The sequence below is a fragment of the Blautia sp. MCC270 genome (genome assembly GCF_018785605.1).
GTDB lineage: Bacteria > Bacillota > Clostridia > Lachnospirales > Lachnospiraceae > Blautia_A > Blautia_A fusiformis.
The window spans coordinates 115,343-173,013 of sequence record NZ_WQQD01000016.1; the positions used below are offsets into that span (position 1 = coordinate 115,343).

The following is a 57,671-nucleotide window of genomic DNA, read 5'->3' on the forward strand; positions in this document are numbered from 1 at the left end:
GAGCCGATCATCTCCATGAAGGTTACAGTTCCGGATAAATATACCGGTGATGTTATGGGAGATCTGAACAAGAGACGTGGTCGTGTTCTCGGAATGAATCCGGACCACGAAGGAAATACCATCATTGAGGCAGATGTTCCGCTTCTTGAAATCTATGGTTATTCCACTGTCCTTCGTTCCATGACCGGTGGAAGCGGAGATTTCTCCTATGAATTTGCACGCTATGAGCAGGCTCCTAATGATATCCAGGAGAAAGAGATCGCGGCACGCGCAAGCAAGGTTGACAGTGCTGACGAATAAACAGAGATATTTTTTGAGGGCAGAATAAAGAGTTGACAGGCTGCAGCATTTGCTGTAGCCTGTTTTTAGATGCGTTCGTGAATAAGCAGTCAGAAAAACGAATTGCGCTCATACAGGTTATTGAAGTATGAGCAAAAAAGAAAAGAGAGAGGACAAGAAATGTTAGTATGTGATTATATCGTGGAACAGATTGACGGAGATTATGCACATTTGAAGCGTGTGGATCAGCCGGAGGAGGAACTGAAAGTAGTTGCCAGAGCATTACTTCCGGCAGAAATCTATGAGGGCTGTGAGCTTCATTATGAGCTGATGCAGTATTCAATGAAATGATAAGGCTGCAGGATATCGCGGATATGGCAGGTGTCAGTCGTACAACCGTATCCAATGTGATCAATGGAAATACAAAACGGGTTTCACAGAGCACCATTGACCGGATCACGGCGATTCTGAAGGAGCAGAATTATGTTCCCCACATGGGATCTGTGATGCTATCCGGACACGGCTCAAGGATCATTGGAGTGGTTCTTGGTTTTTCCTTCATTCATGGTATGCAGTCTCTGCAGGATTCTTTTGTGGGAGAGATCACCGGAACGCTGCAGGTCGAAGCAGAAAACAGAGGCTATTATATTATGCTCATTGGCGGTGAACGGATCGATAATGTGGTAGATATGGCATCCCGTTGGAATGTAGAGGGTCTTATCATTATAGGGTATAATGAAGAACAGTATCATCAGCTTTCCAGAAAGCTGAATAAAAAAATGGTATTGATCGATGCCTATCCGAAGGGTGGATATAGCTTTCAGAATGTAGGAGTGGATGATTATTCCGGCGGATATCAGATTGGGGAATATCTGCATTCCTGTGGATACCACCGGGCACTTTTTGTTGCGGAAACAGAGCAGGACAGTGATTATGCCAGATGGCTTGGATTCAAACAGGCTATGGAAAAAAATGGCGGCTTCTGCAGCCGCTCCCGCTATGTGGTGGTTCCCCAGGAACCCCGGCGCAGACTGAAAAAATATGAAGAGCTGCTGCCTCATTTTCTGGAGACAAAGGCTCTGGCATTTTCTTCGGATTACACAGCTGTGGAGGCCATCAATTTTTTTACAGACAGGGGAATCCGGATTCCGGATCAGATTTCCATTACCGGCTTTGATGATAATTTTTATGCGCAGATCGTCAGGCCAAAGCTGACCACCATTCATCAGGATGTTCATCAGAAAGCACTTCTGGCCTTGCGGAAGCTGCTTCTTATGGCAGAGGGAAAGGAACCTGCCGAAAAAAATGTAAAAAGCCCTGTCTGGCTTGTAAAGAGAGATTCTGTAAAAGAGTAGCAGGATCTCTTTTTTTATGTTGTGATGACTTTTCCTGGTGCCTCTCCGGAATGTGGTGGGAATTCTTTCGCCGGACAGTAGTGCTTTATTGTTAAAACTGCATAAAAAAAACAGAAAAGTTTGGCAGTAATTTAAGTTTCACGAGAAACCTGTTGATTTTAAAGGGTGGATAGGATATGCTGATTTCAGAATCAACAGAAAAAGGAGGCAATTTACCATGAAAAAAAACTGGTGGAAAGAAAGCGTGGTATATCAGATCTACCCGAGAAGTTTTAAGGACAGCAACGGAGACGGAATTGGTGATATTCCCGGGATCATAGAAAAACTGGACTATCTGAAAGAACTGGGAGTAAATGTTCTCTGGATCTCACCCATGCTGGAATCTCCGCAGGATGACAATGGCTATGATATTTCCGATTACCGCAGGATCTATAAAGAATATGGAACCATGGAGGATTATGAAAAGCTTCTTGAAGAAGCGCATAAACGGGGCATTAAGATCCTCATGGATCTGGTCGTAAACCATACTTCCGATGAACATAACTGGTTTATTGAAAGTAGGAAATCCAAAGATAATCCTTACAGGGATTACTATATCTGGAGAGAGCCGGTGAATGGAAAAGAACCGAATAACTGGGGAAGTGCGTTCGGAGGACCTGCATGGGAGTATGATCCTCAGACAGAGATGTATTATCTTCACCTGTTTTCAAGAAAACAGCCGGATCTGAACTGGGAAAATGAAAAGGTTCGTCAGGAAGTTTACGATATGATGAATTTCTGGTGTGAAAAAGGAATCGACGGTTTCCGAATGGACGTGATCAGCATGATCTCCAAGGATCAGTCATATCCGGATGGAGAAATGAATGGAGGATTATACGGTGATTTTGGTCCTTACTGCGTCCATGGCCCGAGGATCCATGAGTTTCTTCAGGAAATGAACAGAGAGGTTTTATCCCGATACGATGTGATGACAGTTGGAGAAACCTCCGGTGTGACTATCGAAGAGGCACAGAAATATGCAGGTGAGGACAGGAATGAGCTGAACATGGTGTTTCAGTTTGAGCATGTAGAGGATCAGGGATCAGACCATGGTAAATGGACTACCGAGAAATACGATTTCCAGGAATTTAAAAAGGTTATGATCAAATGGCAGGAAGAGCTTGCGGGAAAAGCATGGAACAGTCTGTTTCTTGGAAATCATGACCAGCCAAGAAGTGTTTCCAGATTTGGAAATGATAATCCGGCATACAGGGAAACTTCAGCCAAGATGCTGGCAACCTGTCTTCATATGATGCAGGGAACTCCTTATGTTTATCAGGGAGAAGAGCTTGGAATGACCAATGCTTATTTTACAGAGCTTAAGGATTATCGTGATATCGAGAGTATTCAGTATTTCCATGAATATACAGAAGCAGGTATTTATACACCGGAATATATGATGAAGTGCCTGATGCTGAGAGGACGTGACAATGCCAGAACACCAATGCAGTGGGAGGATTCTCATCAGGCCGGCTTTACGGAGGGAACGCCATGGATCAGGGTAAACTCTAATTATAAGGAGATCAATGCGAAGCAGCAGCTTTCAGATCCGAATTCTATTTTCCATTATTATCAGAAGCTGATCCGTTTAAGAAAAGAAAAACCGGTGATCGTTTACGGTGTTTTTGAGGCACTTTACAGAGATCATGATCAGATTTTTGCATATACCAGAACCCTTGAGGGAGAGAAGCTTCTCACAGTCTGCAATTTCAGTGAGCATGTGGCAGAAATGGAAATTCCGGAAGAATTTCAGAAAAATGCAGAATGTCTGATCACAAATCTTGGAAGAAAGGATTTTGGAAAGAAAGTGGTCCTGAAACCTTATGAGGCATTTGTTCTTTACAGAAATCTGTAACAGGAGAGGGAAAAATGATAAAAAAATATGTATATGGAGAGCCCTTTGAGACTGAGGCACTGACAGAAAACATTGAGACAGCAGAAGGAAAGCCAGGATATGGAGAAATCTGTGCAGAAGATGGATTTTCTTTTACTTATATCATGGATGAAGAGGATATCGTCTACGGATTGGGAGAATCCAACCGCGGTATCAATAAGAGAGGATTCATTTACACCAGTAACTGTACCGATGATCCGGAGCATACAGAGGATAAACATTCCCTGTACGGTGCACATAATCTTATCATTGTGTCCGGAAAAGAAACCTTTGGAATGTTTTTTGACTATCCGGCAGCGATCACCTTTGACATTGGCTATACCAGAATGGATACCATGAAGGTAACCTGCGAAAATGCAGACCTGAAGCTTTATGTGATCGAAGGGGAGAGTCCCTATGATATTGTAAAGCAGTTCCGTCATGTGATCGGAAGAAGCTATATCCCGCCGAAATTTGCCTTTGGATTTGGCCAGAGCAGATGGGGCTATACTACAAAAGAGGATTTCCGGAAGGTTGCAGCTGGATATCGTGAAAATCATATTCCTATTGATATGATCTATATGGATATTGATTATATGCAGTCTTATAAGGACTTTACATTAAGTGAAGAGAATTTTCAGGATTTTCCGGAATTCGTAAAGGAACTGAAGGATCAGGATATCCGTCTGATTCCGATCATCGATGCCGGCGTCAAGGTAGAGCCGGGATACGATGTTTATGAGGAGGGTGTCAAAAACCGCTACTTCTGCCAGAGAGAGGACGGCAGTGATTTTGTAGCTGCTGTATGGCCGGGGGATACTCATTTTCCGGATGTATTGAACAAAGATGCCAGAAAATGGTTCGGTGACAAATACCGTTTCCTGATCGAGAAGGGAATCGACGGTTTCTGGAACGATATGAATGAGCCGGCGATCTTCTATTCCACAGAGGGAATGAAAGAGGTCAAAGAGCTTGCAGGAGAATTTGCAAAAGATACGGAAGGAAAGATCCATATCTGGAAGATGCAGAGTGCACTTCGCAATGTTGCAAACAATCCGGAAGATTATCGGAGATTTTACCATAATGTGGATGGCAGAAAGATCCGGCATGACAAAGTCCATAACCTGTTTGGCTACAATATGACCAGAGCAGCAGGGGAGGCTTTTGAACGGATCGATCCGGAAAAACGTTTTCTGATGTTCTCCAGATCATCCTATATTGGTATGCATCGTTATGGTGGGATCTGGACCGGCGATAATAAATCCTGGTGGGCTCATATCCTTTTGAACCTGAAGATGATGCCATCTCTGAATATGTGTGGTTTCCTGTATGCAGGAGCAGATCTGGGTGGATTTGGTGCTGATACAACAAGAGAACTGCTGCTTCGTTTCCTGGCACTTGGAGTATTCACACCGCTGATGCGTGATCATACAGCGATCGGTACCAGAGAGCAGGAATGCTACCAGTTTGAAAATGTGGAAGATTTCCGTCATGTGATCGGTGTAAGATATCGTCTTATTCCGTATCTTTACAGTGAATATATGAAGGCGGCTCTGAACGATGATATGTATTTCCGGCCGTTGGGCTTTGTTTATCCGGAGGATAAGATTGCTGTACATGTGGAAGACCAGCTGCTTCTTGGAAATGAGATCATGATCGCTCCGGTTTATGAACAGAACGCAAGAGGCCGTTATGTATATCTTCCAGAGGAGATGAAGTTTGTGAAATTCCTTCCGGATGGAACCATTGCAGAGGAGATCCTTGAAAAGGGTGTTCATTATGTAGAGGTGGCACTGAATGAGATTCCGTTGTTTATCCGGAAGGGAAAATGTATTCCGGTTGCAGAAGCAGCGGAATGTGTGGCAGCTCTGGATACAAAAAATATGCAGCTTCTCGGATATGAAGGTGCGGAGTATACCTTATATGAGGACGATGGGGTCCATAAGGATTACGACAGAGAAGAAAATTACCGTGTTCTGAAAAAATAAAGTCAGCAAAATGAAATATAAATTTCTGTGTTACATCATTTACGTTAAACAGTATAAAGAATACAGGATGTGAACAGTTGATAAACAGAAAAGCCGTAAGTATATGTGAAAGTTTCTTAAACATATATCTTACGGCTTTTGCTATTGTTGCTTTACATAAGATGTTTTATGTAAAGCAATTCGCATTCTGTTTAAATAACACTTCAGAAAGATTTGTTTATGCTTCTTCCTCAATCTGGATAACATTTTTCAGTACAGAGCAGCATGCCATGTCACCGATAACATTGACACAGGTGGCGCCCATATCACAGAGGGTATTGATGCTGATATAAACACCAAGAACTCCGGCAGGAAGTCCGGCCATAGTTGCCAGTGCTGCGAAAGATGCGATAGCACCACCGGGAACACCTGGAGTACCAACGGAAAGCAGTACGTTTGCAAGAAGGATAATGATCATAAGAGGAATACTTACATGGATCCCGCAGGCGTTTGCAAAGAACATGATCATAAAGGACATCAGGATAGATACAGCATCCATATTAACGGTAGCACCAAGAGGAATGGCGATGCTGGTGATCTGGTTGGATACGCCCATTTCTTCTTCCATACACTGCTTGCTTAATGGAATGGTTGCGGAGCTTGAGCAGGTTCCGAAGGCGTTCAGTGCTGCTGGCAGGATCGCTTTCAGGAATTTCAGCGGACTCTGTTTGCCGATCAGCTTTACAGAGAAACCATACACTACAATAGCGAAGCCAAAGAATGCCACATACAGAATGACAAGCTGTGTTGCAAGGGAAATGATCGTTTCAGTTCCGTTGGCTTCCACAACCGGTACGATGGTACAGAAAACACCGATGGGTGTAAAGTACATGATGGTTGTGATGATCTTCAGGCATACTTCATTGATGGAATCAATCAGATTAAGGAATGGAGTTCCTTTTTCACCGACTGCGATCAGTGTGAAACCGATGATCAGGGCAAACACCAGAACCTGGAGCATGTTTCCGTCAGCAAATGCGGCGATTGGGTTGGAAGGGATCAGGTTTTTCAGGGTGTCAAGGATACTGCTCATTTCTGTAGCCTGGATATCGGCTGTTGCCATCTCAAATTTGACTCCCTTTCCGAGATGGATCAGTCTCGGGATGATCAGTCCGCACAGGCTGGCAAGTGCCGTTGTGCAGAGAAAATAGATCATGGATGCTGCAGTGATCTTGCCGGTAGTACGTGCGTTTCCGATGGAACAGATTCCAATGACAATGGAACAGAAGACCATGGGAAAGATCATCATGTTCAGGGCGTTCATGTAGATACTTCCGATCAGACTGGTCACAGTGAGGACAGGTTCAAACCGTCCGGCCAGGAAAAGTCCTGTGAGGATACCCAGGATCAGTCCTGTAAAGATCGCACCGGTAATATGCTTCCGGTACCAGGAATAAAAAGATTTCATTTATGCGTTCCCTCCTAAGATAAATATGTATGGTATGTATAATATAGGAAAATACATGCAGGAAATTATATCATGTGAAAAAAGAAGCGTCAACTAAACCAGGCCAGGATTGCAGGTTCATGTATATTTTGATGGAAAAAGGCTGTTTTTGGATTTTTGTTTGACAAATACATCATAAGTAGTTAAAATTAATAGCAGTGTGTGAAAGCATTAAAGTATTAATACTGAGTAATTTGTCAGGAGGAATAAAAAAATGGCTGCACCTTATAACCATAGAGCCATCGAAGCGAAATGGCGCACAAACTGGGAGAAAAAGCCGGTAAATGTCAATGATGGCAAGAAACCGAAATACTACTGTCTGGATATGTTCCCGTATCCGTCCGGAAACGGTCTTCATGTAGGACACTGGAGAGGCTATGTGATCTCTGATGTATGGAGCCGCTATAAAATGCTCCAGGGTTATTACCTGATCCATCCGATGGGATGGGATGCTTTTGGTCTCCCGGCTGAGAACTATGCCATCAAGATGGGTGTTCATCCGGCAGTATCTACAGCAGCAAACATCAAAAATATCAAACGTCAGATCAACGATATCGCAGCGATCTATGACTGGGATATGGAGGTTAACACAACAGATCCGGAATTCTATAAATGGACACAGTGGATCTTTGTAAAAATGTTCAAAGAGGGGCTTGCATATGAGAAGGAGTTCCCGATCAACTGGTGCCCTTCCTGTAAGACAGGTCTTGCAAATGAAGAGGTTGTAAACGGATGCTGCGAGCGTTGTGGCACTCCGGTTACCAAAAAGAACCTCCGTCAGTGGATGCTCCGCATCACAAAATATGCAGACAGACTTTTAAGTGATCTGGATAAACTGGACTGGCCGGAGAAGGTTAAAAAGATGCAGACAGACTGGATCGGCAAATCCTACGGCGCAGAGGTCGATTTCCCGGTTGAGGGAAGAGAAGAGAAGATCACGGTCTATACAACAAGACCGGATACTCTTCATGGAGCAACATTCATGGTACTTGCACCGGAGCATGCTCTTGCAAAATCTCTTGCAACAGACGAGACAAGAGAGGCTGTAGAGAAATATATCTTTGATGCTTCCATGAAATCCAATGTAGACCGTCTTCAGGATAAAGAGAAGACCGGTGTGTTCACAGGTACTTATGCGATCAATCCGCTGAACGGCGAGAAGCTTCCAATCTGGCTTTCTGACTATGTACTTGCTGATTATGGTACAGGTGCTATCATGTGTGTACCTGCTCATGATGACCGTGACTTTGAGTTCGCAAAGAAATTCGATATTCCGATCATCCAGGTTATCGCAAAAGATGGTAAAGAAATTCAGAATATGACAGAAGCTTACACAGAGGCTTCCGGAACCATGATCAACTCCGGTGAGTGGAACGGAATGGAATCTTCCGTACTGAAGAAGGAAGCACCGCATATCATCGAGAAGCTGGGTATCGGACGTAAGACTGTCAACTACAAACTGAGAGACTGGGTATTTTCCCGTCAGCGTTACTGGGGTGAGCCGATCCCGATCGTACACTGCCCGAAATGCGGTGCGGTACCGGTACCGGAGGATCAGCTTCCGTTAAGACTTCCGGAGGTAGAAAGCTACCAGCCGACAGGAACCGGAGAGTCACCGCTTGCAGCTATTGACGAGTGGGTAAATACCACATGCCCATGCTGTGGTGCTCCCGCAAAACGTGAGACAAACACCATGCCTCAGTGGGCAGGATCTTCCTGGTATTTCCTCCGTTATGTAGATAATAAGAATAATAAAGAACTGGTTTCCAAAGAGAAAGCTGATAAATATCTGCCGGTAGATATGTATATCGGTGGTGTAGAGCATGCTGTTCTTCATCTTCTGTACTCCAGATTCTACACCAAGTTCCTGTATGATATCGGAGCTATTGATTTCGATGAGCCGTTTGTCAAGCTGTTCAATCAGGGTATGATCACAGGTAAAAACGGAATCAAGATGAGTAAATCCAAAGGAAATGTTATTTCACCGGATGATCTTGTAAATGATTACGGATGTGATTCCTTACGTATGTATGAGCTGTTCGTAGGACCGCCGGAACTGGATGCAGAATGGGATGATAGAGGAATCGATGGTGTATCCAGATTCCTGAAACGTTTCTGGAATCTGGCTCTTGACAGCATTGAGAAAGATATCCCGGCTACCAAAGAGATGGAGAAGACCCGTCATAAGATGGTATACGATATCACCAGCAGACTTGAGGCCTTCAGCCTGAATACCGTAGTGTCCGGATTTATGGAATACACAAACAAGCTGATCGCTATCGCAAAGCAGAACGACGGCGCTGTTGACAAAGAAACCATCGAGACAGTTACCATTCTTCTTGCGCCATTTGTTCCTCATATTGCAGAGGAGATCTGGGAGAAGCTTGGTCATGAGGATTCCGTTTTCCATGCACAGTGGCCGGCTCACGATGAGGAGCTTATGAAGGATGATGAGATCGAGGTTCCGGTTCAGATCAACGGCAAGACCAAGGCTGTTATCAGTATTCCGGCAGAAATCTCCAAAGAAGATGCGATTGCCGAAGGAAAGAAGGCAGTTGCAGATAAGATTTCCGGAAATATCATCAAAGAGATTTACGTACCGAAGAAGATCATCAATATCGTAGTAAAGTAATAAGATAAATCAAAAACACCCGAAGCAGGGCGGAAGATATTTCTGCCTTTGCCAGGGTGTTTTTTATATGGATAAACATCGTGAAGTAAGTATGCACAAAAATAACTAATGTTATTTAGAATAAATGCCAATAATATTTAGGCATTTTAACAGATTTGCCTAGTTTTTGGTCATGCCAATTATATTGTCTATTGTTATTCAAATGGAAAAAACGTACAGTAACACCATGAGTCAGGCAAAGATAGTAAGAAAGCTTTGGTACTCGAAATGCAGTGTGACGGAATGAAGATGTCCGTTTAGCTAGATTGCATATTTACATTGAGAGAAATAAGGAGAGATAGTATGAGCGCAATGAACACACTTAAGAAATTCGGACTTGAACAGGCATTCAATTATGTTTATAAAGATCCGGATAAGAATTTTATCAAGATCATGGACTGGGCAGATAAATTTTCCGGTGGTGGATTTCCTACACAGAGAGCAATGATCCGCGCAGCCATTTCTAATCCGGAACATCCGTATTATCCGTTTATTCATAGATTGGTAACTGATATTGATCCGCATGTTATGAAAACTCTGGTTGCAAACTTCTTTATCAATGCAAATCTTGCAGGCTGGAAGAAACAGGATGAATGCCGTGAGAAATATGGCTGTAATATCCCGTGGGCAATCCTTCTTGACCCAACAAGTGCATGTAACCTGCACTGTACAGGATGCTGGGCAGCAGAGTATGGAAACAAGCTGAACCTCACCTACGATGAGATCGATGACATCATCCGCCAGGGTAAGGAGCTTGGCGTTTATATGTATATTTACACAGGCGGAGAGCCACTTGTAAGAAAAAAGGATCTGATCCGTCTTTGCGAGAAACATAATGACTGTATCTTCCTTTCCTTCACAAATGCAACACTGATCGATGAGGATTTTGCAAATGATATGCTTCGGGTAGGAAACTTTGTTCCTGCAATTTCACTGGAAGGATTTGAGACTGCAACAGATGGCAGAAGAGGAAATGGTGTATACCAGAAGGTTATCAAGGCCATCAATCTTCTCAGAGAGAAGAAGCTTGTATTTGGTATCTCTGCATGTTATACGAGTGCAAATTTCGAGTCTATCACATCAGAGGCATTTTACGACAGCCTGATCGATCTTGGAGCGTACTTTATCTGGTATTTCCATTATATGCCGGTTGGAAATGATGCAGCACCGGAGCTGCTTCCTACTCCTGCACAGAGAAGAGAAACCTATGAGCGTATCCGTAAATACCGTGCAACAAAGCCGTTGTTTGCCATGGATTTCCAGAATGATGCAGAGTTTGTGGGAGGATGTATTGCAGGCGGCCGTCGCTATCTGCATATCAATGCAAACGGCGATATCGATCCATGTGTGTTTATCCATTATTCTGATTCCAATATCCGCGAGAAAACACTTCTGGAAGCACTGCAGTCTCCGATGATGATGGCATATCATGACGGACAGCCGTTTAATGACAATATGTACCGTCCATGCCCGATGCTTGAAAATCCGCAGAAGCTGAGAGAAATGGTAGAAAAATCCGGAGCACATTCCACAGATCTTCAGTCACCGGAGAGTGCAGAGCATCTCTGTGCGAAATGTGACCGGTATGCTGAAAACTGGAAGCCGGTAGCAGAGGAAATGTGGAAGGAAGACCAGGAGAGAAAGGCAGCGAAGAAAGGCTGCTGATCCTGAAACTTAAAAAAGCAGAACTTATGAAAGAGCACGGTACCGGAAATAGGTGCCGGTGCTCTTTTTTTGAAAACGGAGGGATCAGACCATGAAAAAAATGATTGATAACATCAGAAAATATCTGCCGGCGGTGCTCCTTCTTGTGCTTCTCCTTTTCTGTATCCGTTATAGAGAGGATCTGTCTGTGGAAAGGATCTTAAGCTATACACCGGAGGAACCTGTTAAGGCTGCATTACTTATGCTTGGGCTTTATGCAGTGAAAAGTGTCTCTTTTATATTTCCAATTGCGATCCTGCAGCTTGCTGTAGGGCATCTGTTTTCTACAGGAACAGCACTTCTGGTGAACTTTCTGGGAAGAGCAGTCACATTGGCACTTCCATATTGGATGGGACGCTTCTCAGGTGCATCCATGGTGGAAAGTCTTACAGCTAAATATCCGAAACTGAAAACAGTAGTAGATTACCAGAACGGAAATTGCCTGTATATTTCATTTTTTATGCGGACATTGAACTTTTTACCGGGAGATGCTGTGAGTCTGTTTCTCGGAGCTGAAAAGATTCCATTTGGAACCTATATGGCAGGTGGCGTGCTTGGAACGCTGCCGGGAGTTATTCTCGCTACAATATTTGGAGCAAATATCAAAAATCCGAAGTCTCCGGCATTCTGGCTCTCCGCAGTGCTTCTTGTGATGATCAGTGTATTCTCGATCCTGATACACAGGCATATTTCACGGAAGAAAAAATAACAGGGCTTTCTCTTCCTGCTTTTACTGAGAGGAAAAATGTAGTATAATGCAGACAGTAAAGAAAAGAAGGGAAGGAACATGGGGATCGATCATAACAAAAGATTAAAGGAACATTTATATTATTACAGTGCAAGAATCAGCCGGGATATCTCAAATCTGATCAAGTGGCTGGTTTTTGCTGTCATTACAGGATGTATCGTAGGTGCTGCCAGCACACTGTTTTCTTTTACGTTGAAGGCAGTGACCAGTTACCGGAAGGCGCATGAATGGATTTTTCTTTTGCTGCCATTATCCGGACTTGTCATTGTATTTTTGTATGAGAAGCTTGGAAAAGAGGATGGAGGGACCAATCAGGTTCTTTCTACCGTGCGTTCCAGAGATGATGTGCCAATCCTTTCTGCGCCTCTGATCTTTATCACAACGGCGCTGACTCATCTTGCCGGTGGTTCTGCGGGACGTGAGGGAGCAGCGATCCAGCTTGGAGGAAGTATTGCCAACCAGCTTGGAAGATGGATCCATCTGGACGAGGAGGACCGTCATGTAATTGTTATGTGCGGCATGAGCGCGGCGTTTTCCGCATTGTTTGGAACACCGATGGCAGCGGCAGTTTTTGCGCTGGAAGTGGTCAGTGTGGGCGTGATGTATTATGCAGCACTGATGCCGTGTATGATCGCGTCATTGATTGCTTCCGGATTTGCAGCCGGAATGGGAGTCACACCTGAAAGTTTTCATGTGACGGATATTCCGGCACTGACTGTGGAAACTGGCCTGAAAATGGGAGTGATCGCTCTGGGCTGTGCAATTGTCAGCATTATGTTCTGTATTGCGCTGAATGGTGCAGCAGGACTTTATGGCAGATGGTTTAAGAATAAATATGTCAGGGTTGCAGTGGGCGCCTGCCTGGTCATTGTTGTCACCTTTATTCTGAGAACAGATGAATATATGGGCGCTGGTGCGGAGCTTATTGAAAAAGCGGTGGAAAACGGACAGGCGGATACTTTCGCCTTTTTCTGGAAAATGGTGCTTACAGCACTGACTATGCGCGCAGGATTCCGCGGGGGAGAGATCGTACCTTCTTTCTGCATTGGAGCTACCTTTGGCTGTGTGATGGGTAATCTTATGGGAATTTCTCCGTCGATCTGTGCAGCCTGCGGAATGGCAGCAGTTTTCTGCGGTGTGACCAACTGTCCGATCACTTCGATCCTGATCGCTTTTGAAATGTTTGGCTTTAAGGGAGTATCCTTCTATCTGATCGCAGTATCTATCAGCTATGCAGCATCGGGATATTATGGCCTTTACAAGGATCAGACCATTGTGTACTCCAAATATAAAGCAAAATATGTGAACCGACATACCAGATTCTGATATAGAACGAAATGTGAAGGGGTGTGTATACTGGCATAATATCTTATGGAATACCGCATGGACATGGCTGGAAAATATCTGGACATCTGCGGAAATCTGATGTAATATATTAAACGTTAGTATTTACAGAAAGGCAGATTTTAAGGTATGGAAGAGAAGATTCTTGATTTTATCATGGAGTATGCACAGGAGAATGAGGGAGTCCCGTTTCAGGTGATCGAGGAGAATTTTAATATCGTTATGGATGATAAGCTGAAAGATATCATCAGTGATGCGATCTGGGACAGAGACAATGTTTCTGATGTGATCATGGAAAGTGAGCGTTATGTGATCACCTGTTTTGAAGATTAATACAGGACTATCTGTGACCGTTACGGTAATGGAATTAAGAAATCTGATATGAGGAGAATGCATATAGGGCATTCTCCTTTTTTCGTCAATCTGTCAAAAGAATCCAAAAGAATCTAAAAGAATCTAAAAGAATTGAAGTTCCCTAAAAAGAATGATATCCTAAAGAAAAACAGATGGGGTGGTTGAAATGAACAGCAAATATGAGATCAGCACAAAAGAAAACCGGGAATTTCTGAAAGCATCCTGTGAGGAGCTTTTGAATTTCGGGCATCGGTTTCCTTCACCGAATGGAGGTTCCTATTATCTGGGGGACGACGGAACACCATGGAAGGACAGAAACCGGGAAACCTGGATCACCTGTCGTATGGCGCATGTATACAGTCTGGGTCTGATGCTTGGCCATGAGGGAAGCGAAGAGCTTGCGGATGCGGCATTGAAAGGTCTGAAGGGAGAGCTTCACGATGAAAAAAACGGTGGCTGGTATGCAGGTGTAACACCGGAAGGAGATATTGTGCCCAATAAACAGTGTTATGCCCATGCATTTGTGATCCTGGCTGCATCTTCCGCACTGACAGCCGGAAGGCCCGGGGCGAAAGAGCTCCTTGAAGAGGCATTGGCTGTTTATGACCGACATTTCTGGAATGAAGAGGAGGGGCTGGCCTGCGATACCTGGAATACGGAATTTACCGTGCTGGATGATTACCGGGGATTAAATGCCAATATGCATACGGTAGAGGCTTTTCTGGCAGCAGGAGATGTCACCGGGGATAAAAAATATCACATTCGTGCAGGCAGGATCATTGATCATGTGATCCAGTGGGCAGAAGATAACTCCTGGAGGATCCCGGAACATTTTACGAAGGAATGGGTGGCAGATCTTGACTGCAACCGTGACCGTCCGGATGATCCGTTCAAGCCATACGGCGCAACACCGGGACATGGAATCGAATGGGCAAGGCTGATCACACAGTGGACGCTTGCAAACTGTGGAGAAGAGAAAGAAAAACTGGAAAAATATCTTCAGGCAGCAGAGAAACTTTACACAACAGCAATAAAAGACGGCTGGAACGCAGATGGTGCACCGGGAATTGTATACACGACAGATTGGAATGGCAAACCGGTGGTACATGACCGTATGCACTGGACTCTTGCGGAAGCGATCAATACCTCTGCAGTTCTTTATCAGGTGACCGGTAAGCAGAAATATGCGAAAGATTATGCTGCGTTTATGAAGTACCTGGATGAAGTGGTCATGGATCACGAAAACGGCTCCTGGTTTCATCAGCTGGATGAGCAGAATCATCTGAAAGGAACCGTATGGCCCGGAAAATCCGATCTGTACCATGCACTGCAGTCTACACTGATCCCATATCATAAAGCAGATACGTCTATTGCACCGGCAGTGAAGAAAAAACTGGAGATCTGAACAAAATCGTTTTGCGATTTTTGTTCGTGAGCATGTAACGAAGCGGAGTGCGAATGTTCAATAAAAAAACTTCCTGTGTTTACAGAAAAATTTCTCAGGACAGATACTTGCAGAGATACAGGTATCCGGTCTTGAAGAAATAAGAAAACACAGGAAGGTTTTTTGTTGAATAGTTATTACTCCGTAACCTCTTTCAGATCCGAAATATCCGGAGAAGCCATGAGAGAATAATTGGTGTAATAAACAACGAAACCGGGTTTCGCACCGGCAGGTTTTTTCACATGCTTTTTCTGGATATAATCGATTTCTACCTTGGGAGCAGAGTGTCCTTTGGAGTACCAGGCGGCCAGGCGGCCTGCTTCTTCGAAGGTACGGTCCGGAAGTTCACCGTCTTTGGTGCGGACGATCACATGGGAACCAGCCATTTTCTTTGCATGGAACCACCAGTCATTTCCGGTTGCGAACTTGAAAGTCAGCTCATCATTCTGGAAATTGTTTTTTCCCACATAGATATCAAAACCGTCACTGGATATGTAGTGGAGCGGTTTGGATTTCGGCTGGGCTTTCTGGCCTTTTTTGTTTGTGTAGTGACGTTTGATATAGCCGTACTCAGTGAGCTCTTCCTTGATCTGGGAAAGGTCACTTTCAGATCTGGCGATATCCAGAGCATTGGAGATAGATTCCAGATGAGAGATCTCACTTTCCGTATCTGTGATCTGTTCTGTGACGGCTTCCTCTGTACGCTTTAGCTTTCCGTATTTATCAAAATATTTCTTGGAATTCTGTGCCGGAGTCAGTGTCGGGTCAAGAGGGATAGTGATCTCCTCATTGGTGTAATAGTTCAGTGCCGTAAAGGATCTGCAGCCTTCCTCAAGCCCGTATCCGTAGGTGTTGATCAGTTCACCGTAGACCTTGAATTTATCTTTTTTTGCAGTATCATTCAGCTGCTTTTTCTGGATGTTGTATTTTTTTCGGTTACGTTCCAGAGCGGTCTGTACTACACGGCGAAGATCGGAGGATTTCTGGTGGATACGTGTCAGCAGACTTTTGGTAGCATAATAGGTCTCCAGCATAACAGAGACACTGTCAAAGATTTCGCTGCGGTATTCACTGCCAAACTGCTGATAAGGAAAGACACCGTATTCCACAGGTTCCTCTCCGCGGTAGACAATATTTGGGGTGAACTCTCTGTTCCGGATCTGTTCCATAAGGCGGAGAAAGGTATGATAAAGATGGGTGCAGGCTGCCTCATCTAGGGACTGCGATGCATCGCTTCCGTCAATGGATGCACGGTAGCAGATCTCCTCAGCCATTACCGGGCTCATACCTGTGAGTGAAGTGTAAAGCGCCTTGGAAATATTCACAGGCTTTTTACAGATGTGCTGTGTGAACTCCTCCTCGGAAACAGTCAGCGGATTTTCTTTATCCCTAGTATTGGGAATGAAATATTCTCTTCCGGGAAGAACCTCACGGACAGAGCTCATATGAGAAGAGACATGTTTGATGCTGTCCAGGATCATTCCCTTTTCGTCACAGAAGATGATGTTGCTGTGCTTGCCCATCAGTTCCATGATCAGACGCTTTCTGCAGGGATCCCCCAGCTCATTAAGATGCTCCAGCTCAAATTCCACCACGCGCTCCATTCCAGGCTGCTTCACATCAAGGATACGGGCGCTTCCGATGTGCTTTCTGAGAAGCATGCAAAAGTTCGGCGCGGTTAAAGGACTGATACGGTTCTTATCTGTAAAATAGATCAGAGGAAGGGATGCGCTTGCACTTAAGAGAAGACGTTTCTGTCCATTTGCGCCCTTTCCTGTGATCAAAAGTTCATCGTTCTCCGGCTGGGCGATCTTGTTGATACGTCCGCCTTTTAAATTATCATCGATCTCTGCCACGAGAGCAGAAACTGTAATTCCGTCAAATGCCATGATTTTACCTCCATTTCAACATCAATCATTATAACAGTAAAAAAAGAGTTTGACTAGGGTTTTGGAATGAACTATAATAAATCTGTATGCAATCAGTTACTGTATTTATCAGCAGCTGATAAACTTAAGAGGCAGTATTGGAGGATAACATGATAAAAAGTATGACCGGCTTTGGCAGGGCAGAAGCAGTTTCCAGAGAGCGTAAGGTTTCTGTTGAACTGAAATCCGTCAATCACAGATATCTGGATCTGAACATCAAAATGCCGAAAAGACTCAGCTATTTTGAGGGAGAGATCCGAAATGTGATGAAGACTTATATCCGCCGCGGCAAAGTCGATGTGTTCATCACCTATGAAGACTATACAATGGGCGGAATGGCTCTGAAATACAATGCAGAGCTGGCAAAGGAATATCTGGGCTATCTGAACCAGATGAGTGAGGAACTGGGGATCGAAAATGATATCCGTGTTTCCACACTTTCCAGATATCCGGATGTGTTTACGATGGAAGAGCAGGCTCCGGATGAGGAAGAGCTCTGGAATTTTCTGGAGGGTCCGCTTCATGAGGCTTGCCGGAAATTTGTGGAGACCCGCCAGCGTGAGGGTGCTAATCTGAAACAGGATCTTCTTGGGAAGCTGGACGGACTGGAAGCAAAGGTCGATGTAGTGGAAAAACGTTCTCCGGAAGTAGTGAAGGCTTATCGGGAGAAACTGGAAGCCAAGATGCACGAGCTACTTGAAGATAACCAGATCGATGATTCCAGGATCGCCGCAGAGGTGATACTTTTTTCAGATAAGATCTGCAATGATGAGGAGACGGTACGTCTTCGAAGCCACATCCACGGAATGAGAAAGATCTTGGATGAGAACGAGGGCGTGGGGCGTAAGATGGATTTCATGGCACAGGAGATGAACCGTGAGGCGAACACTATCCTGTCTAAATCCAATGATCTTATTGTATCCAACGCGGCCATCGATCTGAAGACAGAGATCGAGAAGATCCGTGAGCAGATCCAGAATATCGAGTAACCGGACAGGAAACAGGCTGTACACAGACAGAAAGGGAGAGCGTAAATGGCGAAACTTATTAATGTAGGCTTTGGAAATGTTGTCAATTCACGCAAGATCGTGGCTGTGGTAAGTCCGGATGCCGCTCCTGTAAAGCGCATGATACAGAGTGTCAAAGGGACCCGAACTCTGATCGATGCCACACAGGGAAGAAAAACAAAAGCAGTGATCGTTACTTCCGATGATTATCTTGTCCTTTCCGCTCTGCAGCCGGAAACCATTGCCAGGAGATTTTCGGAAGCGTATGGAGAGGAAACGAAGGAGGAAGGAAATGAGTAAGGGAATTTTAGTTGTTGTTTCGGGCTTTTCCGGTTCCGGAAAAGGTACTGTTATGAAACGGCTGATGGAAAAATATGACAATTATGCATTATCTGTTTCTGTTACTACCAGAAATCCAAGACCAGGCGAGAAGGACGGAGAGGCTTATTTCTTCCGCACAAAAGAAGAATTTGAACAGCTGATCCGGGAAGACGGACTGATCGAGTATGCACAGTATGTGGAGAATTATTATGGCACACCCCGCAGATATGTAGAGGAGCAGCTTTCCGCAGGGAAAGATGTGATCCTTGAGATTGAGATCCAGGGTGCCATGAAGATCCGTGAGAAGTTTCCGGATACACTGCTGGTATTTGTATGTCCGCCGTCTATGGAGGAGCTAAAGAACCGTCTGGTAGGTCGCGGAACAGAGACTCTGGATGTGATCAACGGGCGTCTCAGAAGAGCGGTTGAAGAATCCAGAGGAATGGATAAATATGATTATCTCCTGATCAATGATGATCTGGAGGAATGTGTTGATACACTTCATGAGACCATCCGGTGTGAGCGCATGCGTACATCCAGGAATCATGATTTTGTATCCAGGATCCAGAAAGAAGCGGAAGCTTTTTTATAAATACCAATTAACAAGTTAAATACGGCCCTGCCGTTACAGAAGGGAGAAAAGATATGATACATCCATCTTATTCAGAATTAATTGAGGCTATCAACACAAACAACGAGGACGACGATGAGGCTCTCGTGCTGAACAGCCGTTATTCTCTTGTACTTGCAGCAAGCAAACGTGCCCGCCAGCTGATCGCAGGAGCAGAGCCGCTTGTACCGGGTGCAGCAGGAAAGAAACCGCTTTCCGTTGCCATTGATGAGCTTTACAAGGGCAAAGTAAAGATTCTTCCCGGACAGGAGGAAGAGGAAGAGCTGGAGGCTCTTGAAGCTGAGAAGGAGGCTCTTGAGGCAGCAGAGGGCGAGACCGCAGAAGGCACTGAGACTGCAGAAGCAGCTCAGACAGAAGCGGAGTAATTTTATGAAAATATTATTCATCTCTCTTGGCTGTGACAAGAACCTGGCGGATTCTGAGGAAATGCTGGGACTTCTTACAGCCGGAGGTCATGAGATCACAGACGATGAAACACAGGCAGATGCAATCGTGATCAATACCTGCTGTTTTATCAAGGATGCCAAGGAAGAGAGTGTGGAAACCATTCTTGAAATGGCAGAATACAAAAAAACAGGAAGCTGCCATGCACTGATCGTTACCGGCTGTATGGCACAGCGATACCAGAAAGAGATCATTGAGGAGGTTCCGGAGGTCGATGCTGTTCTTGGAACTACATCCTACGGCGACATCGTAAAGGCTCTGGAGGAAGCAGTAGCTGGAAATCATTTCGAAGAATTCCGTGATATTGATTATCTGCCGGATACAGGAAGCAAACGTGTCCTTACAACAGGTGGACATTTCGGCTACCTGAAGATCGCGGAAGGCTGCGACAAGCATTGTACCTACTGCATCATCCCGAAGCTCAGAGGTAAATTTCGAAGCGTCCCAATGGAGCGCCTCATTGCCCAGGCAGAGGATATGGCTGAACAGGGAGTGAAAGAGCTGATCCTGGTAGCACAGGAGACCACCGTTTACGGAAAGGATCTTTACGGCAAAAAATCTCTTCACATTCTTTTAAAGAAGCTCTGTGAGATAAGAGGTATCCGTTGGATCCGCATCCTTTACTGTTATCCGGAGGAGATTTACGATGAACTGATCGAAACCATTCGTGATGAGAAGAAGATCTGTCATTATCTGGATATTCCGATCCAGCACGCATCGGACCGAATTCTTAAGAGAATGGGCCGCCGTACTTCCAAACAGGAACTGATCGATATTGTCGGAAAGCTCCGTAAGGAGATTCCGGATATCGTACTGCGTACAACTCTGATCACCGGATTTCCGGGTGAGACGGAGGAAGACCATGAAGAACTGAAGGAGTTCGTAGATGAGATGGAATTTGACCGTCTCGGTGTCTTCACTTACTCTCCGGAGGAGAATACCCCGGCAGCAGAGATGGCAGACCAGGTTCCGGAAGAAGTGAAGGAAGAACGCAGAGACGAGCTGATGGAGCTTCAGCAGGAGATTTCTTATGACAGAGGCCAGGACCGTATCGGACAGGAACTTCTTGTTATGATCGAAGGAAAAGTTGCAGATGAAAGTGCCTATATCGGACGTACCTACGGGGATGCACCGAAGGTTGACGGATACATTTTCGTTCAGACAGGCGAACTGCTTATGACAGGTGATTTTGCAAAGGTACGTGTGACAGGTGCGCTTGAGTATGATTTGATAGGAGTGCTGAGCGATGAATACACCGAATAAACTTACAGTTGCAAGAATGATACTTGTACCATTTCTTGTAGTTTTCTTACTGACAGGCTGGGGAGGAGAAGCAAACCGCTGGATCTGTCTTGCGATTTTTGTCGCAGCAAGTGTGACAGACTGGTTTGACGGTCATCTTGCCAGAAAATATAACCTGATAACCAATTTTGGAAAATTTATGGATCCGCTGGCAGACAAGCTTCTGGTATGCTCTGCCATGATCTGTATGATCGAGGTTGACAAGCTTCCGGCATGGGTTGTGATCATTATCATCGGACGGGAATTTATCATTAGCGGTTTCCGTTTGATCGCAGCGGAGAACGGAATTGTCATTGCCGCAAACTACTGGGGAAAATTCAAAACCGTTTCCCAGATGATCATGATCATACTTCTGATGCTGGATTTCGGAGGTGTTTTTGCAGTGCTGACACAGATATTTATCTGGCTGTCCGTTGCACTGACCATTATCTCCCTGCTGACTTATATCATGCAGAACAGAAAGGTCCTTTCCATGCAGGAGTAGGGATCAGAGTATACGAAAGGAGTTTCTTTTCATGATCACAGAACTGATATCCGTAGGAACCGAGATCCTTCTAGGAAATATCGTAAATACCAACAGCGCCTATCTTTCTGAAAAATGCGCCCTGCTTGGGTTAAGTGTTTACTATCAGGATGTAGTAGGTGATAATGAAGGCCGTATGCGTGACGTGATCCGTACTGCACTGGATCGTTCCGATGTTGTGATCCTCACCGGAGGTCTTGGACCAACAGAGGATGATATCACCAAGGAAGTAACTGCGGATCTGATGGGAATGCCTCTTAAGGAAGATTCCCACTCAAGGAAACTGATCGATAAATATCTGAAGGAATATGAGAAAAACAATCCTCAGAGACGTATCACGAAGAACAACTATAAACAGGCCATGGTTCCTGAGGGAGCCATTGTTCTTGACAATCATAACGGAACTGCTCCGGGACTGATCCTTGAGAAAAAAGGAAAAACCGCGATCCTTCTTCCTGGACCTCCCAATGAGCTGAAGCCCATGTTCGAGGAGTACGTTGTCCCATATCTGCAGAAAAACCAGCCGGAGATCATTGTGTCCCAGATGGTAAAGATCAGCGGGATCGGTGAGAGTCAGGTAGCAGAGGAAATCCAGGATCTGATCGAAAGCCAGACCAATCCTACCATTGCACCTTATGCAAAAACCGGTGAAGTGCATCTTCGTGTGACAGCAAGCGCAGAGAATGAAAAGGCCTGCAGAAAGCTGATCAAACCGGTTGTCAAGGAGCTAAAGAAGCGTTTTGAAGAGAATGTTTTCGCTACAGATGAGAGCAAGACACTGGAGGAAGCAGTGATCGATCTTCTGAAAGAGAAAGATCTGAAGCTTTCCCTGGCGGAATCGCTTACCGGCGGTATGATCGCCCAGCGCATTGTCAATGTATCCGGTGCGTCTGAGGTGTTTGGCTATGGCTTTGTGACTTACAGTAACAAGGCCAAGCATAAATGTCTGGGAGTGAAGAAGCGTACTCTGAAGGAGCAGGGGGCAGTTTCCGCCAAATGTGCCAGAGAAATGGCAAAGGGCGCCTGCAAAGCATCCGGAGCAGACATCAGTATTTCCGTGACGGGTCTGGCAGGACCGGGAGGCGGAACAAAGGAAACTCCGGTTGGTACTGTATTTATGGGCTGCTGCTATAAGGGCAAGGCTATTGCCAAAGAGTTCCACTTTACAGGAAATCGCATGCGGATCCGCGAGCAGACTACAGCGCATGCACTGGCGATGTTACGTGACTGTATCATTATGAGCAGATAGCGAATGTCTTGATCTGCCTGCTATTACGGATCAACCATGATATTTTTTATATAACAGGACTGATTTTTAAACAGATGAAACTTTCGATTTCAAGTATCTGTATCAAAAATCAGTCCTGTTTTATTTTTGTTTCCTGACAATAAGCCCCGGTATGGGCGATGAAAGAATATAAACGATCATATTTACAAGGATACTATCATAAGTGCTAGTGTTTTTATAAGGGATTTCCTCTAAAATGTGATTAAAGCAATATATGACGTAAATATACGTTTTACCGGAAAGGGGGAAATCAGAATGAAAAAGAGAAAAAATCTATTGTGTTTTGTGCTGCTGATCAGCCTTATTTTTACGATGGCATTTGGAAGTGTGACGGTCAGCGCCGCACCAAAACTGAACAGAACAAAAGTAACTCTTTTAAAAGGTGAGAAGACAACACTTAAGGTTACCGGAACCAGGCAGAAGGTTGCCTGGAGATCTTCCAAAAAGAGTGTTGCGACCGTAAACAGCAAAGGTCAGGTGGTTGCCAAAAATAAAGGTTCCGCAACGATCTATGCAAAGGTAAGCAAAAAAACGTATAAATGTGTTGTAAAGGTAGAAACACCGAAGCTCAGCAGGACATCGCTGACATTAACAGAAAAGAAATCCAGTGCCATTAAATTGACAGGAACAACTGTGAAGGTGAAATATTCTTCTTCCAATCCGAAGATCGCACGTGTGGATTCCAAAGGAAAGATCACCGCAGTGAAAAAAGGAACAGCAGTGATCACAGCGAAGGCAAATACGAAGAAATTCAACTGTAAGGTTACAGTAAAAGCAGCGCAGAAACCGAAGCCGACACCTACACCGGTGCCGAAACCATCTTTAAGTGACACCACCTTAAATATGAATAAAGGTGATGTGAGACAGCTTCAGGTAAAGAATTATAAAGAGATTCTTGTATGGACCAGTGATGATACATCTGTTGCAACTGTAGACAGTAAAGGCAAGGTAACGGCAGTGAATGTGGGAACAACAAAGATCCAGGTCCGGGATAAGAGTACCTGGCGAGGCAGCTGTACTGTCCACGTGACACAGACAGTAAAGAAACAGGTGGAGCCGGTTCTTACAAAAGGAACTAAATCTGCAAAAAAAGAGATCACCAATGATAAAGGACAGAAGGAAGTTATTAATGTAACGATAAATACCTATACTTACACCTTTACCACGATCCCGACCAATGCAGAGGAGCTGAAACAGTATGATATCACAACGGCAGACGGACGCTATAAGACCATGGCTCTGCTGATTCTTGCATATCGTACCTGGACACCGACCAATCCGACGGACTGCGAGGAGATGATTTCTTATCTCAATAATAAAGAGATGACTCAGTATTACAAAAACTTTTTGAGGGATCGTATGAAAGCGGATAACGGATATAAATATCTTGGCAATTCTTACCTGAACGGAGCAACTCCGGCCAACAATTATACTCCGTCTAAACCGATTTCCATTACGTTAAGACAGGACACACTTCCGGGTAAGGGAAATTCCATCAGTGAAGATATCCCGTATTTTGAACCGACTCAGACCACTCCTGCGATCTACAGATCATTTACTGATTTTGCAGGCAGCGACAGTTCCAGATGGATCTGTACATATAAGCACTCCAAAACCGGAAAATGGTATATCTGGGATCAGTCCTGGCATGATCTTCTTACCAGGATCAAACAGCCGGCAGGAAACTATGAATATTGATCGAATGTGAATGTACCGCTATTCAATCCCATTCTAAAAAAGGAACCGACAGCGTAAAAACTGTCGGTTCCTTTTTGGCATACATAATAGAATATCTCATCGGTGCAGCGCAAACTTTTCAATGGCGCGTGCTACACCGTCTTCGTCATTGGAAGCAGTAATATAATCGGCTGCTTTTTTTACCTGGGGCTGTGCATTGGCCATGGCTACGCCAAAACCGACTTCCCGGAGAAGATGGACATCGTTGTCACCGTCTCCGCATGCCATAATGGATTCCCTTGGGATTCCCAGCATTTCGCCAAGAGCAACAAGAGCGGTTCCTTTGTTGACACCGGCGGCGTTAATCTCAATATTGTAGCTTAAGGAGCCTACAAGCTCCAGCTCCTTAAGTTCACTTAATTCCTTCCAGGCGGCGGCACGTTCCTCCATGTCTGCAAAAAGCGCCTGGACTTTATCCATGCTTCTGTTTTCTTTTGTAATGACATCCTGGATGTCCGGAACCGCGATACGGGTAGTACGGACATAATTCCACATATTAGGGTCGTGATGGTATTTTCCTACATTATCAAGCTTGGCAGCGTCTGCATATCCCTGGCCGTCAAAATAGATCTCACTTAAAGTATCATATTTTTCAAAGATACGGAGAGCTTTTTTTGCACTTTCCATGGGAAGAAGCTGCTCGATAAGAAGTTTATTATGGTCTGTATCAAGGACTCTGGCTCCGTTGGAGGTGAGAGCATAGTGAATTCTCGGAAAATTTCTCAGTTCCGCGGGAATGCCGGTATATGGCCGGCCGGTAGCCATCAGAACAAGGATACCTGCATCAATAGCTTCCCTGAGAACGCGCCTGGTATTTTCTGTGAGTTCTTTTTTTGTATTCAGAAGAGTTCCGTCCAGATCAAGACCGATCATTTTTATCTGCTGCATATTTAAGATTTCCTTTCCCGGTTAAGGTCACATATACAGAAAAACCGTCCCGAAAAAACATTTTCCGGGACGGTACCTATCTGTTTATCAGATATCAAGAAGATCACTGTAAACTTTCAGTGCTCCGTCTGTATCATGAGCGAGAACACGTTTTGCAAGAACCTTACCAAGCTGTACACCCTCCTGGTCAAAGCTGTTCAGGTTCCATACAAAGCCCTGGAACATGATCTTGTTCTCAAAGTGTGCAAGAAGCGCACCCAGAGACTTCGGTGTAAGTTCCTCACCAACAATGATACTGGAAGGACGTCCGCCCTTGAAGTTTTTGTTCAGGTTCTCATCTTCTTTTCCACATGCAAAAGCAACGATCTGTGCTGCAACGTTTGCACAGAGCTTCTGCTGGCTTGTGCTGTTCTCGATATCAACATCAACACCAAGCTGGCTCTTCTTAAAGCCGATGAACTGAAGCGGAACAATATTGGTTCCCTGATGCAGAAGCTGGTAGAAGGAGTGCTGTCCGTTGGTTCCTGGCTCACCAAAGATCACCGGTCCGGTCACATAATCCACCGGCTCACCAAAGCGGTTTACAGATTTACCGTTAGACTCCATATCACACTGCTGAAGATGAGCAGGGAAGCGGCTTAATGCCTGTGAGTATGGTAAAACTGCAGTAGAAGGATAACCCTGTACATTTCTCTCATAAACGCCGATCAGGGCATCCAGCATATCCGGGTTCTCAAGAATGTTCTTATTTGTTGCAAGCTTATCCTCCTCGGCAGCTCCGTCAAGGATGTCTGCGAATACTTCCGGTCCGAATGCAAGGGAAAGGATCGCTCCGCCTACGCCGGAAACGGAAGAGTAACGTCCGCCGATATAGTCGTCCATGAAAATAGCGGTAAGGTACTCATCACTCTTTGCAAGAGGAGAGGTCTCACTGGTTACAGCAAGCATATGTCTGGACGGGTTCAGGCCCGCTTTTGTAAGGGCGTCTTTTACGAATGCCTCATTTGTCAGAGTTTCAAGTGTTGTACCGGATTTGGATACAACGATGAAAAGAGAGTGAGCAAGATCTACAGATGCAAGAACAGCAGCTGCATCATCCGGGTCAACGTTGCTGATGAATTTTGCTTCCATCTTGAAGGTGTTGTTTGCCTTTGCCCAGTTCTCAAGTGCGATATATAATGCACGCGGTCCCAGGTCACTTCCGCCGATACCGATCTGTACAACCGTAGTGAACTTCTCACCGGCTTCATTTGTGATCTCGCCTGCATGTACTTTGTTTGCAAAATCTGCAGCTTTCTTCTGCTGAGCTACATAGAATTCTCGCTTGTCCACACCGTCAACAACAACAGGCTCGCCAAGCTGTGTACGTGCAAGATGATGAAGGACCATACGTTTCTCGCCTGTGTTGATCACTGCGCCGTTATATAATTCCTGGAATTTTTCGATCAGTTCTGCCTCATCAGCCAGTTTGGAAAGTGCGTCAAGAACGGTCTCGTCCACTTCCTTAGCTGCGTAATTGTAAGCCAGACCTGCTGCCATCGGTACGCTGTACTTCTTTACACGTTCTGCACCCTGCTCGCCGGACATTGCTTCTGCAATGTTCACGTGATCTTTCAGACTGTTAAGTTTGCTGTAAGAAGCAAGAGTGTCCAGATTTTTCCATGTTGCCATAATCATATTCCTCCTTTAATGACTGTGATCAGAGATATCAACATAAATCCTTCGGATATCTTTTTCACAATTGTCTACAGCCAATTATACTGAAAAAAGCTTTGGATTTCAACGGAAGGAACGATTTAATTGGTGAAAATCTTGTTAAATAAGGTAAAAAATATCAGAGATAACAGGATCGTGACGGAAATATGAAGAAGTTTCCGTCAGCAACAGGACAGGAATGGGGAAATATGATATGATAGAAAACAGATCACCCGGAGAAAAAAACCGGGAATATAATAAGTGATGAAGGGAATTGTTTTATGGAGGAAATGAAGAAAAAAGGAAATGTGATCGCACTGCTGCCTATCGGTGTTTTTCTGGTCCTGTATCTGGGACTGGGGATTTTGTTTGAGTATGTGATGAAGATCCCTATGGGATTTTATAATGTACCGATCGTTGTGGCTTTTCTGTCTGCGATCCTGGTGGCATGTGTTCAGAACAGAACGATCAGCTTTGACAGAAAGCTGGAGCTTATGGCAAAAGGAGTAGGAGATAAAAATATCATCACCATGCTTCTGATTTTTCTGACCGCAGGCTCTTTTGTGGGTGTTGTGGGGCGCAGCAGTGCAGAAAGTGTGGCCTACTGTATGCTTTCTCTGATACCGGCACGTTTTTCTGTTGCGGTATTGTTTGTAGTTGCCTGCTTCGTATCTGTGGCTATGGGAACTTCCGTTGGGACGATCACGCTTCTTACCCCTATTGCGGTAGCGGTTTCCAAAGCTTCCGGTTTTGATATGGCATTTTGTGTGGCATCGGTGATGGGAGGAGCCATGTTTGGTGACAACCTTTCTTTTATTTCTGATACCACGATCGCAGCCTGCAACGGTCAGGGCTGTCAGATGAAAGATAAATTCCGGGAAAATTTCTGGATCGCATTTCCGGCAGCTGTTGTTACACTGATCCTGATCCTTATCCTGTCTTTTCAGACAGAGATTCAGGGAAGAGTGGTACAGGATTATCATCTTGTGCAGATTCTTCCGTATGTTCTGGTGCTGATTGGCGGGATTATCGGCATCAATGTATTTGTGGTACTTCTGATCGGAATTGTCTCCGGAGCATTTATTATGCTTCTTGGAGGACATATCACGCCAGTGGAGCTTCTGACAAATATTGGCTCCGGTGTTTCCGGGATGTTTGAGACATGTATGGTGGCTATCCTTGTAGCAGCCATGTGTGCGCTGATCCGGGAGCATGGAGGCTTTGAAGCGCTGCTTTCCGGAATACAGAGAGTTTTTAAAGGGAAAAAAGGCGGACTTCTTGGTATGGGACTTCTGGTTGGAGCTATGGATATTGCAACAGCCAATAATACGGTGGCTATTGTTATGGCCAACCCCATTGCAAAGGAAATGGCGCTGGAATATAAGATCACTTCCAGAAAGACAGCTTCTATCCTGGATACATTTTCCTGTATTTTCCAGGGGGTGATCCCATACGGAGCCCAGATGCTGGTTGCCATTTCTGCGGCAAAGGAATTGGGATTTGAGCTTTCTGCTTTTCAGATCATGCCGAAGCTGTTTTACCCCATGCTTCTGCTTGTGAGTTCTCTGATCGCGATCTTTGGTATAAAAGGCGGGGATGATAAATGAATCAGGAAGAGATGATCCGGGATGTCCGGAAAAGACTGTTTGAAATGCAGGATACAGGATATCGGGATTTTCATGCAAGGCTGGTTCCGACTGTGGAGAAAGAAAAGATCATCGGTATCCGGACACCGATACTCCGGAAATTTGCAAAAGAATTTGGAAAAACTGAAAGATCCGAAATGTTCCTGAAGGTTCTTCCTCATCAGTATTATGAGGAAAATAATCTCCATGGCCTGCTGATCGAGCAGATCAGAGATTATGATAAATGTCTGGGAGAACTGGAGTGTTTTCTTCCGCATATTGATAACTGGGCGACCTGTGATCTGCTGACGCTCCATATGATGAAAAAACACCGTGATATATTTATCCGGGAGGTTTATCGCTGGATGGAATCGGATCAGCCCTATACTATCCGGTTCGGGATCAGTATGCTGATGCGCCATTATCTGGACGAAGGATTTAAACCGGAATATCCGGAGAAAGTGGCAGCGATCCGCTCGGAAGAATATTATGTAAATATGATGCGAGCCTGGTATTTTGCTACAGCACTGGCAAAACAGTATGAGAAGATCCTTCCATTCCTGGAAGAGCAGAGAATGGATATCTGGACTCATAACAAGACGATCCAGAAATCCATTGAAAGCTACCGGATCACACAGGAGCAGAAGGATCATCTCAGGACACTGCGGATAAAGAAATAAACAGCAGGTAAGGGTTAAAATATGAAGGCAATATCGATCTATGCACTTACAAGAAATCAGAATATGGAATGTGTCCAGAAGCTGGAACGCCAGCTTTCCAGCAGAGATTTTTTTCTCAGGATCAAAGAGTGGGAACTGGAAAGTATGAAAGCACTGGTGAAGCAACTGGAACTGCATATGGAGGAAGTGTATAAGCTGCGCTTTTTCTATTCGTTTCAGATCCCGAAGCTTGGAAAGGAGTTCGATCTTCTTCAGATCAAAGATGACCAGATCGTGAATATTGAACTGAAAAGCGGCATTGTGTCGGACGAGGCTATCCGGAGACAGCTGATCCAGAACCGGTATTATCTGTCTGTTTTTGGAAAACCGATCCTGTCGTATACCTATATCAGCAGTGAAGATCATCTGGTGAGACTGACCAATCATGATCACATTGTGGAGGGGGACTGGAAACAGCTATGTATTGCATTGGGGAAAGAAAGCCCGGACTATGAGGGAGATATCGAGGATCTGTTTCAGGCAGAGCTTTATCTGATCTCTCCGCTGACAGAACCGGAGCGTTTTCTCAAAAAAGAGTATTTCCTTACTTCCCAGCAGAGAGATATTGAACGGCAGATTCTGAAGAGAATACGTGGAGAAAGAGGAGGATATTTCTGGTTCAGCGGACTTCCAGGAACCGGAAAAACATTGTTGCTTTATGATATTGCGATGAAGTTGTCCGTGCGCCAGAGAGTCTGTATCATTCACTGTGGAGAGGCGGGAAAAGAATGGAAGATTCTTCATGAACGTCTGCGGCGGATAGATTTTCTGGCAGATACTCAGCTGGACGGAACGACGGATCTTGGCTGTTACAGCAGCATTCTGGTAGATGAAGCACATCTTCTGTCCCTGGAAAAATTATCGGTTCTGCTTACATGGAGTGAGCACAGGCCGGTGATCTTTTCCAGTGATTCCGAGGATGTGATCTCACCGGAAGAGATGGATCGTAGCATTGTGGAAAGCCTGGGAAATCTGCCGGAGATCCAGAAATTCCATCTGACAAACCGGATCCGTACCAATGCGGAACTTTCCTCTTTTATCCAGAACATGATGCACCTGCCGGAAAAAAGAAGCCCCAGATGGTATCCGCATATTGCAGTGGTGTATGCCAATAATGACCGCGAGGTGGAAAATTTTCTGAATGATTTTGCGGGACAGGGATATCAGCAGCGGATGCCAGAGGGTTCTGGACAGCTTGGTATCCAGGCAGTGAGAGACGCGGAGAAGATCGTTGTATTGCTGGATGAACAGTATTATTACGACGAAAAAGGATATTTAAGATCCAGGTGCTCTGCGGAAAAATATTCCAGTGTACGAAAACTTTTTCATCTTTTGAATCAGGCGAAAGAGAGCCTGGCTCTGGTGGTGAGAGAGAATATGGCGGTATATGAAGTGATGATGGAGATTTTGCAGATGCACAGAAACAGATAAAAACAAAAGATTAAAGACAATGGAGAGGAAGACAGAGGGATGGAAGTTTTGGAGATTGTTTTGCCTGTACTGGCGATGATCATTCTTGGAATCCTGTGCAGAAAATGGAAACTTTTAGATCAGAGTGGTGTCAATAACATGAAAACACTGGTAACAAATATTATGCTTCCTGTGGCAATTTTTCATGCACTGGCAACAGCAGAGTACAGTGGAAAGATCGGAATTCTGGTTCTGATCATGTTTGTGATGCTCTTGATTTCATTTGGGGCAGGATTCTGGATGAAAAGATTTATGGACGAGCCATATAAGAAATATCTTCCGTTTCTGGTCTGTATCTATGAAGGTGGAATGATGGCTTATCCGTTGTATACAAGTCTTTGTGGCAGCGAAAATCTTTCACAGATTGCAGTGCTGGATATTGCGGGACTTCTTTTTGGATTCAGTGTGTATATGGGAATGCTGGGACAGACGGAAAACGGGGAAAAGATCAATGCAAAAAGCCTGTTTTACAGTGCATTGCGAACCCCTGCTTTTATAGGAACGGTTCTTGGAATTATTGCGGGACTGACACGAATGATCACCCAGCTTCTGGACAGTCCTTTTGGCAATTGTTATCTCAGTGTGGAGAATATTCTGACAACGGCCATTACGCCGATTATTCTTATTGTAGTTGGGTACAGTATGGAACTTGCGCCGGAACTTATCAGCCCCTGCCTCAAAACCATATTGCTGAGAGTCCTTTTGCAGGCAGTGATGATTGCGGGAGTTCTCATGGCAGTAAAATATTTGGTAGGAGGTTCCAGGCTTCTGAACCTGGCGGTTATTACATATATGTCCTCGCCTGCTACATTCAGTATGCAGACTTTTCTGAGAAAGAAAGAGAGCAGTGCTTATGCATCCACAACAAATTCTCTGTATTGTGTGGTTTCAATCCTGGTTTATATCACACTGGCAGTGGCAGGATGATGGAACTGAAAGAAGGGATCAAATGACGACAACGACATTATGTTATATAGAAAACGATGATAAATTCCTGATGCTTCACAGAGTAAAAAAACAGGATGATATGAATGAGGGCAAATGGATCGGCGTTGGCGGGCATGTGGAAAGTCAGGAAACTCCGGAAGAATGCCTTGTTCGTGAGGTGAAAGAGGAAACAGGGCTGACACTTACCTCCTATAAGTTCCGTGGCCTGGTGACATTTATAAACAGTGAATGCGAATCAGAACTTATGTGTGTGTTCACGGCCGATGAATATGCAGGAGAACTGATTGAATGTGATGAGGGAGAACTTTGCTGGGTTGACAAAGCCATGGTGCCGAATCTTCCGGCATGGGAGGGGGATCAGGTATTTCTTGATCTGCTCCTTTCAGGAGAAAAACGCTTTTTTTCTGTAAAATTGCAGTATGAAGGTGACAGACTTGTAGAGAAGAAAATTCATTTGTATTAATAGTAGATTGTTTCATAGCTGGAGGGGAAATCATGTTTAATAAAATGATTGCACAGCAAACCGCAAAAAAAGAAAAACTTCTTGATAATTTTCTGAAAAAACATGAAGCGGAATATCCGTTTCCGGAAGATGTGGAACTCATTTGTGACATTGACTATATGGGAGATGGAAAGCCCTGTCATTTCATGGATATTTACCGTCCCCGAAAAATTATGAAGGTTCTTCCCTCCTATATTTACGGGAAACACTGGAAAAAGAGTTCGTTTTATCCATATATAAATCCGGAAAACAAAGAAATTATCCGAAACCTGCCACCGTCATTTCTGGTCACAGCTTACGGAGATACTCTTCGAAATTACAGCAGACAGTATGCAAAAGCGATAAAAAAAGCCGGTGTGATCTGTCATCTTGAAGATTATGAGGTGGACAAAAAACTTCCGCATGCTTTTAGTACAACTTTTCCTGAAATGGAGGAAAGTAAATGTGCAAATACGCAGATGGTGGAATTTCTTTTTAAATACTGATGAAATGCCAGGAAACCTTACTGGAGTCCGGATCCGGATTATTCTCCCTGCACAAGGATGCAATCGCCATATACAGTTAAGAACACAATTTTCTTGAAATCCTAACCATAGATGATTATAATAGGGAGAAGGTATGTCAATTTTGTGCTATTAGTGATATTTGGCATTGCATTGTATTTTAATATACAAAATGCCATTTTTCTTTACGATAAGTTCGCGAAAATCCGCAGGATATTAACTGTTTGAGGGTAATGATAACCGTTGTTGGCAAGTTGAAAAAATGTCCATTTTTGACCAAACGGGGTTTTGGGCATCATTTTATAGCAACTTTTTACACAAGAATTGGCTTACAAATATAAACATTTTTGATGTTTCACTGAATTTTATATCTTTAAATTCTTTGTGAAATATTACTAATTTTAGAAAGGGATAGAATGAGAAAATTAGCATTAAGTGATGAAATTTTGCTCAAAGTTGATAAAGCTGCCCGCTATATTGGCGGTGAAGTCAACTCCGTAATGAAAGATAAAAATGCGGTAGATATCCGTTTTGCAATGTGCTTCCCGGATGTCTACGAGATCGGCATGTCAAACCTGGGCATGATGATCCTCTATAACATGTTCAACCAGCGTGAGGATGTATGGTGTGAGCGTCTCTTTTCTCCATGGCCGGATCTGGATAAGGTGATGAGGGAGAAGAAGATTCCGTTGTTTGCACTGGAATCCCAGGAGCCCATCCGGGATTTTGATTTTCTCGGAATTACGATCGGGTACGAGATGTGCTACACCAATATCCTCCAGGTACTGGATCTCAGTGGTATTCCGCTGAAAAGCGCAGACCGTGGTGAGGATTTCCCTATTGTGATCGGTGGCGGTGCCTGTGCGTATAATCCGGAGCCGCTGGCACCTTTTTTTGATATGTTTTATATCGGAGAAGGGGAAACGGTTTATGATGCACTTTTTGATGCATACAAGGCCAATAAAAAGGCTGGCGGCAGCAGGAAGGATTTCCTTCTGGCAGCAGCTAAGATTCCTGGAATTTATGTTCCGTCTCTCTATGAAGTTACCTATAAAGAAGATGGTACGATCGCATCCTTTGCACCGACGGCGGATGGTGTTCCTGAGAAGGTCCAGAAACAGCTGATCATTGATATGGAAAAGGAATATCGTGCTGTGGAGGCACCGGTCGTTCCTCACATTAAGGCAACACAGGATCGTGTAACTCTTGAGATCCAGAGAGGATGCATTCGAGGCTGTCGTTTCTGCCAGGCAGGTATGATCTATCGTCCGACCCGTGAACGTGATGTGGAGACTTTGAAGGAATCGGCGCGTATCATGCTGAAAAATACAGGACACGAAGAGATTTCCCTTAGTTCCTTAAGTTCCAGTGACTATTCCCAGTTGAAAGAACTGGTGAATTTCCTGATCGAGGAATTCCACGGAAAAGCAATCAACATTTCCCTGCCGTCTCTTCGAATTGATGCTTTTGCACTGGATGTTATGAGTAAAGTGCAGGATGTAAAGAAAAGCAGCCTGACTTTTGCTCCGGAGGCCGGTTCTCAGCGACTTCGTGACGTTATCAACAAAGGTCTGACAGAGGAAGTGATCCTCCATGGTGCGGGCGAAGCATTCAAGGGTGGCTGGAATCAGGTGAAGCTTTACTTTATGCTCGGTCTTCCCACAGAAACAGAAGACGATATGAAGGGGATTGCTCATCTGGCACAGAAGATCGCAGAGACCTATTATGAGGTGGTTCCGAAAGAACAGCGTAAAGGCAAGGTACAGATCAACGTCAGCACATCTTTCTTTGTGCCGAAGCCGTTTACCCCATTTCAGTGGGCACCAATGTATACAGAGCAGGATTTTGTGGAAAAAGCCAAGGTGGTTAAAAATGAAGTCCGCGCCCAGCTGAATCAGAGAAGTATCCGTTATAACTGGCATGAACCGGATGTAACAGCTCTGGAAGGATTTCTCGCACGCGGGGACAGACGATGCGCGGATGTGATCCTGAAGGCTTATGAAAAAGGTGCCCTTTACGATGCCTGGACAGAAAATTTTGATTATGATATCTGGAAGGAAGCTATGGCTGAATGCGGAGTGGATATGACATTCTACACACTTCGTGAAAGAAGCCTGGATGAGATCCTTCCATGGGATTTCATTGATACCGGTGTCAGCCGCAGATTCCTGGAGCGTGAATGGCAGCGTGCAAAAGAGGGTGTTGTGACGGAAAACTGCCGTCAGAAATGTTCCGCATGTGGAGCTATGAAATTTAAAGGAGGTGTCTGCCTTGAAGGTAAGAATTAAATTCAGCAAAGAGGGTCCTATGAAGTTTGTGGGACATCTGGATACCATGCGTTATTTCCAGAAAGCGCTTCGTCGTGCAGAGCTCCCGGTAGCGTTTTCCGGTGGATACAGCCCGCATATGATCATGTCTTTTGCGGTTCCGCTTGGAGTGGGGATGGAGAGTCTCGGAGATTATTTTGACCTGGAAATGGCAGAAGATATGCCTACTGCAGAGATCGCAGCCCGTCTGGAGGAACAGATGGCAGAGGGGATGCATATCGTTAGCGTCCGCAAGGTAGAGGATGGAAAAGCGGGTAAAGCGATGGCACTGGTGGCAGCAGCAGATTATCTTGTGGAATTCCGTCCGGGCAAAGAGCCTTCTATTGACTGGAAAAGCCGTGTGAAAGAATTTCTGGCACAGCCGGAGATCAAAGTGACCAAGCAGACCAAGCGCAGCGAAAAGGAAATCGATCTTCGTCCGAATATCTATAAAATGGAAGTAAGAGAGAATGGGTTCTTTTATATGCTGGCATCTGCAAGCTCTAATTATACGAAGCCGGAGATGGTAACAAACACCTTTTTCCACTGGATTGGAGAAGAACTTCCGGAATTTGCCTTCACAGTGAAACGTCTGGAAATGTATGCCGATAAAGGAGAAAATGCAAGCCCACGTTTTGTGACTCTGGAATCATTAGGTGAGGAAATTGAGTAAACTGATCATAACAAGAATGGATATCCATGGTGTGCCCTGTACAGTAGCGGCCCTTTCGGAGGAGGAACGGATCGTTGAGATCCGACTGGAATCCGATCAGGAAAAATCTATTCTTGGAAATATATATACCGGACAGGTCGAAAATATCGCATCCAATATCCAGGCGGCTTTTGTGCAGATCGAGCCTGGAAAGAGATGCTACTATTCTCTTGCAGAGGCACAGAGAGCTGTTTTTTCCGCAGGAAGAAAAGGAAACGGACCATTGCGGCCTGGAGATGAGCTCCTGGTACAGGTGAGCAGGGATGCCATGAAGGGAAAACTTCCGGCACTGACATCCAATCTGAATTTTACGGGAAGATATCTTGTTCTCACTACAGGAGATAAAAAGTTTGGTCTGTCTTCCAAGCTGGCACTGGAAGATCGCCATCGCCTCAGCGGATGGCTGAAAGAGGAAGCAGAGCGTCCGGATAAGGAATTCGGTATCATTGTCCGGACCAATGCCGCAGACGCTTCCAAAGAAGAGATCCTGAAGGAACTGGAGTGGCTGAAGGGCCGCTACCATAAAGCCGTAGTTCAGGGACGGAACCGTACCTGTTTCAGTCTTGTACTGGAGACAGAACCATTTTATGTGGCTGCTGTAAGAGATGCTTATGGCCGTGACCTGGATGAGATCATTACCGACGTGCCGGAAATCGGGGAAATGATCCGGGGATATCTGGAAGAGATCAGCCCGGAGCTTAAAGAAAAGCTTCGTTTTTATCAGGACAAACTTCTTCCGCTTTATAAGCTGTATCGTGTGGAAACTGCACTGGATGCGATCCAGAAAGAAAAAGTATGGCTGAACAGCGGCGGATTTCTGGTGATCCAGCAGACGGAGGCCTTTGTATCCATTGATGTAAATAGTGGAAAATACACCGGAAAGAAGAAAATGGAAGAAACCTTCCGCAAGATCAATCTGGAAGCGGCTGCGGAGATCGGCCGGCAGTTGCGGCTGCGTAATCTTTCAGGTATTATCCTGATCGATTTTATCAACATGGAAAATCCGGATCACAGAGATGAACTCTTTCATGTTTTACAGAAGCTTCTCAGAAAGGATCCGATAAAGAGCAGGGCCATTGATATCACACCATTGCATATCCTGGAAATGACCAGAAAGAAAGTAAGACGTCCGGTGATCGAGGACATTCGGGAGCTTACAAAAAAATAATAAAAATATCAAAAAAACTATTGACATAACAGTATGTCACTGTTATGATAATCGAGTATGCCGCACAAAGAGGTTAAAGAGCTTCAGTTTCAGAACAGAAGCCACCGAATTTGGCGAGTAAATAATTAGGAGGTGCCACAGATGTACGCAATTATTGCAACAGGTGGTAAACAGTACAAGGTTGCCGAGGGTGACGTAATTAAAGTTGAAAAGCTCGGTGTAGAAGCTGGTGAAACCGTAACATTTGACAACGTGATCGCAGTCAGCAATGACGGATTAAAGGTTGGCGAGGATGTAAAAGATGCCAGTGTTACCGCTTCTGTAGTTGAAAACGGTAAGAATCGCAAGGTCATCGTTTACAAATACAAACGCAAAACTGGATATCACAAGAAAAACGGACATAGACAGCAGTACACCAAAGTTAAGATCGAAAAGATTAACGGTTAATCTGGTGTCATCATGATTACAATTAAAGTCAGAAAGAAAAACGGATCTTACGAAGAATTTATTTCGAAGGGACATGCCGGTTATGCAGAAGCCGGACAGGATATTGTCTGTGCTGCGGTATCTGCACTGATCATTACCACGGTGAATTCTCTTGAAAAATTCACAGATGATAAATTTGATGTGCAGGAAAAGGATGGATTTGTTTCCATTCATTTCAGAAATGATCTTTCTGAACGGGGGATGCTCCTTATGGATTCCTTACTTCTCGGTCTGACGGAAATTGCTGGTAGTTATAACAATCGATATTTGACAGTAAAAGTCAAGGAGGTGTAACAACAATGATGAAGATGAACCTTCAGTTATTCGCACATAAAAAGGGAGTTGGTTCTACAAAGAACGGTCGTGATTCCGAGTCTAAGAGATTAGGTGCGAAAAGAGCAGACGGACAGTTTGTAAAAGCCGGAAACATTCTTTACAGACAGCGCGGAACCAAGATTCACCCAGGTGAAAACGTAGGCTGCGGTAAAGACTATACTTTATTTGCACTTACAGACGGAGTCGTAAGATTCACAAGAAAAGGTCGCGATAAGAAACAGGTTTCTATCGTTCCTGTAGACGCAGAGTAATGAAATAGGTAAAAGGCTTCAAATCGATCCGGTTTGGAGCCTTTTTTTGGAATAGAGGTGTAATATGTTTGCAGATAGAGCAAGGATCATTATCCGCTCCGGTAAAGGCGGCGACGGACATGTAAGCTTCCGACGTGAGCTGTATGTACCCAATGGCGGGCCGGATGGCGGCGATGGTGGCCGTGGCGGTGATGTGATTTTTGAGATCGACGAGGGCCAGAATACTCTCGGAGACTACAGACACAGAAGAAAATATAAAGCTGAGGATGGCCAGGAAGGCGGTAAAAAACGCTGCCATGGTGCAGACGGTAAGGATGTGGTCCTGAAGGTTCCGGAAGGTACGGTGATCATGGATGCGGAATCCGGCAAGGTCATCGCGGATATGTCCGGTGAGAATCGCAGACAGGTCGTATTAAAAGGCGGTCGTGGTGGAAAAGGCAATCAGCACTATGCAACAGCTACCATGCAGGTACCGAAATATGCCCAGCCTGGACAGCCGGCTCAGGAGCTTGAGGTTCTCCTTGAGCTTAAAGTGATCGCAGATGTCGGTCTGGTAGGATTTCCGAATGTTGGTAAATCTACTTTCCTTTCCCGTGTAACAAATGCACAGCCGAAGATCGCCAACTATCATTTTACAACATTGAGCCCTAATCTTGGAGTTGTAGATACTGATAACGGCGGCTTTGTTATCGCTGATATTCCGGGACTGATCGAGGGTGCATCAGAAGGTGTGGGACTTGGACATGAATTCCTCCGTCATATTGAGCGTACACGAGTTATCATCCACATTGTAGATGCCGCTTCCGTAGAAGGTCGTGATCCAGTGGAGGATATCCACAAGATCAATAAAGAACTGGAGGCCTACAATCCGGAAATTGCAGCAAGACCGCAGGTGATCGCAGCCAACAAGATTGACTGTATTTTTGATGATGGCGAAGAAAGCCCTATTGATCAACTGAAAGCAGAATTTGAGCCACAGGGTATTTCGGTTTATCCAATTTCAGCCGTTACCGGGCAGGGTGTCAGAGAACTCCTTTTCCATGTGAAAGAGCTTCTGGATAAGAGCCCGATGAAACCGGTAGTGTTTGAACAGGAATTCTTCCCGGAAGATGTTCTTGTAAATGAAAATCTTCCGTTTACTGTGGAGCGCAGCGAGGAAGATCCGGAAGTATTCCTTGTGGAAGGTCCTAAGATTGAAAAAATGCTTGGCTATACAAATCTGGATTCTGAGAAGGGATTTGCCTTCTTCCAGAAATTCCTGAAAGAGGGCGGTATCCTGGAGGAACTGGAAAAAGCCGGTATCCAGGAAGGCGATACGGTTCGTATGTATGGCTTTGATTTTGATTATTATAAATAAGAGGTATGACAATGACAAGTAAGCAGAGAGCATATTTAAAAGGCCTTGCCATGACAATGGATCCGATCCTTCAGCTTGGCAAGGGTGGTCTTACTCCTGAAAATACCGCTGCTGTTGAGGAAGCTCTTGCAGCAAGAGAGCTGATCAAGATCAGCGTTCTTCAGAACTGTCTGGAGGATCCACGTGAAATGGCACAGGTTCTTGCAGAGAGAACAAGATCTCAGGTAGTACAGGTGATCGGTAAAAAGATCGTTCTCTACAGAGAAGGTAAAAAGGACAAGAAAAAAATCATTCTTCCGTAATCTCGGGAGGTTATAAATGAGCAAAGCAACAAAAAAAATAGGAATCATGGGTGGTACTTTTGATCCCATTCATATGGGGCATTTGATCCTGGGAGAAAAAGCCTATGAACAGCTTGAGCTTGATAAAGTTTTGTTCATGCCCTGCGGAAATCCACCTCATAAACGGAACCGTAAGGGCAGAGCGACTGATGAACAGCGTGCGGAAATGGTCCGTCTTGCCATAGAGGATAATCCTCACTTTGAGCTGTCTCTGATCGAGATGCATGAGGAAGGCTATACGTATACTTACCGGACTCTGGAACAGCTGAATAAAGCGAATCCGGACACAGAGTATTATTTTATCATCGGTGCAGATTCGCTTTTTAATTTTGATACCTGGATGGAACCGGAACGCATTTGTCAGGAAGCAGTACTGGTAGTGGCAACCAGAGATCATACTCCATTGAAGGAACTTGATCAGCAGATGCAACTTCTGTCACAGAAGTATAACGGGAATTTTATTCGACTGGATACCATGAATATTGATGTTTCCAGTGAGCTGCTCCGTTCCTGGCATGAAAGCGGGCAGAGTCTCCGCTATTATGTTCCCAAGCCTGTGATTTCCTATATTGAGAAAAACGATATCTATAAAGGAAATGATTCAGATGGGAAAATATGATTTTATCAAGATAAAAAAGAAACTTTCCAAATATCTGGATGAGGCCAGATTTGAGCATACAATGGGGGTTATGTACACTTGTGCTGCGCTTGCCATGGTTTATGATTATGATCTGGAGGATGCACAGGCTGCAGGACTTCTTCATGACAGTGCAAAGTGTATTCCTAATAAAAAGAAACTGAAGCTGTGCAGCCAGCATGATATTCCGGTATCAGATTTTGAAAAGGATCATCCGTTTCTTCTTCATGCCAAACTGGGGGCTTATGTGGCCAGCAGTAAATATGATATTAAAGACGAAGAGATCCTGACAGCGATCACTTATCATACAACAGGAAGACCGGGAATGAGCCTTCTTGAGAAGATCGTATATATTTCAGACTATATTGAACCAATGCGTGACAAAGCTCCGAATCTTGCGAAGGTGCGAAAGATTGCTTTTGAAGATCTGGATGAGTGTATGTATGAGATTTTAAAGGATACACTGGAATATCTGGAGGAAAATCCCAAGGAAATCGACAGTACGACCAGGGATGCTTATGTTTATTATAAAGAACTCCATGACAGAAAAATGCAGGATGCAGCCAACAGACAGGAGGATTAAAATTCTATGAGTATCGAAAAAGAGATGGTCCGGATCGCCTGCAAGGCACTGGATGATAAAAAAGCAAAGGATATCAAGATCATTGATATCCATGAGGTTTCCGTGATCGCAGATTATTTTGTGATCGCAAGTGCTTCCAACCAGAATCAGGTACAGGCAATGGTTGACAATGCAGATGAAATGCTTGGCCGTGCCGGATATGAAGCAAAACAGATCGAGGGAACCAGAAACTCCAGCTGGGTCCTCATGGATTACGGTGATATGATCATCCATATCTTTGATGAGGAAAACAGACTTTTCTACGATCTTGAGAGGATCTGGAGAGACGGCAAGATTCTTGATGCGGAAGAATTTCTTGGTGAGAATGAGTAAAATTTGTTGTATTAGTTTACTGTAAAAATATTATGTGAACTAAATAAGAAGAAATCAAAAAGCAGAAGTTTTCTGTTGAAAAAGAAAAGAGAGATATCTTTGTGGGGCTGTACAGCTACCTTAAAGATATCTCTCTTTTTAGATCACATTACATTGGGTGGGATCTGTTGTTTATATTTTTATGAAAAGAAACGAAATACACCAAATACTTTGCCGAGGATCTGCAGATTACCGGTGATGATGATCGGTTCCATATTGTCGTTCTCCGGCTGAAGTCGATAATAACCATTTTCTTTGTAGAAAGTCTTAACTGTTGCAGAATCATCGATCAGAGCAACTACCATGTCGCCGTTTTCTGCTGTTGCCTGCTGCTTTACAAGAACCTGATCTCCATCAAAAATACCTGCATTGATCATACTGTCGCCTTTGACAGTCAGCATGAAACTTTGTTCATTGGGCATATATTCAGCCGGGATCGGAAAGTAAGCATCGATATTTTCCACTGCCAGGATCGGCTGTCCGGCAGCAACAGTGCCTACAAGAGGAACATTGACAACCTCGCGGCGGACCAGATTAAAATTATCATCAATGATCTCGATCGCACGGGGCTTGGTGGCATCTCTGCGGATATATCCGTTTTTTTCCAGAGCTTCCAGATGGGAGTGAACGGAAGATGTGGATTTCAGGTTTACTGCTTCACAGATTTCACGGACGGAGGGCGGAAAACCTCTGTTAAGGATCTCATTTTTCATATAATCCAGTATTTCCTGCTGCTTTTTACTGATTCTGCCATATGTCATGTGTACTTACCTCCCTGGGTTGATTTTATCTGCTGTCGACCATAATATGACAGCATCACGAAATTATATTTTGAATAGTATAACATACTTTTGAAAAAATGGCAAACGGATATTCGGAAAGTATGTTCGCACGTTTTAAAGCTTGTATTCATTTAAATAAAATGTTACAATAAAACGAACTTTAAGAGATGAACGATGTAAAGGAGGCATTCATTTGCCGGATAATAAAGTACATTCCGGAAAAACTCCGGGATTCTTAGCAAAGCTTCGTAAAATTTTTGGTCTGAACATTGGAACTGTAATGTTCGGAGCAATTTTTATCTATATGATCTTTAGTGTGATTCTTTATCTTACAGCTTCTCATATGGAATCTTATCAGGTTCCCTCCGGTCCGTTATCCATGAATGAGACATACACAGGGCTGGCGATCATGACAGAGAACGTAGTGCAGGCAGATGCGGGCGGTTACGTTACATATTACGCAAGGGAAGGTACCAAGATCAATGCCAACGGTGCTGTCTACAGCCTGAACAGTTCAAGATCTGCAGACAATGTAACCTCTCTGAGCAGAGAGGAGCTGGCGGATATACGCAGTAATATGCAAAGCTTTTCCAAAGGATTTGATCCCAGCAAATTCAACAGTGCCTATAGTTTTAAATATCAGCTCAATGGAAGCATCCTTCAGTATGCTTCAGACAGTTCGGGAGCTTCTTCTGCAAGCACGACGTCTGAAGATGGAGAGGAAGCCACAGTTACAACTATAGTTTCCAGTGATCCAAATATCCGCCGTGCGCAGACAGACGGGATCATCCTGTATTCTACAGATGGCTACGAAACCAAAACCGTTGATAATGTCACAGCTGCTGATTTTGATCAGAATTCCTATCAGGAAACGGATCTGAAAACAGATGGACAGATAAAGGCCGGAGATGATATTTATACGATCATTACAGATGAACGCTGGAGTCTTTTGATCCCTTTAAGTGAGAAGCAGGCTGCTAATCTGAAGGAGCGTACATCGATCCGCGTCAAGTTCCTGAAAGATGATCTGACGCAGACAGGAGACTTTTCAATCATGGAGATCGATGGGGCTAAATACGGTAAGATTGATTTTAATAAAGGACTGATCCGATATGCGTCAGACCGGTTTCTGGAAATAGAACTTGTCACGAACAATGTGACAGGTTTAAAGATCCCGTTATCTTCTATCGTAACGAAGGAGTTTTATGCAATACCTTCCAAATATCTTACGACGGATGATGAAACACAGCAATCCGGATTTATGCTTTCCGGCAGAAATAAAAAAGGCGACAGTACGACAACCTTTGTCAGTGCCGGTATCTATGGCCGTGATGAGATCACAGACAAAGAAACACAGGAAACAAGCTATATTTATTACGTAGACAAGAATAAATTTAAAGAAGGCGATGCTCTTGTTGAGCCGGATAGTGGAGAGAAGTTTATCATCGGAGATACAGAAGTTCTGGAGGGAGTTTTCTGTGTCAATCAGGGATATGCGGTATTCCGCCGGATCGAGATCCTGGATGAAAATGAGGAATATGCGGTTGTATCAAAGGAAACCTATAATGGGCTTGTCCGATATGACCGTATTGTGAAAAATGCAGATAAAGTAAGTGAACAGGATATACTTTACTGATTAAAGGAGGATTTATATCATGGTAGCGGAAAATTTGGCACAGGTGCAGAAAAATATTAATGAATCCTGCAATAAAATTAACAGAGATCCGAATGAAGTCACACTGATCGCAGTAAGCAAAACCAAACCGGTGGAGATGCTGAAGGAGGCTTATGATGCCGGAGCACGTGTCTTTGGAGAGAACAAAGTGCAGGAGATCGTGGATAAATATGATCAGATGCCTTCAGATGTCAAATGGCATATGATCGGACATCTTCAGCGTAATAAAGTAAAATATATTGTGGATAAAGTTGCAATGATCCATTCTGTAGATTCGCTTCGCCTGGCCGAGACGATTGAAAAAGAAGCAGCGAAAAAAGCGGTTATTGTTCCGATCCTTATAGAAGTAAATGTAGCGCAGGAAGAAAGTAAATTTGGTCTGAAACCGGAAGAAGTTTTACCGCTTATAGAACAGATCGCAGATTTTTCACACATTCGGATAAAGGGGCTCATGACAATTGCTCCCTATGTTGATAATGCAGAGGAAAATCGCGAAATTTTCCGTGAACTTAAGAAATTAAGTGTTGACATTGCTGCTAAAAACATTAATAATGTTACTATGAGTGTTCTGAGTATGGGAATGACCGGAGATTACATGGTTGCCGTGCAGGAGGGCGCTACGATGGTGCGTGTAGGCACTGGTATTTTTGGTGCAAGAAATTACGCATTATAAGACTAATAAGATTGGAGATTTAAAATGGGCGTTTTAGACAAGTTTTTAGATGCCATCAAACTGAACGACGATTATGACGATGACGAATTGTTAGATGATAGCCTTCTTGAGGATGAGGACGATTATGATGACGATTTCCTCGATGAAGATGATGATATGGAAGAGAAACCAAAGAAGAAATTTTTTGAGAAATTTTCCAAGAAAAAAAATGACGAGGAAGAGGATTTTCTGGATGATGAGCCGGAAGATGAAACGGTTAAGGCACCTGTTGCCAAGTCATCTGCAAAGACAGCTGCAGCCAAGGCCCCGGCAAGGCAGGAACGTATTTCCAGACCGGCATCTTCTTCCAAGATTACCCCAATGCGTACAAGCAAGCGTTCTTCCCAGGTTGCAAATATGGAAGTTTGTGTGATCAAGCCTACAACCATGGAGGAAGCAAGAGAAATTGCGGATACACTGGTCGATAATTCTACCGTGATCCTGAATCTTGAAGGAATCGATGTGGAGCTTGCACAGAGGATCATCGATTTTACTTCCGGTGCATGTTATTCACTTGGAGGAAGCCTTCAGCAGGTATCCAGCTATATTTTTGTACTTGGACCATATAATGTAGATATTACAGGTGATCTTCAGAATATCCTTGGCGGTTCTGTGCCGTCTGTTAGAGTGGGTTATTAACCTCATGGATAAAGAAGAACTTTTTGTTAAGAGAATCCGTGAATTGGCAAATCTGGCCTATCAGAGAGATATTACCACATTTACGGATTTTCTTAATTTAAATGAACGGAATATTTTAAACAGTCAGAATTTTCATAAGCTGGGTGTTACAGCGGAAGGTTTTGGCGGATATGAGAATGCAGAGCGTCAGATGGTAGCCTTTCACCCTGATGCTCTTGCTTTTACATGGGATTATCCCATTGATTGTATCCGGCTTGAGCCAAAAGCAGTGAAATTTTCAGAAGATCTGACACATCGGGATTATTTGGGAGCGATCCTGAATCTTGGGGTTGACAGGAGTGTTGTTGGGGATATTCTTATAGAAGATCATACTGCGAGCTTTTTCTGTCTGCGTCAGATGACAGATTTTTTTCTGGAGAATCTGTGTCGTGTAAGACATACCACAGTTGTGGCGTCGAAGATAGAAGATCCGGGTGATCTTCCGAGGCCGGAACTGAAACCAGTTAGTGGAACCTGTGCGTCCGTACGCTTGGATTCTCTGATCGCACTGGCTTTTGGGACTTCCAGAAGCAGTATTGTGCATTGTATTGAAGAAGGGCTTGTTTTTGTAAATGGAAAACTGATCACATCCAATGGTTATGAGCCCAAAGAGGGAGACATCATATCCGTTCGGAAAAAGGGACGTTTTATTTATGATGGGGTATCCCGTCAGACAAAAAAAGGACGTCTTGGGGTACGGATTCTGCTTTATATCTGAACAGCTAGGAGGAAAACGCAATGACAGCATCAAAATTACTTGTAAAACGAGAAGGTGATTTTCATTATCCCATCTGTTTTGAAGAAGATTTTTCTAATCTGGCACAGGTTATGAAGGAAGAAGGACTTGTTGACAGAAAAATCTGCATTGTAACAGATTCTAATGTGGGACCACTGTATGAAGAATCTGTAAAACAGGTTTTAAGTGAGGTAAGTTCCGATATTTCTGTGTTCACCTTTGAGGCAGGAGAAAAAAACAAAAACCTTAATACCGTTTCGGCATTGTATCAGGCCCTGATCCAAAATGGTCTTGACCGAAAAAGTCTGCTTGTTGCATTAGGCGGTGGTGTGGTAGGCGACCTTACCGGATTTGGCGCGGCAACTTATCTCAGGGGGATTGACTTCATTCAGGTACCGACAACACTGCTTGCACAGGTAGACAGCAGTGTTGGCGGAAAAACCGGCGTAGATTTTCAGCAGTACAAAAACATGGTAGGAGCTTTTCACCAGCCACGTCTTGTATATATGAATCTAAGCACTCTTTCTTCGCTTCCGGCAGAACAGTTTGCCTGCGGAATGGGTGAGATCTTAAAAACAGGATTGATCTGTGATGGGGATTTTTTCCGCTATGTATGCTGTGAGCAGAAAGAGATTAAAAAGCTGGATATGGAACGGATTGCCAGAATGGTACGCAGATGCTGTGAGATCAAAGCAGGCGTTGTGGAGCGTGATCCCAAGGAACAGGGAGAGCGTGCGCTTCTTAACCTGGGACATACTGTGGGGCATGCAGTAGAAAAACTTAAGAATTTCACCCTGCTCCACGGACAGTGTGTGGGAGTCGGACTGGTAGCTGCGGCATATCTTTCCATGAAACGAGGACTTCTGACCAAAGAAGAATATCAGGAAATCTGTCAGGGATGTTCGGATTACGATCTTCCGGTGCATGTAGATGGTCTTATCCCGGAAGAAGTTCTTTCCGCAACAAAGAAAGACAAAAAAATGGAACAGGGACATATCAGGTTTATTCTGATGGATGGTATCGGAAAAAGCTTTATCGACAAAACAGTTACCGATGAAGAAATGCTTTCCTGTATTCAGGAGATAACTCTATGATCAGTCGTGTTAACCATCATCAGAAAATGTCTTTTAGTAAGTGTATGTCGGGGGACATTTTTTTGCTGATCTTACTCGTGGCTGCGGATCAGGGAGCAAAATGGCTGTCATATCTGTATCTGAAAGGACAACCATCGGTTTCGCTGATTCCCGGCGTACTTGAACTTCATTATCTCTATCCGGAAAACAGGGGAATTGCGTTTGGAATGTTTCAGGGAAGTGTACTCTTTTTTGCCATTGTGAGTGTACTGTTTCTGGGAGTGATCCTCTATGCATGGATCCGTATTCCGAAAGAGCGGTTTTATCTGCCGTTGCTCACCATTGCTACAGTACTTGCAGCTGGTGCACTGGGGAATTTTATTGATCGTTTTTTCAGAGGGTATGTGATCGATTTTATCTATTTCTCCCTGATCGATTTTCCGGTATTTAATCTTGCGGATGTTTATGTGGTTGTAAGTGGAATTTTTCTGATCCTGTTTGTATGCACGAAATACAGAGATGATGATTTTGCGTTTCTGAATATCAAACAGTGATCTGGGCAGAGATATAATGCATTTGTCTGTTCTTGTAGGAGATATAAATGGAAATATATGATTATACAGTAGAAAAAGAAGAATCAGGTATACGAATCGACCGCTATCTTGCTGAGAAAGACAGCGGTCTTTCCAGGTCTTTCCTTCAGAAACTTCTGAAAGAAGGACAGATTACCGTGGGAGAGAAGGTTGCCAAATCTAATTATAAGGTCCGTGAAAATGACAGGATCCATCTGGAGATCCCGGATTCCAGTGAGCCGGATATCGTTCCGGAGGATATTCCGTTGGATATTCTTTACGAGGATGAAGATGTACTGATCGTTAATAAGCCCAAAGGGATGGTTGTACATCCTGCAGCCGGGCATTATCAGGGAACACTGGTTAATGCAGTTATGGCACATTGTGGTGACAGCCTTTCCGGTATTAACGGAGTGATGCGGCCTGGAATTGTCCACAGAATTGATAAGGATACCACCGGGGCATTGTTGGTATGCAAAAATGATATTGCTCACCGGGATCTGGCAGAACAGCTGAAATGTCACAGTATCCGCAGACGCTACCGGGCAGTTGTGCAGGGAAATCTGAAAGAGGATGAGGGAACCATAGAGGGACCTATTGGACGGCATCCGACAGATCGTAAAAAAATGGCCATCAATCATAAAAATGGTAAAGATGCAATAACACATTACAAAGTGCTGGAACGTTTTGGCGAGGCCACGTATGTGGAATGTCGTCTTGAAACAGGACGTACCCACCAGATCCGTGTGCACATGGCCAGTATCGGACATCCGCTTCTTGGGGACACGGTGTATGGTTCATCCAGAAATCCCTATCATCTGGAGGGACAGGCACTTCATGCAATGATCCTTGGATTTGTTCATCCACGTACCGGGGAATATATGGAATTTACAGCCCCACTTCCGGAATATTTTGTTAAATTGCTGACAAAATTGCGAAAATAGCTGGAAAACTTGTGGAATATAGTGTATAATAACTATATTAAAGAGGAAGCGGAGTTAATATTTGCAAATTCGCTGAATCTGAGCAGAAAGGATGTGGCTGTTATGAGTAACAATACAACAAGTTCTATTATTACTATCGGTCGTAAATATGGCAGCGCCGGAAGACAGATCGGCCAGGAAGTTGCTAAATATTTTGGAATCAAATGCTATGATAAAGAGCTGCTGGAGCACGCAGCCAATGACAGTGGGATCTGCAAGGAGCTGTTTGAGCATCATGATGAGAAGCCAACAAACAGTTTTCTTTATTCTCTTGTAATGGATACTTATTCATTTGGGTATTCCTCAGCCGGATTTACAGACATGCCTATGAACCATAAGATTTTTCTTGCACAGTTTGAGGCAATCAAGAAGCTGGCTTCAGAAGGTCCCTGTGTAATGGTCGGCAGATGTGCGGATTATGCACTTGCAGATAATCCGGATTGTTTCAGTGTATTTGTTCATGCAAACCTTGACTGGCGTATCAACCGTATTGCTCAGAAATACAATAAAAATGCTAAAGAGGCCAAGGACATGATCAACAAAACAGACAAAAGTCGTTCCAGCTACTATAATTATTATACCAACAAGAAATGGGGATCTGCGGACAGCTATAATCTTTGTCTGGATAGCAGCAAGCTTGGCATTGATGGAACTGCGAAGGCAATTATCGAAGCCATTCACATTTATGACAGCCTGAAAAAATAAACATCAGATTTTTAGGCACCCTGCCATTTTATGGCGGGGTGTTTTCTGTATCAGCGCGATACCCTGAAGTCGGAATTTATCTTTGCAGGTTATTGGAAAATAATGTTTATGTTTTTTTTAGACACAAACCAGAGATGCTATGTTATAATCACCTGGTGGAGGAAATTACTATGAAAATTCGTTGGAACCATCGCTATGTGCAGTTAGGTGTGACTGCATTTCTGGTTATTGCTGCCAGTATTTTATTTTATTACGGGATTTTCCATATGAAATCTCTGATCACCGGAATTAAAACATTTTTCGGTATTATGGCGCCGATCATTTACGGAGCTGCCATAGCATATCTGCTAACCCCCATTGTTAATTTTCTGGAGCGGAAGATCATTTTTCCGATTTTTGAAAAAAGGAATAAAACATTTCAGAAAAAGGGGAGGAAAGTAGTACGCTGGATCTGTGTGATCCTTTCTGTATTTCTTATGTTTCTGGTCATTTATGCCCTTGTCATGATGATCCTTCCTCAATTGATTCGAAGCATCATGAATATTATCTACAGTTTTCCTCATTATGTAAGTGTAGTGGAAAACTGGTTAAATTCCGTCGTGGAAAAGGGATGGAAACTGAATCCGGATATGATCAGCCAGATCAATCAGTATTCCAGCAGATTACAGGAGTATCTGACAAATACGATCCTTCCCCAGATGCAGTTTATGATGAAAAATATATCCGCAAGCTTTCTGGATCTTCTTGTTTTTTTGAAGAATTTCCTTATTGGAGCGATCGTATCCCTTTATATACTGGCGGATAAAGAGGGATTTGTTGCCAAGGCAAAAATGGCTGTTTATGCAGTTCTTCCAACCAAATGGGCAACCTTTCTTGTTCATTCCATGCGTTTTACGCATAAAACCTTTGGTGGATTTATCAGCGGAAAGATCCTGGATTCCGCAATTATCGGTGTATTGTGTTATGTTGGAACATCGATCATCGGAACCCCATATGCGATTCTGGTCAGTGTGATCGTCGGTGTTACAAATGTTATTCCGTTTTTCGGGCCATATCTGGGAGCAGTTCCGTGTTTTCTTCTTATTTTGCTGGTAGATCCCATTCAGAGCTTGTATTTCCTGATCTTTATTTTGATCCTTCAGCAGTTTGACGGAAATATCCTTGGACCAAAGATCCTGGGTGAGTCGACCGGACTGTCCAGCTTTATGGTTATTGTTGCAATCATGGTCGGTGGTGGTTTATTTGGAGTTCCGGGAATGATCGTTGGAGTTCCGGTATTTGCTGTGCTGAATGCTGCTGTATGGAAGCTGATCGGACGTAGTCTTGATGAAAAAGATATGTCTGCAGATGCTGAGTTTTATAGAGATATTGATTGTGTAGACCCCGTTTCCGGAAAGGTCCTGCCAATGCCGGTGAAAAAATCTGTATCAAAAGCACAGGAAGTTACAGTAAAAGCGGAAAAAAACAGAATCTGGTCCGGGGTTTGGGATGAAATTAAACGAATGTTTACATTTTTAGTTAAATTTATTCAGGCGAAATATATAGGCTTTCGATTGAAGCAGAAAAACAGACGGAGACGGAGGAAGAACAGGTTATGAAATTTGTAATTCAGCGTGTAAATCATGCAGAAGTCAAAGTGGACGGAGAAATTGTCGGAAAAATCGGAAAAGGGTTTCTTGTTCTGATCGGCGTTGGCCGTGAGGACACCAAAGAGGATGCAGACTGGTATCTGAAAAAGCTTCTGGGACTTCGTATTTTTGAGGATGAAAATGGAAAGACCAATTTGTCCTTGGCGGATGTAAACGGGGAATTGCTTTTGGTTTCACAGTTTACCTTATATGCAAACTGCCGTAAGGGAAACCGTCCAAGCTTTATAGAAGCCGGTGCACCGGATGAAGCAAATAAATTATATGAATATATTATTTCGGAAGCCAGTAAACAGGTTCCGGTTGTAGAACATGGAATTTTTGGTGCAGATATGAAAGTATCTTTGGAAAATGACGGACCGTTTACCGTTATTTTTGATGAAAGCCTCAGAGGGTAACGACAAATAATAATAAAAAGTGCTTCCATAAGGAGGCACTTTATTTACTTGAAAATTTATCAAAAACAGGCAATTTTGTAGGAAGTAGCTGTTTATACTACCCATCTATTTGAAAAACTCGGGTTTGTCGTATAGATATAGATGGGTATAAAACCACTTCTTTTAACAGGTGTTTCAGGTATTTCCTGCAAATTATGTAAAATTTATATATTAAGGAGTTTTTATGGATAACAAAATTACTTACCACGAACAAAATGACATTGACAATACTTTAAAACTCCGTGAGGTTTTAAAAACGCTTCCGCCATTTTGCAGGGATTATTTCCGGGCTATCGATGCAACGACTACAACCAAGACCAGAATTTCCTATGCATATGATATTCGTATATTTTTTCAGTTTCTGTTAGATCAGAATCCAATGTTTAAAGACAAAAATATGTCGGATTTTACAATTGATGTTCTGGATCAGATCAAAGCTGTTGATCTTGAGGAATATGAAGAATTTCTCAAAGTTTATAAATCCGCCGACTCTTCCAAAACGGAAACAAATGGTGAACGTGGCGTCAAACGTAAAATTTCTGCTTTAAGAAGTTTTTATGCTTATTATTATAAACATGAAATGATTACCACCAATCCGTCTGTTCTGATCGATGTGCCCAAGATCCATGAAAAGAATATTATTCGTCTGGATACAGATGAGGTTGCCATGCTTCTGGATTATATTGAGCATTGCGGAGATACGCTGACCGGGCAGAAACGGATGTACCATGAAAAAACGAAGGACAGAGATCTTGCTATTGTTACTCTCCTTCTTGGTACCGGGATCCGAGTATCGGAATGTGTCGGACTGGATGTTGAGGATGTAGACTTCAAAAACAATGGAATCAAAGTTACCCGAAAAGGCGGAAATGAAATGGTTGTATACTTTGGTCCTGAAGTAGAAAAAGCATTGAAGAAATATCTGGAAGTCAGGGAGAATATTACGCCTCTGGCAGGCCATGAGCACGCTCTCTTCTATTCTACCCAACGCCGCCGGATCGGTGTTCAGGCTATCGAGAATCTGGTTAAAAAATATGCCAGGGAGATCACAACTACAAAAAAGATCACCCCGCATAAGCTTCGCAGCACCTATGGTACTGCCCTGTACCAGGAAACCGGTGATATTTACCTTGTAGCGGATGTTTTGGGTCATAAGGATGTCAATACTACTAAGAAGCATTATGCGGCTCTGGATGATGCCAGACGGCGTCAGGCGGCCAAGGCGGTACGTCTTCGCGAGGACTGATGAATAATGGGACTGCGGAGTAACTGATTCGTTTGACATGCATTGCATATAAATATAGAGGCAGTTAGTTCACATAATATAAATTATGTAAATCAACTGCCTCTATATATTTAATCAGATCAAGAAAATCTCAAATTCCCTGTAGGGTTCAAAAAACCTTAAGCAGTGATTATGGACATCTGTATTATATCCATGACCCAAAATCAAAATCTGTACTTAACTTATTTGTCAAAATCTGTCTCGAATACACCCTCCGGAGTACGCATGGTAAGAATACCCAGATTAAATTCACTGTTCATAATTGAGATATGATATTCAAAGATCACATCATCATCAAATTTGGAAAGCAGCACATAGCTTCCATTCTCTTTCCCATCGATCTGATCGCAGATGTCGTCGTAAACTTCCTCTCCGGAAATCTTTCGCGGGTATCCGCTTGCCTTGATCTTCTCTTCGATCGCTTTATATAATTCTTCCATACCTTATCCATATCCTTTCTGAAATTAATTGGCTGATAAACCAGATATGTTTTTATCATACCAGATTTATCAGCAAAAATCAGCAAATATTTGGTTGTTTCCGATAAAGTTTCAGATAGAGATACCGATTATAGGATTTGCTGCATATGAAGGATTTTATTTCTTTTCGTAAAGGAATTCTTCCGGCAAAGTTACTTTGAAATCTTTTGCAAGGGCGCGGAAGTCATTCGGTGTGATGGTCTGCAGTTTTTGTGGAGCCATGGATAAGATCTTAACCAGGATCTCTGCGGATTTTTCAACGGTATGAAGAAGTCCGAAGGTCAGGTCAAAATCCTCGCCTGAGCAGAACATACCATGATGCGCCCAGATAACAACATCATATTTTTTCATCAGTTCAGCGGTTTTGATCGCGATTTCTCTTCCACCTGGAACCATCCATCCGATGACACCTACACCATCCGGGAATACTACCGGACACTCAGTTGCGGATTCCCAGAGTTCACGGGTAAATACCTTGTCATCCAGGGGAAGAACGAAGGTAAGTGCAATCGTATTGGTGGTATGTGCATGATAAATAACACGATGTTTACCGTTGGTAAGCTTTTTCTTTACTTCATGGTTCATCAGATGAGTTGGAAGCTCACTGGTGGGACGACCGCCTTCCACAAGACCCCAGCGGATACGGTAGTTGGTTCCTGTTTCGTCAAGCTCGATGATCGCAAGACATACTTCCGGGTCAACGATGATATTACGGAAGTATTTTCCGCTTCCTGTTACCAGAAAAAATTCGCCTGCCAGTCCCGGAACCTCAACACCGATGGGGGTCCATTCTCCGGGGGCGTTCAGTCGTGGGCGGATCATTTCCACTTCTTCTGCTTTCAGACGATAGCTTAAGTTTCCGCCGTTTCTTTCATGCCATCCCTGCTTATATCCATCATCTGCCATTTTGATAAAGCCCTGTACGAATTTAGACTCAAGAATTTTCATAATATATTCCCTCCGTGTTTAAATGTGGTTTGTTGTTGTGTTTGCGATTGCTTTAATATGCTTTCTTGTTGTTTGTGACTTCATTATATGCCCGATTGTGTGGATTTGTAAAGGGCTTTTTTGAAAAAATATCAATAAATCCACATATAAAATGCGAAAAATCTTGTAAACATTCAATAAACCACATGAAAATAAACACAAAACAACAAAAAACACAATTGGTCAATAGTAATGACATGTACATTGAATGTGGTTTGATGTTGCTTTGTGATGTGGGATTTATAGTATGGTAGATAAACTTGGAACGCCGAAGAATTGTAAGAAAAGAAAAAACAGGAACATTTCCGTATTCTGTACCTTTGATACTCACACGAAAATATTCCTGCTGGTTTAAAAAAGATTTTTATTTAATTTTTGCTGAAGCATACTGAGATAAGAAGTCTGTACAGTGTCCGACATGTGATATCCCAATATGGCAAGCAGATCTTCCATTTTGGATAAAATTTCTTTCCGCTCACTTTCCTGCTCTGCGATCACCTCAAGCTCCAGAAAGTCTCCAAGTCCCTCTACCTGATCCAGACAGGCGGTAAATCTGCCACATTTCATATACTTTCGCATTTTCATGACAGACGCTACCGGAGAAAAATCCAGATGGATGAGAATATTTTTAAGCACTTCTGCATCGGATACTTCTGTTTCCAGTTCCATTCGGGACATGGAGATTTTATCCAGTTTGGGCCCCTTAAAATTAATCTGAGTCTTAGAAATACCGGATCTGCAGTCTGTGCTTGTTCGGATACGCAGTGCTTCATCACGTTTTTTTACATCATGATAGACACTGTTAAAATAGGTATCTTCTTCCTGGATCTGTGCTGTCTCCTGAAATCCCTGATCTGTCAGAAATTTCAGGGTTTCCTTAAGATTCTTTAATGGAAGCTTGATCTCAATTTCAAACTGGGCCATGTGATTACTTCAGAATTTCTGCTTTTTTGTTCAGAAGTGCTTCGCAGGCTGCACATGCTGGGCAGTCACAGTATTTTGCACCGGAAGCTTTGATCTCCTCAGCATGAGCCAGGATCTTTTTTGCGTCATCTGCGCCAAATACCTGTGCGCCCATGTCAGAACCTGCAAAAGAGATCAGTCCGTCGATGGGCATGATATCTGCTTCCAGCTCTTTTACGTAAGCAGTTGCCGCATCTGCTTCTTTCTCAGTTCCTGCCGCATCCAGATAATTCTGTGCCGCTTCTTTTACTTCTTTGCATGCAGATGGTGCCTGAAGAAGATCCTGTGTTAATTCTTTAATTGTTTTTGCCATGATAATTTCTCCCTTCTGATCATAGCACTCCCAGAAATTACTGCATCAAGTTCAGCTGTGCAGAACATGAATGGTTGGAAGTGCTATAATAACAGATAAAATCTGCCTGTTATGTATTGATAACAATATCATACCACAACCCTGGATTATTTGCAGAAAATATTGAGACGTTTTTTATAAAGGCATGCAGGAACATCCGATTCCCAGTCCGTCCGGGCCAATATGGCAGGAAAGTCCAAGGGAAAGATCATCACACATCACATCCATTCCCGGAAAGCTTTCCCGGATCTGTGAGATCCAGTCTGCGGTAACTTCCGCAGTGCTGCTGGAGGCAGCCATAAGATATACTTTTCCGGCATCATATTCTTTTTTGAAAGTTGTTTCCAATTCTCTGTGCATAGCATCGATCATGGCTTTTCTTGATTTTTTCATGCCTCTGCATTTCTGGAAAACATCCAGTTTACCGGTTCCAAATTTCATAACCGGTTTGATATTGAGAAGATTTGCGGCCAGTGCTGTGGTGGTATTGATACGGCCTCCCTTTTTCAGATATTCCAGTGTGCTTAATCCGACATAGATCACGGTTTTTTCACGGGAAGCTTCCAGAATATCCTTGATCTGCGGTGCTGTATATCCATCTTCCACCAGGTCTATCGCATCCAGAATGGAACGGTGAAGGGGTGTGGAAACACGCCCGTTATCTACCACAAACACTTTGTTTTCGTATTTTGGTTCCTGAGACAAGGCGGCAGCAGTCATGCAGGAACCGCTTAAACTACTGCTCAACGGAATGTAGAGGATCTGATCATAAGATAAAAGCATTTCGTCCCACATTTCCATAACTTCCTGTGGGGAAGGCTGTGAAGTTGAAACATCTGCTCCTTCACGTAGCTTCTCATAAAATCCTGTTCTGGAAAAATCCAGGTCTTCATGAAACAGTTCTCCATTCAGATAAAAAGGCATGGGAAGGACATGAATATCCAGTTCCTCTGCTTCTTGTTTTAAAATGCCACTGTGGCTGTCAGCCATGATTCCAATTTTTTTCATTTTCCATTTATCTCCTGCGTAATTTATGAATGTGTTTCGCAACGCGGTTCTTTTTTATAAAGAGCTACACTTTCCCGGAAGCGTTTTTTGTTCAGCTCCCGCATCTGGGAAACCTCGTTTTTCTTTACGAAACCATGACTTTCCATAAAGGTTCTTTGATCCAGCTGGTCCATATATATGGAATAATCCGTATCCTTCTCTGTTGAAATCTGTTTGAGAAGCCCGGTACCGATTCCGTTTCTGCGGTAATCTTTGCTTACATAAAGAAAGAGGATATTTCCGGGAGTCGGTTTCTCCGGGGAAACAGTCAATTGTTTTTTCATATCCTGAAGTTTGTTAAAATGCTCCAGATTCTTCCGGCCTTCCTTAGTAAACTTCAGGCGCAGGAAATGATAGCCTTTTTTCAAACGGAAAACCGGGGCAAAATGGCCATGAGATTCTTTACCGGTAATGAGCACCCCAACTACCTGATCACGGTAGGTTGCCACGGTAACGCTATCTCTGTATATCATATAGGTGTAAAAGAAAAGTCTGGTCAGACGTTTTTCGGTATGTGTTTCCTCAAACTCCCAGCGGTCTTTATAATTTCTTCGGATAAATTCCCGGATTATTGAAAAATCTTCCTTTTCTGCTTTCCGGTAGGCAGGTGCTTTTTTTAATAACATAGTCCATATCTCCTGTATTTTTTCATAAATAACTATCCTATACTTTAAAAGATGATCTGCAACTTAACATCAACTGTTTCTCAACAATTGTTGAAGTTTATGAAAAAGTTTATATAAATAAAAAACAACGGAAGAACCTCATGAAAAATAAGGTGTCCGCTGTTTTTTGGTTTTATGGATATGTGTAAAATATTTGTTTTACAGTATAACAGTAAAACGACAGCCGCTTCCGGGAATATTTTCCACGGAAACGGTTCCCTTACACAGGTTCAGGATCTGTTTTACAAGGGCAAGTCCAAGACCGTTTCCCTCCTGTTTATGGGAACTGTCGCCCTGGTAAAATTTGTCAAAGATATGTTTCATGGAGTATTCACTGATCTGGGGGCCTTCGTTTTCTATGGAAAAACGGATCTTTTCTCCTTCCGGCATCATCCGGATATAGATCGTACCACCACAGGGACTGAATTTGATAGCATTGGAAAGCAGATTGTCCCATACATGACAGATGAGATTTTCGTTTCCAAGATAC

Annotated in this window: 58 protein-coding genes and 1 pseudogene (2 of these 59 running past the window's edge); 47 read left to right on the plus strand and 12 right to left on the minus strand. The window is 43.7% G+C overall.

The genetic code is table 11. From position 1 onward, the window contains the following. From GPK58_RS05925 to GPK58_RS05945, 5 genes are all read left to right on the plus strand, one after another. Positions 1-300 carry the final stretch of an elongation factor G gene (locus tag GPK58_RS05925; protein WP_022426499.1) on the plus strand. It extends 1,791 nt beyond the left edge of the window, so only the last 300 of its 2,091 coding nucleotides appear in the window; the start codon falls outside the window, past its left edge; the stop codon is at positions 298-300. Between the two features lie 159 nt (positions 301-459). Further along, positions 460-630 (plus strand): hypothetical protein, encoded by a 171-nt coding sequence (locus tag GPK58_RS05930; protein WP_015525206.1) that lies wholly within the window; start codon positions 460-462, stop codon positions 628-630. Next, entirely contained in the window at positions 627-1,634 is a 1,008-nt protein-coding gene (locus GPK58_RS05935) for a LacI family DNA-binding transcriptional regulator (protein WP_114001584.1), read from the plus strand. Before GPK58_RS05930 ends, GPK58_RS05935 begins: the two co-directional genes overlap by 4 nt. Positions 1,635-1,851: 217 nt before the next feature. After that, positions 1,852-3,528 (plus strand): glycoside hydrolase family 13 protein, encoded by a 1,677-nt coding sequence (locus GPK58_RS05940; protein WP_114001585.1) that lies wholly within the window; start codon positions 1,852-1,854, stop codon positions 3,526-3,528. A 14-nt stretch (positions 3,529-3,542) separates the two neighbouring features. Continuing rightward, entirely contained in the window at positions 3,543-5,534 is a 1,992-nt protein-coding gene (locus GPK58_RS05945; RefSeq protein WP_022426496.1) for a glycoside hydrolase family 31 protein, read from the plus strand. A 217-nt stretch (positions 5,535-5,751) separates the two neighbouring features. Here GPK58_RS05945 and GPK58_RS05950 read toward each other — a convergent pair whose 3' ends face one another. After that, positions 5,752-6,981 (minus strand): dicarboxylate/amino acid:cation symporter, encoded by a 1,230-nt coding sequence (locus GPK58_RS05950; RefSeq protein WP_015525202.1) that lies wholly within the window; start codon positions 6,979-6,981, stop codon positions 5,752-5,754. Positions 6,982-7,234: 253 nt separating this feature from the next. On the opposite strand from GPK58_RS05950, the gene leuS reads away from it, so the two are divergent. From leuS to GPK58_RS05980, 6 genes are all read left to right on the plus strand, one after another. Continuing rightward, on the plus strand, positions 7,235-9,652 hold the full coding sequence (gene leuS, locus GPK58_RS05955; protein ID WP_022426495.1) for a leucine--tRNA ligase: 2,418 nt from the start codon (positions 7,235-7,237) through the stop codon (positions 9,650-9,652). A gap of 342 nt (positions 9,653-9,994) precedes the next feature. Further along, positions 9,995-11,356, plus strand: a complete 1,362-nt coding sequence (locus GPK58_RS05960) for a radical SAM protein (protein WP_021652633.1) — start codon at positions 9,995-9,997, stop codon at positions 11,354-11,356. Between the two features lie 91 nt (positions 11,357-11,447). Continuing rightward, entirely contained in the window at positions 11,448-12,104 is a 657-nt protein-coding gene (locus GPK58_RS05965) for a TVP38/TMEM64 family protein (RefSeq protein ID WP_015525198.1), read from the plus strand. A 78-nt stretch (positions 12,105-12,182) separates the two neighbouring features. Next, on the plus strand, positions 12,183-13,469 hold the full coding sequence (locus GPK58_RS05970) for a chloride channel protein (RefSeq protein WP_092069962.1): 1,287 nt from the start codon (positions 12,183-12,185) through the stop codon (positions 13,467-13,469). A 147-nt stretch (positions 13,470-13,616) separates the two neighbouring features. Further along, a complete protein-coding gene (locus tag GPK58_RS05975) occupies positions 13,617-13,820 on the plus strand; it encodes a hypothetical protein (RefSeq protein ID WP_015525195.1) in 204 nt (67 codons plus the stop codon). Between the two features lie 187 nt (positions 13,821-14,007). Further along, positions 14,008-15,246, plus strand: coding sequence for an AGE family epimerase/isomerase (locus GPK58_RS05980; protein WP_118752684.1), 1,239 nt, complete (start codon positions 14,008-14,010; stop codon positions 15,244-15,246). Positions 15,247-15,422: 176 nt separating this feature from the next. On the opposite strand, the gene GPK58_RS05985 is transcribed toward GPK58_RS05980, so the two are convergent. Then, positions 15,423-17,174, minus strand: coding sequence for an Rqc2 family fibronectin-binding protein (locus GPK58_RS05985; RefSeq protein ID WP_173740294.1), 1,752 nt, complete (start codon positions 17,172-17,174; stop codon positions 15,423-15,425). Positions 17,175-17,323: 149 nt separating this feature from the next. On the opposite strand from GPK58_RS05985, the gene GPK58_RS05990 reads away from it, so the two are divergent. The 8 genes and pseudogenes from GPK58_RS05990 to GPK58_RS06025 all read left to right on the plus strand — a co-directional run bounded on the left by GPK58_RS05990 (position 17,324) and on the right by GPK58_RS06025 (position 24,427). Continuing rightward, the gene (locus GPK58_RS05990; RefSeq protein WP_015525190.1) at positions 17,324-18,202 is read left to right on the plus strand and encodes a YicC/YloC family endoribonuclease; all 879 of its coding nucleotides are present in this window, start codon (positions 17,324-17,326) and stop codon (positions 18,200-18,202) included. Positions 18,203-18,247: 45 nt separating this feature from the next. After that, positions 18,248-18,520 carry a DUF370 domain-containing protein gene (locus GPK58_RS05995; protein WP_110104113.1) on the plus strand — a complete coding sequence of 91 codons (273 nt, stop codon included), beginning with the start codon at positions 18,248-18,250 and terminating at the stop codon, positions 18,518-18,520. Further along, positions 18,513-19,133, plus strand: a complete 621-nt coding sequence (gmk, locus tag GPK58_RS06000) for a guanylate kinase (RefSeq protein ID WP_215638350.1) — start codon at positions 18,513-18,515, stop codon at positions 19,131-19,133. Before GPK58_RS05995 ends, gmk begins: the two co-directional genes overlap by 8 nt. Before the next feature lie 53 nt (positions 19,134-19,186). Next, positions 19,187-19,441 (plus strand): annotated as a pseudogene (rpoZ, locus tag GPK58_RS06005) (DNA-directed RNA polymerase subunit omega); the annotation flags it as partial. 100 nt (positions 19,442-19,541) lie between these two features. Then, positions 19,542-20,879: a 30S ribosomal protein S12 methylthiotransferase RimO gene (gene rimO, locus GPK58_RS06010; protein ID WP_021978070.1), complete on the plus strand. Its 1,338-nt coding sequence runs from the start codon at positions 19,542-19,544 to the stop codon at positions 20,877-20,879. Continuing rightward, complete coding sequence (pgsA, locus tag GPK58_RS06015) at positions 20,863-21,402, plus strand: CDP-diacylglycerol--glycerol-3-phosphate 3-phosphatidyltransferase (protein WP_015525184.1); 540 nt, start codon at positions 20,863-20,865, stop codon at positions 21,400-21,402. Before rimO ends, pgsA begins: the two co-directional genes overlap by 17 nt. Before the next feature lie 31 nt (positions 21,403-21,433). Next, positions 21,434-22,690, plus strand: a complete 1,257-nt coding sequence (locus GPK58_RS06020; protein ID WP_215638351.1) for a competence/damage-inducible protein A — start codon at positions 21,434-21,436, stop codon at positions 22,688-22,690. Positions 22,691-22,984: 294 nt separating this feature from the next. Beyond that, the gene (locus GPK58_RS06025) at positions 22,985-24,427 is read left to right on the plus strand and encodes a DUF6935 domain-containing protein (protein ID WP_110104110.1); all 1,443 of its coding nucleotides are present in this window, start codon (positions 22,985-22,987) and stop codon (positions 24,425-24,427) included. Positions 24,428-24,523: 96 nt separating this feature from the next. Here the strand turns inward: GPK58_RS06025 and GPK58_RS06030 are convergent, their stop codons facing one another. Both GPK58_RS06030 and GPK58_RS06035 read right to left on the minus strand, forming a co-directional pair. Next, complete coding sequence (locus tag GPK58_RS06030) at positions 24,524-25,354, minus strand: Cof-type HAD-IIB family hydrolase (protein ID WP_215638352.1); 831 nt, start codon at positions 25,352-25,354, stop codon at positions 24,524-24,526. An 87-nt stretch (positions 25,355-25,441) separates the two neighbouring features. Next, positions 25,442-27,025 (minus strand): glucose-6-phosphate isomerase, encoded by a 1,584-nt coding sequence (locus GPK58_RS06035; RefSeq protein WP_044962188.1) that lies wholly within the window; start codon positions 27,023-27,025, stop codon positions 25,442-25,444. A 314-nt stretch (positions 27,026-27,339) separates the two neighbouring features. Between GPK58_RS06035 and GPK58_RS06040 the strand changes: the two genes are divergently transcribed. From GPK58_RS06040 to rsfS, 17 genes are all read left to right on the plus strand, one after another. After that, on the plus strand, positions 27,340-28,656 hold the full coding sequence (locus tag GPK58_RS06040) for a Na+/H+ antiporter NhaC family protein (RefSeq protein WP_252195777.1): 1,317 nt from the start codon (positions 27,340-27,342) through the stop codon (positions 28,654-28,656). Further along, positions 28,653-29,354: a DNA alkylation repair protein gene (locus GPK58_RS06045; protein ID WP_015525176.1), complete on the plus strand. Its 702-nt coding sequence runs from the start codon at positions 28,653-28,655 to the stop codon at positions 29,352-29,354. Before GPK58_RS06040 ends, GPK58_RS06045 begins: the two co-directional genes overlap by 4 nt. A 21-nt stretch (positions 29,355-29,375) precedes the next feature. Continuing rightward, the gene (locus tag GPK58_RS06050) at positions 29,376-30,824 is read left to right on the plus strand and encodes a DNA/RNA helicase domain-containing protein (RefSeq protein WP_015525175.1); all 1,449 of its coding nucleotides are present in this window, start codon (positions 29,376-29,378) and stop codon (positions 30,822-30,824) included. Between the two features lie 39 nt (positions 30,825-30,863). Further along, positions 30,864-31,790 (plus strand): AEC family transporter, encoded by a 927-nt coding sequence (locus tag GPK58_RS06055; protein WP_195656573.1) that lies wholly within the window; start codon positions 30,864-30,866, stop codon positions 31,788-31,790. A gap of 22 nt (positions 31,791-31,812) precedes the next feature. After that, complete coding sequence (locus GPK58_RS06060) at positions 31,813-32,274, plus strand: NUDIX hydrolase (protein ID WP_021652616.1); 462 nt, start codon at positions 31,813-31,815, stop codon at positions 32,272-32,274. 32 nt (positions 32,275-32,306) lie between these two features. Further along, positions 32,307-32,798, plus strand: coding sequence for an alpha/beta hydrolase fold domain-containing protein (locus GPK58_RS06065; RefSeq protein WP_195656575.1), 492 nt, complete (start codon positions 32,307-32,309; stop codon positions 32,796-32,798). Positions 32,799-33,232: 434 nt separating this feature from the next. Continuing rightward, positions 33,233-35,104, plus strand: coding sequence for a TIGR03960 family B12-binding radical SAM protein (locus tag GPK58_RS06070; RefSeq protein ID WP_173739456.1), 1,872 nt, complete (start codon positions 33,233-33,235; stop codon positions 35,102-35,104). After that, complete coding sequence (locus GPK58_RS06075) at positions 35,079-35,795, plus strand: TIGR03936 family radical SAM-associated protein (protein ID WP_334292737.1); 717 nt, start codon at positions 35,079-35,081, stop codon at positions 35,793-35,795. Before GPK58_RS06070 ends, GPK58_RS06075 begins: the two co-directional genes overlap by 26 nt. After that, entirely contained in the window at positions 35,779-37,002 is a 1,224-nt protein-coding gene (locus tag GPK58_RS06080) for a ribonuclease E/G (protein WP_334296193.1), read from the plus strand. The genes GPK58_RS06075 and GPK58_RS06080 overlap by 17 nt, the downstream gene beginning before the upstream one ends. A gap of 141 nt (positions 37,003-37,143) precedes the next feature. Then, positions 37,144-37,449 carry a 50S ribosomal protein L21 gene (rplU, locus tag GPK58_RS06085; RefSeq protein ID WP_015525170.1) on the plus strand — a complete coding sequence of 102 codons (306 nt, stop codon included), beginning with the start codon at positions 37,144-37,146 and terminating at the stop codon, positions 37,447-37,449. 12 nt (positions 37,450-37,461) lie between these two features. Further along, the gene (locus tag GPK58_RS06090) at positions 37,462-37,782 is read left to right on the plus strand and encodes a ribosomal-processing cysteine protease Prp (RefSeq protein WP_015525169.1); all 321 of its coding nucleotides are present in this window, start codon (positions 37,462-37,464) and stop codon (positions 37,780-37,782) included. A gap of 5 nt (positions 37,783-37,787) precedes the next feature. Further along, positions 37,788-38,075 carry a 50S ribosomal protein L27 gene (rpmA, locus tag GPK58_RS06095; RefSeq protein WP_015525168.1) on the plus strand — a complete coding sequence of 96 codons (288 nt, stop codon included), beginning with the start codon at positions 37,788-37,790 and terminating at the stop codon, positions 38,073-38,075. Positions 38,076-38,139: 64 nt separating this feature from the next. Further along, positions 38,140-39,432, plus strand: a complete 1,293-nt coding sequence (gene obgE / locus GPK58_RS06100; protein ID WP_021652070.1) for a GTPase ObgE — start codon at positions 38,140-38,142, stop codon at positions 39,430-39,432. 11 nt (positions 39,433-39,443) lie between these two features. Continuing rightward, a complete protein-coding gene (gene yhbY, locus GPK58_RS06105) occupies positions 39,444-39,734 on the plus strand; it encodes a ribosome assembly RNA-binding protein YhbY (protein ID WP_021978046.1) in 291 nt (96 codons plus the stop codon). Positions 39,735-39,750: 16 nt separating this feature from the next. Further along, a complete protein-coding gene (gene nadD / locus GPK58_RS06110; protein WP_021652068.1) occupies positions 39,751-40,392 on the plus strand; it encodes a nicotinate-nucleotide adenylyltransferase in 642 nt (213 codons plus the stop codon). Further along, positions 40,379-40,993 carry a bis(5'-nucleosyl)-tetraphosphatase (symmetrical) YqeK gene (yqeK, locus tag GPK58_RS06115; protein ID WP_015525164.1) on the plus strand — a complete coding sequence of 205 codons (615 nt, stop codon included), beginning with the start codon at positions 40,379-40,381 and terminating at the stop codon, positions 40,991-40,993. The genes nadD and yqeK overlap by 14 nt, the downstream gene beginning before the upstream one ends. 6 nt (positions 40,994-40,999) lie before the next feature. Then, positions 41,000-41,365, plus strand: coding sequence for a ribosome silencing factor (gene rsfS / locus GPK58_RS06120; RefSeq protein ID WP_015525163.1), 366 nt, complete (start codon positions 41,000-41,002; stop codon positions 41,363-41,365). Between the two features lie 179 nt (positions 41,366-41,544). Here rsfS and lexA read toward each other — a convergent pair whose 3' ends face one another. Further along, positions 41,545-42,165, minus strand: a complete 621-nt coding sequence (lexA, locus tag GPK58_RS06125; protein WP_015525162.1) for a transcriptional repressor LexA — start codon at positions 42,163-42,165, stop codon at positions 41,545-41,547. Between the two features lie 214 nt (positions 42,166-42,379). Here lexA and GPK58_RS06130 point away from each other — a divergent pair, with 214 nt between their 5' ends. The 11 genes from GPK58_RS06130 (at position 42,380) to GPK58_RS06180 (ending at position 52,649) form a co-directional block, all read left to right on the plus strand. Beyond that, a complete protein-coding gene (locus GPK58_RS06130) occupies positions 42,380-43,822 on the plus strand; it encodes an HlyD family efflux transporter periplasmic adaptor subunit (protein WP_114001608.1) in 1,443 nt (480 codons plus the stop codon). 19 nt (positions 43,823-43,841) lie between these two features. Continuing rightward, positions 43,842-44,534 (plus strand): YggS family pyridoxal phosphate-dependent enzyme, encoded by a 693-nt coding sequence (locus tag GPK58_RS06135; RefSeq protein ID WP_015525161.1) that lies wholly within the window; start codon positions 43,842-43,844, stop codon positions 44,532-44,534. 24 nt (positions 44,535-44,558) lie between these two features. Further along, positions 44,559-45,212 carry a cell division protein SepF gene (locus GPK58_RS06140; RefSeq protein ID WP_215638354.1) on the plus strand — a complete coding sequence of 218 codons (654 nt, stop codon included), beginning with the start codon at positions 44,559-44,561 and terminating at the stop codon, positions 45,210-45,212. Between the two features lie 4 nt (positions 45,213-45,216). Next, positions 45,217-45,969, plus strand: coding sequence for a YlmH family RNA-binding protein (locus GPK58_RS06145; RefSeq protein ID WP_021652062.1), 753 nt, complete (start codon positions 45,217-45,219; stop codon positions 45,967-45,969). A 20-nt stretch (positions 45,970-45,989) separates the two neighbouring features. After that, positions 45,990-47,081 (plus strand): 3-dehydroquinate synthase, encoded by a 1,092-nt coding sequence (gene aroB / locus GPK58_RS06150; RefSeq protein ID WP_021652061.1) that lies wholly within the window; start codon positions 45,990-45,992, stop codon positions 47,079-47,081. A gap of 62 nt (positions 47,082-47,143) precedes the next feature. Then, on the plus strand, positions 47,144-47,614 hold the full coding sequence (gene lspA / locus GPK58_RS06155; protein ID WP_242872557.1) for a signal peptidase II: 471 nt from the start codon (positions 47,144-47,146) through the stop codon (positions 47,612-47,614). Between the two features lie 47 nt (positions 47,615-47,661). After that, positions 47,662-48,576, plus strand: coding sequence for an RluA family pseudouridine synthase (locus GPK58_RS06160; RefSeq protein ID WP_215638355.1), 915 nt, complete (start codon positions 47,662-47,664; stop codon positions 48,574-48,576). 102 nt (positions 48,577-48,678) lie between these two features. Then, complete coding sequence (locus tag GPK58_RS06165; protein WP_022427272.1) at positions 48,679-49,320, plus strand: cytidylate kinase-like family protein; 642 nt, start codon at positions 48,679-48,681, stop codon at positions 49,318-49,320. Between the two features lie 170 nt (positions 49,321-49,490). Beyond that, positions 49,491-50,918, plus strand: a complete 1,428-nt coding sequence (locus GPK58_RS06170) for an AI-2E family transporter (protein WP_215638356.1) — start codon at positions 49,491-49,493, stop codon at positions 50,916-50,918. Then, positions 50,915-51,364 (plus strand): D-aminoacyl-tRNA deacylase, encoded by a 450-nt coding sequence (gene dtd / locus GPK58_RS06175; protein ID WP_114001611.1) that lies wholly within the window; start codon positions 50,915-50,917, stop codon positions 51,362-51,364. The genes GPK58_RS06170 and dtd overlap by 4 nt, the downstream gene beginning before the upstream one ends. A gap of 223 nt (positions 51,365-51,587) precedes the next feature. After that, positions 51,588-52,649: a tyrosine-type recombinase/integrase gene (locus tag GPK58_RS06180; protein ID WP_215638357.1), complete on the plus strand. Its 1,062-nt coding sequence runs from the start codon at positions 51,588-51,590 to the stop codon at positions 52,647-52,649. A 221-nt stretch (positions 52,650-52,870) separates the two neighbouring features. Here GPK58_RS06180 and GPK58_RS06185 read toward each other — a convergent pair whose 3' ends face one another. From GPK58_RS06185 to GPK58_RS06215, 7 genes are all read right to left on the minus strand, one after another. Next, positions 52,871-53,128, minus strand: coding sequence for a hypothetical protein (locus tag GPK58_RS06185; RefSeq protein ID WP_215638358.1), 258 nt, complete (start codon positions 53,126-53,128; stop codon positions 52,871-52,873). A 156-nt stretch (positions 53,129-53,284) separates the two neighbouring features. Next, positions 53,285-54,115, minus strand: coding sequence for a rhamnulose-1-phosphate aldolase (gene rhaD / locus GPK58_RS06190; RefSeq protein ID WP_021652054.1), 831 nt, complete (start codon positions 54,113-54,115; stop codon positions 53,285-53,287). A gap of 390 nt (positions 54,116-54,505) precedes the next feature. Further along, the gene (gene cyaB / locus GPK58_RS06195) at positions 54,506-55,078 is read right to left on the minus strand and encodes a class IV adenylate cyclase (protein ID WP_215638359.1); all 573 of its coding nucleotides are present in this window, start codon (positions 55,076-55,078) and stop codon (positions 54,506-54,508) included. 4 nt (positions 55,079-55,082) lie between these two features. After that, positions 55,083-55,430 carry a hypothetical protein gene (locus GPK58_RS06200; protein WP_015525145.1) on the minus strand — a complete coding sequence of 116 codons (348 nt, stop codon included), beginning with the start codon at positions 55,428-55,430 and terminating at the stop codon, positions 55,083-55,085. 174 nt (positions 55,431-55,604) lie between these two features. Further along, positions 55,605-56,477, minus strand: coding sequence for a DegV family protein (locus tag GPK58_RS06205; protein WP_092070011.1), 873 nt, complete (start codon positions 56,475-56,477; stop codon positions 55,605-55,607). A gap of 23 nt (positions 56,478-56,500) precedes the next feature. Beyond that, complete coding sequence (locus GPK58_RS06210; RefSeq protein ID WP_059085858.1) at positions 56,501-57,142, minus strand: GNAT family N-acetyltransferase; 642 nt, start codon at positions 57,140-57,142, stop codon at positions 56,501-56,503. A gap of 198 nt (positions 57,143-57,340) precedes the next feature. Next, positions 57,341-57,671, minus strand: the 3' end of a protein-coding gene (locus tag GPK58_RS06215; RefSeq protein WP_059085857.1) for a HAMP domain-containing sensor histidine kinase. It continues 680 nt past the right edge of the window; 331 of the gene's 1,011 nt are visible here — the last part of the coding sequence; its start codon lies beyond the right edge, outside the window; it ends in the stop codon at positions 57,341-57,343.

Coding starts and splice junctions, on each gene's coding strand:
- GPK58_RS06020 (WP_215638351.1), top strand. CDS start 21,434: ATGATCACAGAACTGATATCCGTAGGAACCGAGATCCTTCTAGGAAAT.
- GPK58_RS06145 (WP_021652062.1), top strand. CDS start 45,217: ATGGATAAAGAAGAACTTTTTGTTAAGAGAATCCGTGAATTGGCAAAT.
- gmk (WP_215638350.1), top strand. CDS start 18,513: ATGAGTAAGGGAATTTTAGTTGTTGTTTCGGGCTTTTCCGGTTCCGGA.
- rsfS (WP_015525163.1), top strand. CDS start 41,000: ATGAGTATCGAAAAAGAGATGGTCCGGATCGCCTGCAAGGCACTGGAT.
- GPK58_RS06170 (WP_215638356.1), top strand. CDS start 49,491: ATGAAAATTCGTTGGAACCATCGCTATGTGCAGTTAGGTGTGACTGCA.
- GPK58_RS05990 (WP_015525190.1), top strand. CDS start 17,324: ATGATAAAAAGTATGACCGGCTTTGGCAGGGCAGAAGCAGTTTCCAGA.
- dtd (WP_114001611.1), top strand. CDS start 50,915: ATGAAATTTGTAATTCAGCGTGTAAATCATGCAGAAGTCAAAGTGGAC.
- rimO (WP_021978070.1), top strand. CDS start 19,542: ATGAAAATATTATTCATCTCTCTTGGCTGTGACAAGAACCTGGCGGAT.
- GPK58_RS05995 (WP_110104113.1), top strand. CDS start 18,248: ATGGCGAAACTTATTAATGTAGGCTTTGGAAATGTTGTCAATTCACGC.
- pgsA (WP_015525184.1), top strand. CDS start 20,863: ATGAATACACCGAATAAACTTACAGTTGCAAGAATGATACTTGTACCA.
- nadD (WP_021652068.1), top strand. CDS start 39,751: ATGAGCAAAGCAACAAAAAAAATAGGAATCATGGGTGGTACTTTTGAT.
- GPK58_RS05945 (WP_022426496.1), top strand. CDS start 3,543: ATGATAAAAAAATATGTATATGGAGAGCCCTTTGAGACTGAGGCACTG.
- GPK58_RS06160 (WP_215638355.1), top strand. CDS start 47,662: ATGGAAATATATGATTATACAGTAGAAAAAGAAGAATCAGGTATACGA.
- GPK58_RS05930 (WP_015525206.1), top strand. CDS start 460: ATGTTAGTATGTGATTATATCGTGGAACAGATTGACGGAGATTATGCA.
- GPK58_RS06180 (WP_215638357.1), top strand. CDS start 51,588: ATGGATAACAAAATTACTTACCACGAACAAAATGACATTGACAATACT.
- GPK58_RS05970 (WP_092069962.1), top strand. CDS start 12,183: ATGGGGATCGATCATAACAAAAGATTAAAGGAACATTTATATTATTAC.
- rhaD (WP_021652054.1), bottom strand. CDS start 54,115: ATGAAAATTCTTGAGTCTAAATTCGTACAGGGCTTTATCAAAATGGCA.
- GPK58_RS06050 (WP_015525175.1), top strand. CDS start 29,376: ATGAAGGCAATATCGATCTATGCACTTACAAGAAATCAGAATATGGAA.
- GPK58_RS05985 (WP_173740294.1), bottom strand. CDS start 17,174: ATGGCATTTGACGGAATTACAGTTTCTGCTCTCGTGGCAGAGATCGAT.
- GPK58_RS05975 (WP_015525195.1), top strand. CDS start 13,617: ATGGAAGAGAAGATTCTTGATTTTATCATGGAGTATGCACAGGAGAAT.
- aroB (WP_021652061.1), top strand. CDS start 45,990: ATGACAGCATCAAAATTACTTGTAAAACGAGAAGGTGATTTTCATTAT.
- yhbY (WP_021978046.1), top strand. CDS start 39,444: ATGACAAGTAAGCAGAGAGCATATTTAAAAGGCCTTGCCATGACAATG.
- GPK58_RS06060 (WP_021652616.1), top strand. CDS start 31,813: ATGACGACAACGACATTATGTTATATAGAAAACGATGATAAATTCCTG.
- GPK58_RS06090 (WP_015525169.1), top strand. CDS start 37,462: ATGATTACAATTAAAGTCAGAAAGAAAAACGGATCTTACGAAGAATTT.
- GPK58_RS06165 (WP_022427272.1), top strand. CDS start 48,679: ATGAGTAACAATACAACAAGTTCTATTATTACTATCGGTCGTAAATAT.
- GPK58_RS06205 (WP_092070011.1), bottom strand. CDS start 56,477: ATGAAAAAAATTGGAATCATGGCTGACAGCCACAGTGGCATTTTAAAA.
- cyaB (WP_215638359.1), bottom strand. CDS start 55,078: ATGGCCCAGTTTGAAATTGAGATCAAGCTTCCATTAAAGAATCTTAAG.
- GPK58_RS05980 (WP_118752684.1), top strand. CDS start 14,008: ATGAACAGCAAATATGAGATCAGCACAAAAGAAAACCGGGAATTTCTG.
- GPK58_RS06035 (WP_044962188.1), bottom strand. CDS start 27,025: ATGGCAACATGGAAAAATCTGGACACTCTTGCTTCTTACAGCAAACTT.
- GPK58_RS06200 (WP_015525145.1), bottom strand. CDS start 55,430: ATGGCAAAAACAATTAAAGAATTAACACAGGATCTTCTTCAGGCACCA.
- GPK58_RS06210 (WP_059085858.1), bottom strand. CDS start 57,142: ATGTTATTAAAAAAAGCACCTGCCTACCGGAAAGCAGAAAAGGAAGAT.
- GPK58_RS06030 (WP_215638352.1), bottom strand. CDS start 25,354: ATGCAGCAGATAAAAATGATCGGTCTTGATCTGGACGGAACTCTTCTG.
- GPK58_RS06185 (WP_215638358.1), bottom strand. CDS start 53,128: ATGGAAGAATTATATAAAGCGATCGAAGAGAAGATCAAGGCAAGCGGA.
- GPK58_RS06055 (WP_195656573.1), top strand. CDS start 30,864: ATGGAAGTTTTGGAGATTGTTTTGCCTGTACTGGCGATGATCATTCTT.
- GPK58_RS06045 (WP_015525176.1), top strand. CDS start 28,653: ATGAATCAGGAAGAGATGATCCGGGATGTCCGGAAAAGACTGTTTGAA.
- GPK58_RS06065 (WP_195656575.1), top strand. CDS start 32,307: ATGTTTAATAAAATGATTGCACAGCAAACCGCAAAAAAAGAAAAACTT.
- leuS (WP_022426495.1), top strand. CDS start 7,235: ATGGCTGCACCTTATAACCATAGAGCCATCGAAGCGAAATGGCGCACA.
- GPK58_RS06040 (WP_252195777.1), top strand. CDS start 27,340: ATGAAGAAAAAAGGAAATGTGATCGCACTGCTGCCTATCGGTGTTTTT.
- GPK58_RS05965 (WP_015525198.1), top strand. CDS start 11,448: ATGAAAAAAATGATTGATAACATCAGAAAATATCTGCCGGCGGTGCTC.
- yqeK (WP_015525164.1), top strand. CDS start 40,379: ATGGGAAAATATGATTTTATCAAGATAAAAAAGAAACTTTCCAAATAT.
- GPK58_RS05935 (WP_114001584.1), top strand. CDS start 627: ATGATAAGGCTGCAGGATATCGCGGATATGGCAGGTGTCAGTCGTACA.
- GPK58_RS05950 (WP_015525202.1), bottom strand. CDS start 6,981: ATGAAATCTTTTTATTCCTGGTACCGGAAGCATATTACCGGTGCGATC.
- GPK58_RS06070 (WP_173739456.1), top strand. CDS start 33,233: ATGAGAAAATTAGCATTAAGTGATGAAATTTTGCTCAAAGTTGATAAA.
- GPK58_RS06135 (WP_015525161.1), top strand. CDS start 43,842: ATGGTAGCGGAAAATTTGGCACAGGTGCAGAAAAATATTAATGAATCC.
- rpmA (WP_015525168.1), top strand. CDS start 37,788: ATGATGAAGATGAACCTTCAGTTATTCGCACATAAAAAGGGAGTTGGT.
- GPK58_RS05940 (WP_114001585.1), top strand. CDS start 1,852: ATGAAAAAAAACTGGTGGAAAGAAAGCGTGGTATATCAGATCTACCCG.
- rplU (WP_015525170.1), top strand. CDS start 37,144: ATGTACGCAATTATTGCAACAGGTGGTAAACAGTACAAGGTTGCCGAG.
- lexA (WP_015525162.1), bottom strand. CDS start 42,165: ATGACATATGGCAGAATCAGTAAAAAGCAGCAGGAAATACTGGATTAT.
- GPK58_RS06025 (WP_110104110.1), top strand. CDS start 22,985: ATGAAAAAGAGAAAAAATCTATTGTGTTTTGTGCTGCTGATCAGCCTT.
- GPK58_RS05960 (WP_021652633.1), top strand. CDS start 9,995: ATGAGCGCAATGAACACACTTAAGAAATTCGGACTTGAACAGGCATTC.
- obgE (WP_021652070.1), top strand. CDS start 38,140: ATGTTTGCAGATAGAGCAAGGATCATTATCCGCTCCGGTAAAGGCGGC.
- GPK58_RS06140 (WP_215638354.1), top strand. CDS start 44,559: ATGGGCGTTTTAGACAAGTTTTTAGATGCCATCAAACTGAACGACGAT.